49 protein-coding genes and 1 other RNA gene (1 of these 50 running past the window's edge) are annotated in these 57,671 nt (G+C 62.6%); 35 read left to right on the forward strand and 15 right to left on the reverse strand.

Annotated features, from left to right (window positions below):
• The 3 genes in view from C6558_RS07870 to C6558_RS07880 are tightly spaced (at most 45 nt apart) and all read right to left on the reverse strand, a layout consistent with a single transcriptional unit that may run on beyond the window.
• Positions 1-398 carry the start of a thiamine pyrophosphate-binding protein gene (locus C6558_RS07870; protein WP_025427756.1) on the reverse strand. The gene continues 1,249 nt to the left of window position 1, outside the view, so the window shows 398 of its 1,647 coding nt (coding positions 1-398); its start codon is at positions 396-398; its stop codon lies off the left edge, out of view.
• 45 nt (positions 399-443) lie between these two features.
• On the reverse strand, positions 444-1,397 hold the full coding sequence (locus tag C6558_RS07875) for a DMT family transporter (protein WP_025427755.1): 954 nt from the start codon (positions 1,395-1,397) through the stop codon (positions 444-446).
• A gap of 12 nt (positions 1,398-1,409) precedes the next feature.
• Entirely contained in the window at positions 1,410-2,393 is a 984-nt protein-coding gene (locus tag C6558_RS07880) for an alpha/beta fold hydrolase (protein ID WP_025427754.1), read from the reverse strand.
• Between the two features lie 217 nt (positions 2,394-2,610).
• Between C6558_RS07880 and C6558_RS07885 the strand changes: the two genes are divergently transcribed.
• The 4 genes from C6558_RS07885 to metF all read left to right on the forward strand — a co-directional run bounded on the left by C6558_RS07885 (position 2,611) and on the right by metF (position 7,749).
• Entirely contained in the window at positions 2,611-3,357 is a 747-nt protein-coding gene (locus tag C6558_RS07885) for a ribonuclease T2 (protein ID WP_084814679.1), read from the forward strand.
• 118 nt (positions 3,358-3,475) lie between these two features.
• Entirely contained in the window at positions 3,476-5,125 is a 1,650-nt protein-coding gene (gene ettA, locus C6558_RS07890) for an energy-dependent translational throttle protein EttA (RefSeq protein WP_025427752.1), read from the forward strand.
• A 660-nt stretch (positions 5,126-5,785) separates the two neighbouring features.
• Entirely contained in the window at positions 5,786-6,805 is a 1,020-nt protein-coding gene (locus C6558_RS07895; RefSeq protein ID WP_057211113.1) for a metalloregulator ArsR/SmtB family transcription factor, read from the forward strand.
• Positions 6,806-6,807: 2 nt separating this feature from the next.
• Positions 6,808-7,749, forward strand: a complete 942-nt coding sequence (gene metF / locus C6558_RS07900) for a methylenetetrahydrofolate reductase [NAD(P)H] (RefSeq protein WP_025427750.1) — start codon at positions 6,808-6,810, stop codon at positions 7,747-7,749.
• A 512-nt stretch (positions 7,750-8,261) separates the two neighbouring features.
• On the opposite strand, the gene C6558_RS07905 is transcribed toward metF, so the two are convergent.
• From C6558_RS07905 to C6558_RS07925, 5 genes are all read right to left on the reverse strand, one after another.
• Positions 8,262-9,200, reverse strand: coding sequence for a DMT family transporter (locus C6558_RS07905; RefSeq protein ID WP_025427749.1), 939 nt, complete (start codon positions 9,198-9,200; stop codon positions 8,262-8,264).
• A 412-nt stretch (positions 9,201-9,612) separates the two neighbouring features.
• Complete coding sequence (locus tag C6558_RS07910) at positions 9,613-10,806, reverse strand: lytic murein transglycosylase (protein WP_025427748.1); 1,194 nt, start codon at positions 10,804-10,806, stop codon at positions 9,613-9,615.
• A gap of 153 nt (positions 10,807-10,959) precedes the next feature.
• A complete protein-coding gene (locus C6558_RS07915; RefSeq protein WP_025427747.1) occupies positions 10,960-11,745 on the reverse strand; it encodes a GH25 family lysozyme in 786 nt (261 codons plus the stop codon).
• A 120-nt stretch (positions 11,746-11,865) separates the two neighbouring features.
• Positions 11,866-12,600: a class I SAM-dependent methyltransferase gene (locus C6558_RS07920; protein WP_025427746.1), complete on the reverse strand. Its 735-nt coding sequence runs from the start codon at positions 12,598-12,600 to the stop codon at positions 11,866-11,868.
• The gene (locus tag C6558_RS07925) at positions 12,597-13,847 is read right to left on the reverse strand and encodes a DUF3419 family protein (RefSeq protein ID WP_025427745.1); all 1,251 of its coding nucleotides are present in this window, start codon (positions 13,845-13,847) and stop codon (positions 12,597-12,599) included. The genes C6558_RS07920 and C6558_RS07925 overlap by 4 nt, the downstream gene beginning before the upstream one ends.
• Positions 13,848-14,024: 177 nt before the next feature.
• Between C6558_RS07925 and C6558_RS07930 the strand changes: the two genes are divergently transcribed.
• Positions 14,025-15,587, forward strand: a complete 1,563-nt coding sequence (locus C6558_RS07930) for a bifunctional diguanylate cyclase/phosphodiesterase (protein ID WP_057211114.1) — start codon at positions 14,025-14,027, stop codon at positions 15,585-15,587.
• A 64-nt stretch (positions 15,588-15,651) separates the two neighbouring features.
• Positions 15,652-17,007 carry a serine hydrolase gene (locus C6558_RS07935; protein ID WP_057211116.1) on the forward strand — a complete coding sequence of 452 codons (1,356 nt, stop codon included), beginning with the start codon at positions 15,652-15,654 and terminating at the stop codon, positions 17,005-17,007.
• 38 nt (positions 17,008-17,045) lie between these two features.
• Here C6558_RS07935 and C6558_RS07940 read toward each other — a convergent pair whose 3' ends face one another.
• From C6558_RS07940 to C6558_RS07950, 3 genes are all read right to left on the reverse strand, one after another.
• Positions 17,046-18,038 carry a lytic transglycosylase domain-containing protein gene (locus tag C6558_RS07940; protein WP_057211119.1) on the reverse strand — a complete coding sequence of 331 codons (993 nt, stop codon included), beginning with the start codon at positions 18,036-18,038 and terminating at the stop codon, positions 17,046-17,048.
• 116 nt (positions 18,039-18,154) lie between these two features.
• Positions 18,155-18,790, reverse strand: coding sequence for a LysE family translocator (locus C6558_RS07945; RefSeq protein WP_025427742.1), 636 nt, complete (start codon positions 18,788-18,790; stop codon positions 18,155-18,157).
• A 94-nt stretch (positions 18,791-18,884) separates the two neighbouring features.
• On the reverse strand, positions 18,885-20,099 hold the full coding sequence (locus tag C6558_RS07950) for a pyrophosphate--fructose-6-phosphate 1-phosphotransferase (protein ID WP_107027139.1): 1,215 nt from the start codon (positions 20,097-20,099) through the stop codon (positions 18,885-18,887).
• 406 nt (positions 20,100-20,505) lie between these two features.
• Between C6558_RS07950 and C6558_RS07955 the strand changes: the two genes are divergently transcribed.
• From C6558_RS07955 to C6558_RS08040, 18 genes are all read left to right on the forward strand, one after another.
• Entirely contained in the window at positions 20,506-21,213 is a 708-nt protein-coding gene (locus C6558_RS07955) for a DnaJ family molecular chaperone (protein ID WP_025427740.1), read from the forward strand.
• Positions 21,210-21,974: an N-acetylmuramoyl-L-alanine amidase gene (locus tag C6558_RS07960; RefSeq protein WP_025427739.1), complete on the forward strand. Its 765-nt coding sequence runs from the start codon at positions 21,210-21,212 to the stop codon at positions 21,972-21,974. The genes C6558_RS07955 and C6558_RS07960 overlap by 4 nt, the downstream gene beginning before the upstream one ends.
• Before the next feature lie 228 nt (positions 21,975-22,202).
• On the forward strand, positions 22,203-22,730 hold the full coding sequence (locus C6558_RS07965) for a lytic transglycosylase domain-containing protein (RefSeq protein ID WP_025427738.1): 528 nt from the start codon (positions 22,203-22,205) through the stop codon (positions 22,728-22,730).
• A 331-nt stretch (positions 22,731-23,061) separates the two neighbouring features.
• Complete coding sequence (locus C6558_RS07970; RefSeq protein ID WP_084814689.1) at positions 23,062-24,252, forward strand: FAD-binding oxidoreductase; 1,191 nt, start codon at positions 23,062-23,064, stop codon at positions 24,250-24,252.
• 97 nt (positions 24,253-24,349) lie between these two features.
• Positions 24,350-24,749: RNase P RNA component class A (rnpB, locus tag C6558_RS07975), an RNA gene on the forward strand.
• A gap of 588 nt (positions 24,750-25,337) precedes the next feature.
• On the forward strand, positions 25,338-25,778 hold the full coding sequence (mraZ, locus tag C6558_RS07980; RefSeq protein WP_025427736.1) for a division/cell wall cluster transcriptional repressor MraZ: 441 nt from the start codon (positions 25,338-25,340) through the stop codon (positions 25,776-25,778).
• Between the two features lie 14 nt (positions 25,779-25,792).
• On the forward strand, positions 25,793-26,818 hold the full coding sequence (gene rsmH / locus C6558_RS07985) for a 16S rRNA (cytosine(1402)-N(4))-methyltransferase RsmH (protein WP_025427735.1): 1,026 nt from the start codon (positions 25,793-25,795) through the stop codon (positions 26,816-26,818).
• Between the two features lie 7 nt (positions 26,819-26,825).
• Positions 26,826-27,209: a hypothetical protein gene (locus tag C6558_RS07990; protein ID WP_025427734.1), complete on the forward strand. Its 384-nt coding sequence runs from the start codon at positions 26,826-26,828 to the stop codon at positions 27,207-27,209.
• Positions 27,209-28,957 carry a penicillin-binding protein 2 gene (locus C6558_RS07995; protein ID WP_025427733.1) on the forward strand — a complete coding sequence of 583 codons (1,749 nt, stop codon included), beginning with the start codon at positions 27,209-27,211 and terminating at the stop codon, positions 28,955-28,957. Before C6558_RS07990 ends, C6558_RS07995 begins: the two co-directional genes overlap by 1 nt.
• Positions 28,958-29,024: 67 nt before the next feature.
• Positions 29,025-30,488: a UDP-N-acetylmuramoyl-L-alanyl-D-glutamate--2,6-diaminopimelate ligase gene (locus C6558_RS08000; RefSeq protein WP_025427732.1), complete on the forward strand. Its 1,464-nt coding sequence runs from the start codon at positions 29,025-29,027 to the stop codon at positions 30,486-30,488.
• A 1-nt stretch (position 30,489) separates the two neighbouring features.
• Complete coding sequence (locus C6558_RS08005) at positions 30,490-31,929, forward strand: UDP-N-acetylmuramoylalanyl-D-glutamyl-2,6-diaminopimelate--D-alanyl-D-alanine ligase (protein WP_025427731.1); 1,440 nt, start codon at positions 30,490-30,492, stop codon at positions 31,927-31,929.
• A gap of 236 nt (positions 31,930-32,165) precedes the next feature.
• The gene (gene mraY, locus C6558_RS08010) at positions 32,166-33,266 is read left to right on the forward strand and encodes a phospho-N-acetylmuramoyl-pentapeptide-transferase (RefSeq protein ID WP_025427730.1); all 1,101 of its coding nucleotides are present in this window, start codon (positions 32,166-32,168) and stop codon (positions 33,264-33,266) included.
• Positions 33,267-33,273: 7 nt separating this feature from the next.
• Positions 33,274-34,665 carry a UDP-N-acetylmuramoyl-L-alanine--D-glutamate ligase gene (gene murD, locus C6558_RS08015; protein WP_025427729.1) on the forward strand — a complete coding sequence of 464 codons (1,392 nt, stop codon included), beginning with the start codon at positions 33,274-33,276 and terminating at the stop codon, positions 34,663-34,665.
• 99 nt (positions 34,666-34,764) lie between these two features.
• A complete protein-coding gene (ftsW, locus tag C6558_RS08020; RefSeq protein ID WP_025427728.1) occupies positions 34,765-35,919 on the forward strand; it encodes a putative lipid II flippase FtsW in 1,155 nt (384 codons plus the stop codon).
• Between the two features lie 3 nt (positions 35,920-35,922).
• The gene (murG, locus tag C6558_RS08025; RefSeq protein WP_025427727.1) at positions 35,923-37,047 is read left to right on the forward strand and encodes an undecaprenyldiphospho-muramoylpentapeptide beta-N-acetylglucosaminyltransferase; all 1,125 of its coding nucleotides are present in this window, start codon (positions 35,923-35,925) and stop codon (positions 37,045-37,047) included.
• Entirely contained in the window at positions 37,044-38,453 is a 1,410-nt protein-coding gene (gene murC, locus C6558_RS08030) for a UDP-N-acetylmuramate--L-alanine ligase (RefSeq protein ID WP_025427726.1), read from the forward strand. The genes murG and murC overlap by 4 nt, the downstream gene beginning before the upstream one ends.
• 2 nt (positions 38,454-38,455) lie before the next feature.
• Positions 38,456-39,430 (forward strand): UDP-N-acetylmuramate dehydrogenase, encoded by a 975-nt coding sequence (murB, locus tag C6558_RS08035; RefSeq protein ID WP_025427725.1) that lies wholly within the window; start codon positions 38,456-38,458, stop codon positions 39,428-39,430.
• A gap of 297 nt (positions 39,431-39,727) precedes the next feature.
• Positions 39,728-40,174, forward strand: coding sequence for a hypothetical protein (locus tag C6558_RS08040; RefSeq protein WP_025427724.1), 447 nt, complete (start codon positions 39,728-39,730; stop codon positions 40,172-40,174).
• A 118-nt stretch (positions 40,175-40,292) separates the two neighbouring features.
• On the opposite strand, the gene C6558_RS08045 is transcribed toward C6558_RS08040, so the two are convergent.
• Complete coding sequence (locus C6558_RS08045) at positions 40,293-41,603, reverse strand: MFS transporter (RefSeq protein WP_025427723.1); 1,311 nt, start codon at positions 41,601-41,603, stop codon at positions 40,293-40,295.
• 323 nt (positions 41,604-41,926) lie between these two features.
• On the opposite strand from C6558_RS08045, the gene aqpZ reads away from it, so the two are divergent.
• The 10 genes from aqpZ to ligA all read left to right on the forward strand — a co-directional run bounded on the left by aqpZ (position 41,927) and on the right by ligA (position 55,420).
• Complete coding sequence (gene aqpZ / locus C6558_RS08050) at positions 41,927-42,613, forward strand: aquaporin Z (RefSeq protein ID WP_025427722.1); 687 nt, start codon at positions 41,927-41,929, stop codon at positions 42,611-42,613.
• A gap of 332 nt (positions 42,614-42,945) precedes the next feature.
• A complete protein-coding gene (locus C6558_RS08055) occupies positions 42,946-43,872 on the forward strand; it encodes a D-alanine--D-alanine ligase (RefSeq protein WP_025427721.1) in 927 nt (308 codons plus the stop codon).
• Positions 43,873-43,904: 32 nt separating this feature from the next.
• Positions 43,905-44,810 (forward strand): cell division protein FtsQ, encoded by a 906-nt coding sequence (ftsQ, locus tag C6558_RS08060; protein WP_225906334.1) that lies wholly within the window; start codon positions 43,905-43,907, stop codon positions 44,808-44,810.
• A complete protein-coding gene (gene ftsA / locus C6558_RS08065) occupies positions 44,807-46,138 on the forward strand; it encodes a cell division protein FtsA (RefSeq protein ID WP_025427719.1) in 1,332 nt (443 codons plus the stop codon). The genes ftsQ and ftsA overlap by 4 nt, the downstream gene beginning before the upstream one ends.
• Before the next feature lie 207 nt (positions 46,139-46,345).
• Positions 46,346-48,115, forward strand: a complete 1,770-nt coding sequence (gene ftsZ, locus C6558_RS08070; RefSeq protein WP_057222699.1) for a cell division protein FtsZ — start codon at positions 46,346-46,348, stop codon at positions 48,113-48,115.
• 337 nt (positions 48,116-48,452) lie between these two features.
• Positions 48,453-49,406 (forward strand): UDP-3-O-acyl-N-acetylglucosamine deacetylase, encoded by a 954-nt coding sequence (gene lpxC, locus C6558_RS08075; RefSeq protein WP_025427717.1) that lies wholly within the window; start codon positions 48,453-48,455, stop codon positions 49,404-49,406.
• A gap of 172 nt (positions 49,407-49,578) precedes the next feature.
• Positions 49,579-50,445: an outer membrane protein assembly factor BamD gene (locus tag C6558_RS08080; RefSeq protein WP_025427716.1), complete on the forward strand. Its 867-nt coding sequence runs from the start codon at positions 49,579-49,581 to the stop codon at positions 50,443-50,445.
• Positions 50,446-50,465: 20 nt separating this feature from the next.
• Complete coding sequence (gene recN, locus C6558_RS08085; protein ID WP_025427715.1) at positions 50,466-52,139, forward strand: DNA repair protein RecN; 1,674 nt, start codon at positions 50,466-50,468, stop codon at positions 52,137-52,139.
• A gap of 83 nt (positions 52,140-52,222) precedes the next feature.
• A complete protein-coding gene (locus C6558_RS08090; RefSeq protein ID WP_025427714.1) occupies positions 52,223-53,185 on the forward strand; it encodes a hypothetical protein in 963 nt (320 codons plus the stop codon).
• Positions 53,186-53,266: 81 nt separating this feature from the next.
• Positions 53,267-55,420: an NAD-dependent DNA ligase LigA gene (gene ligA / locus C6558_RS08095; RefSeq protein WP_025427713.1), complete on the forward strand. Its 2,154-nt coding sequence runs from the start codon at positions 53,267-53,269 to the stop codon at positions 55,418-55,420.
• Positions 55,421-55,454: 34 nt separating this feature from the next.
• Here ligA and C6558_RS08100 read toward each other — a convergent pair whose 3' ends face one another.
• From C6558_RS08100 to C6558_RS39615, 3 genes are all read right to left on the reverse strand, one after another.
• A complete protein-coding gene (locus C6558_RS08100) occupies positions 55,455-56,108 on the reverse strand; it encodes a CatB-related O-acetyltransferase (RefSeq protein ID WP_198956844.1) in 654 nt (217 codons plus the stop codon).
• A 211-nt stretch (positions 56,109-56,319) separates the two neighbouring features.
• Positions 56,320-56,730 (reverse strand): VOC family protein, encoded by a 411-nt coding sequence (locus tag C6558_RS08105; RefSeq protein WP_025427711.1) that lies wholly within the window; start codon positions 56,728-56,730, stop codon positions 56,320-56,322.
• 124 nt (positions 56,731-56,854) lie between these two features.
• Complete coding sequence (locus C6558_RS39615) at positions 56,855-57,046, reverse strand: hypothetical protein (protein WP_144239155.1); 192 nt, start codon at positions 57,044-57,046, stop codon at positions 56,855-56,857.
• Positions 57,047-57,117: 71 nt separating this feature from the next.
• Here C6558_RS39615 and C6558_RS08110 point away from each other — a divergent pair, with 71 nt between their 5' ends.
• Positions 57,118-57,504 (forward strand): VOC family protein, encoded by a 387-nt coding sequence (locus tag C6558_RS08110; protein WP_025427710.1) that lies wholly within the window; start codon positions 57,118-57,120, stop codon positions 57,502-57,504.
• The last annotated feature ends 167 nt before the right edge of the window (positions 57,505-57,671 follow it).

Below are 57,671 nucleotides of genomic sequence, written 5' to 3' on the forward strand. Positions count from 1 at the left end.
GCGGGATCGTCGATCTCGCCGACCCATTTCGCGACCTCGGTGAAGGCGCGGCGATATTCGATCTCCTGGAAGGCTTCGCGCTCGCGAGCCTCGCTCTGGACCTGGCCGATGAACAGGATCATCGGGATCGAATCCTGCCGGGCCACATGCAGGCCGGCCGACGCATTGGTGGCGCCGGGGCCGCGCGTTACCATGCAGATGCCGGGCTCGCCGCTGAGCCGCCCCCAGGCATCGGCCATCATTGCAGCGCCCCCCTCCTGGCGGCAGACGACGACATCGATGTCGGTGTCGTAGAGCGCATCCAGCACCGCCAGATAGCTTTCCCCCGGTACGCAGGCGATGCGTTTGACGCCATTGGCGACGAGCGCGTCGACGACGAGCTGACCTCCAGTTTTCATGCTTTCCTCCCGATAGTCATTCTTTTGTTTTCAGATCACTTGTTTTCAGATCGCCGGCGAAACCGGAGCGATGCTCGCGGTCTTGTCGACCCGGCGTTCCCGCCAGATGATGTAGAGGCCGGAGCCGATGATGATGGAAATGCCCAGCCATTTCAGCGCGTCGGGCAGGTCGCCGAAGACGAGCCAGCCGAAGATCGTCGCCGAGACGATTTCGAGATATTGCAGCGGCGCCAGCACCGAGGCGGGGGCGGAGCGATAGGCATAGACCCCAAGCACGCCGGAGATAGTGGCGGTGACGCCGACGCCGAGCAGATAGAACCAGGTGTTGCCCTCGGGCCAGACCGGGTCGAAGATACCAGATCCGCTGCCTTCGCCGAGCCAGAGCAGTACGAGACAGAAGAGACCGCCCCAGATGCCGGCATGGAACTGCATCGACCACGGGTCCTCATTCTGCGCCACCATGCGCGTCACCAGCAGGAACACCGCCAGGCCGAAGGCGGCGACGATCGGCAGCAGCGCGATCAGGCCCACCTCCTGCATGCTTGGCTGGATGACAAGGAGCGCGCCGAGGAAACCGACGGCACAGGCGGTGTAGCGCCGCCAGCCGATCGTCTCCTTGAGGAAGATGCTGCCGAGGATGGTGAGGATGATCGGCTCGACGAAGAAGATGGCGATGGCGTCGGCCACCTCCATTACCTTCAGCGTGGTGATGAAGGACAGCATGGTGACGACAAGCAGGCCGCCGCGCAGCGCGTGCAGCCCGGTCTTGCGCCAGGTGAGGTCGAACAGGCTGCCGCGCACGAGCACGATCGGCAGGATGAAGACGACCTGCAGGATGAAGCGCACGGCGGTGATCTGTGCCGACGGTACTGTCGAGATCGCGAGCTTGGCGAAGATGTCGATCAGCGGCGACAACAGCACCGAAAGGACCATCAGCGTCAGGCCGAAGGAGATGCGGTCATTGGCGTTGGAGGTCTTGGGGAGGGACATGTCTGCCATGATGATGTCGGGTCAGGTCCTCTTGCCGGCCACAGCCTTGGCGGCAACAGAATGGCCGACAGAAGATTTGCCGACGGCCGATTGGCACCAGGCCGCAAACTCCGCTGTTGCCTTCTCACGGCCGATCTCGTTGAGCGTCTCGTGGCGCATGCCCTCATGGATCGTTACCGATACATCCGTCATTCCGCGCGCCTTCATGCGCTCGCCGAGCCAGCGGACGGCACCGCCGTTTTCGGTCGAGGGATCGGCGCTGCCGCCGACGAGATGAACAGGCAGGCCGGCGGGCAGGCGCGCCAGCCGGTCGGCCCGTGCGCCGGCAAAGGCGAGCCGCATCAGATCCAGCCAGAGCGACACCGTCGCGTCGAAGCCGCACAGCGGATCGGCGATATATTTGGCCACCTCCGCCTCGTCGCGCGACAGCCAGTCGGAATCGGTCTTGCGATCCTTGATCGCCTGACCCCAGGCGCCAAAAGTGAGCTTCGACAACAGCGGGCTCGGCACATCCGAGCCCTTGAGCGCCTTTTCGATCTTCAGGATCAACTGGCCGCCGCGCCCGGCGATACCAGGGCGGAAATTCGAGTTCCAGACGGCGAGTGCATCGTAGAGACCTGGATCGGTCTCGGCGGCGTTGAGCGCGATCAGCCCGCCCATCGAGTGACCGAAGAGGATGACCGGCAGGCCGCCCGGATGGGCGGCGGTGGCGAGCGTGCGCATGGCCCTGATGTCGGCAAACACCTTGTCGAGACCTGAGCTGTTCGAGAACATGGCCAGCGGCGCATCCGGCGCGCGCGTCGCGCCATGTCCGCGATGGTCGTGGGCATAGACGTGAAAGCCGTGGCCGGCCATCGCCTCGGCAAAACGGGCATAGCGGCCGGAATGTTCGGCAAGGCCATGGCTGACAAGAAGAATGCCACGCGCGTCGGCAGCTGCCGGAAAATGGCGCCAGTTCAAGATAGCGCCTGTCGGGCTCTGATGCGTCCTCACCTGCCCGAACATGCCTTCTCCCGGACCAATCGTCAGACTCTGCCGATATCAAATCGATTTACAGGGGAAAGGCAATCGCTGCTTGTTGATCGTTACGCATGAGGTCACAAGCGATTTCGCGGACCTGTAATTAACAGTTCCAATTTTCCCGTTTTGAGCGATATTTGTTCCCGTTTTGTTTTATCGGGAGAGTGTCATGGCATGTTGGAGTAAAGCGGTATCAAGTCCAATGACAATTGTTGCGATGGCGCTGGCAATGCTGCTTGCTCCATCCTTGTTTGCCTTGGCGCAAGAGAAGGTTGATGCCGCGGCGGAAGGCGCCTCGGGCCGCACGGAATATGTGCTTGCCGTCAGCTGGCAGCCGGGCTTCTGCGAGACGCGGCCGCAACGCAAGGAATTCGCCAACCAGACGGCCGAACGTTTCGATGCCACGAACCTGTCGCTGCACGGGCTCTGGCCCTTGCGCAAGAGCTATTGCGGGGTGGCGGCCGAGATGCGCACCCAGGACCGCAAGGGCGACTGGCTCGATCTGCCGAAGCTCGCCATGGCCGATGATACGGCGGCGCGGCTGCTGGTCGCCATGCCGGGCGTTCAATCCGGCCTCGATCGTCACCAATGGTTGCGCAGCGGCACCTGCCAGACGGCACCGGTCGACGACTATTTCGCCACGCAACTGCATATGCTCGACGAGCTCAACCGGTCCGCCGTCGGCGCGCTCTTTCGGGCGCGTATCGGCTCGGAACTCGATGAGAAGGCGATCAAGCAGGCTTTCGACCAGAGCTTCGGCGCAGGGGCCGGCGACCGGGTGCGCATGCGCTGCCAGACGGTCGCGGGACGCAGCGTCATCACCGGCCTGACGATCGGCTTGACGGGAGACGTTTCGGGCAAATCCAGCCTCGCGCCGCTGATCCAGGCGGCGGGGCCGACGGAGTTCAAATGTGCCAAGGGCATTGCTGACGCGGCAGGCCGCGGATAGCGGCTGACAAGGCGCTCCGGCATGGGATAGGCGGGGGCAAACGCCTTTGGCGATTGCCCCTTTGCACTAATTCGCCTACATAGCGGGCAAATTTCCTTCCCATGCGGAGCATTCTTTTATGGCACGTCAGTTCATCTATCATATGGCCGGGCTCAATAAGGCCTATGGCGCGAAGAAGGTCCTGGAGAACGTTCATCTGTCGTTCTATCCGGACGCGAAGATCGGTATCCTCGGCCCGAATGGTGCCGGTAAGTCGACGGTGCTGCGCATCATGGCCGGCCTCGACAAGGAATATACCGGCGAGGCCTGGATCGCCGAAGGTGCGACCATCGGCTACCTGCCGCAGGAGCCGCAGCTCGACCCGACCAAGACCGTGCTCGAAAACGCCATGGAAGGCGTTGCCGCCAAGACGGCGATCGTCGAGCGCTACAACGAGCTGATGATGAACTATTCCGACGAGACGGCGGAAGAGGGCGCAAAGCTTCAGGACATCATCGACAGCCAGAACCTGTGGGATCTCGAGAGCCAGGTCGAAATGGCCATGGAAGCGCTGCGCTGCCCGCCGGGTGATGCAGACGTCACAAGTCTTTCGGGCGGTGAAAAGCGCCGTATTGCGCTCTGCAAGCTGCTTCTGTCGCAGCCGGACCTGCTGCTGCTCGACGAACCGACCAACCACCTCGACGCCGAGACGATCGCCTGGCTCGAAAAGCACCTGCGCGAATATCCCGGCGCCGTGCTGATGATCACCCACGACCGCTACTTCCTCGACAACGTCACCGGCTGGATCCTCGAACTCGACCGCGGCCGCAGCATTCCCTACGAGGGCAACTATTCGGCCTACCTCATCGCCAAGGCCAAGCGCATGCAGCAGGAAGGCCGCGAAGAGGCTTCCCGCCAGAAGGCGATCGCCCGCGAGCAGGAATGGATCGCATCCAGCCCGAAGGCCCGTCAGGCCAAGTCCAAGGCGCGTATCCGCTCCTACGACGAACTGGTCAACGCCGCTGAAAACCAGCGTCCGGGCGACGCGCAGATCATCATCCCGGTCGGCGAGCGTCTCGGCCAGGTGGTCATTGAAATGGACGGCGTCACCAAGGGGTACGGCGACCGCCTACTCATCGACGGCCTGTCGCTGAAGCTGCCGCCGGGCGGCATCGTCGGCATCATCGGCCCGAACGGTGCCGGTAAGACGACGCTCTTCCGCATGATCACCGGCCAGGAACAGCCCGACAGCGGCTCGATCCGTATCGGCGAAACCGTGCACCTCGGCTATGTCGACCAGAGCCGCGACGCGCTCGACGGCAACAAGACCGTCTGGGAAGAAATCTCCGGTGGTGCCGAAGTCATCAAGCTCGGCAAATACGAGATGAACTCGCGCGCCTATTGCTCGACCTTCAACTTCAAGGGCGGCGACCAGCAGCAGAAGGTCGGCAATCTTTCGGGTGGTCAGCGCAACCGCGTTCACCTCGCCAAGATGCTGAAGAACGGCGGCAACGTGCTGCTGCTCGACGAACCGACCAACGACCTCGACACCGAGACGCTGGCGGCACTTGAAATCGCGCTGGAAAACTTCGCCGGTTGCGCCGTTATCATCAGCCACGATCGCATGTTCCTCGACCGTCTGGCGACCCACATCCTCTCCTTCGAAGGAGACAGCCAGGTCGAATGGTTCGAAGGCAACTTCGAAGACTACGAGAAGGACAAGATCCGTCGCCTCGGCCCGGATTCGGTCAACCCGAAGCGCGTCACCTACAAGCGCCTGACGCGCTAACACTCTGGCACGTCGCGTGAGCCTCGGCTTGCGCGACGTGCGCCCCGCTCAAAGCGTAGCGATTTCCAGGATTCGCTTGCTGCGCCGTAAGCTCTGGTTTTGCACATTTCGTTATCGCAAAACCGCAGCGCACCTTTGGGTGACGTGCTTTCAGCCCTGGCTCGGAAACGATTTAAGGGAGAAGGCATGCCACAGCTTTGACGTTGCGGCATCCTGCCCCGTCTCGTTTCGCGCCAGTCTCAGCCGCCTGCTTGCATATGTCGTATCCCGAACCGATGGCTGGTTCGGGCGATACGCTCTCCCGCCAACCATTCCATAGAATGCGTCATGGACGCTGCGGTGCGTGACCCTTGCCGCTGGCCCTCTCGTTGAAACCGCTTCTTTGGATGCGTCGTCCACATTGCGCTGCGTTGAGACTGTGGGCATCCGCGGTCAAGGGCGGGAGCGGGCCGCGAGGCGGAGAGCGCAGGGCAGGGTCAGTGGCACGCCACGCCGCAAAGGCATCGTCAACGGGCGGAGCGCAAGCTTCGCCCGTTTGCGTGTCGAAACGGTGGAAAATCCTGTTCCTGGAGCGGCATAGTTTGGTCTCTTCGCGCAAATCCGCTTGCGCTACATCCGCAAATCACATAAACATATCTTTATGTGTTGATGGGGAATGATATGGCGGATCAGAGAGAGCTTGGTCTCGACGCGCTGGTGGATGTGCTGAAGGCTGCGGGTGAGCCGACCCGCATGCGCCTTCTCGCGCTGCTTGCCGCTGGGGATCTCACCGTCACTGATCTTACCGAAATTCTCGGACAATCGCAGCCCCGCATTTCGAGGCACCTGAAGCTCCTGGCCGAGGTCGAACTCGTCGACCGCTATCAGGAAGGCGCCTGGGCCTATTTCCGCCTTCGCCAGGAGGGCGCCCGCGTGTCGCTGGTCAGGGCGATGCTTGCATCCGCCACCGGCGACGACGCAGTTCTGTCGCGCGATGCATCCCGGCTCGTCACCTTGAAGAAAGCGCGGGCCGAAAAGGCGCAGGCCTATTTCAGCCGCAACGCGGCCGGCTGGGACGAGCTTCGGCGCCTGCATGTCAGCGAGCGGGATGTGGAGACGGCACTGCGCGACATGGTTGGCGACGAGCCGGTCGAGAGCCTGCTGGATCTTGGCACCGGCACAGGGCGCATCCTGCAACTGTTCGAAGGGCTCTATCGGCGCGGCATCGGCATCGATGCCAGTCGCGACATGCTGGCCGTTGCCCGCTCCAATCTCGACCGCGCCGGCATCACCAAGGCGTCGATCCGCCACGGCGATATCTTCAACTTGCCGCTTGATGGCCAGTTCTTCGATCTCGTCACCATCCACCAGGTGCTGCATTTCCTCGATCAGCCGGAAGCGGCGATCGCTGAGGCGGCACGCATGCTGACGCCGGGCGGGCGGTTGGTGATCATCGATTTTGCGCCGCACGGGCTGGAGCACTTACGCGACGAGCATGCCCATGCGCGGCTTGGCTTCTCGCATCAGGCGATGACCGACTGGCTGGCAAAGGCCGGGCTCGCCCTGGAAAAGACGACCGATCTGTCGCCGGAAGGCACGGACGGAGGAAAACTGACGGTGACGATCTGGCTTGCGCGCGATCAGCGGGCCGTCGAGGAGAGCGAAGCGCCACATCAGCGCATGCAAGCAGGGGGAATTTGAGAATGACGGCACAGACGCTTTATCCCGCCGAGCGCGGCAATCTGCGGCTTTCCTTCGAATATTTCCCCCCCAAGACCGACGAGATGGAAGCACAGCTCTTTCAGACTGCGGAAGATCTCTCGGTCTTTTGTCCCGCCTTCGTCACTGTCACCTATGGGGCCGGCGGTTCGACCAAGGCGCGGTCTCTGACAACAGTCAGACGGATGATCGAGGAGAAGGGCTTTGCCAACACGGCCGCGCACCTGACCTGCGTCGGCGCGCCGAAGGCCGAGGTGGACACTGTTATCGACGAATTTCTCGCTTTCGGCGTTCGGCACTTCGTCGCATTGCGCGGCGATCCGCAGGGCGGCATCGGCAGCACCTATCAGCCCTTTCCCGGTGGTTACGAGAGCAGCTCCGACCTCGTGCGGGCGCTTCGCGATCGTGGTGACGTCGAAATCTCTGTGTCGTCCTATCCGGAAAAGCACCCGGAAAGCCCTGATGTGGCGGCTGACATCGACATGCTGAAGCGCAAGGTGGATGCGGGCGCGACGCGGGCGCTTACCCAGTTCTTCTTCGACAACGACGATTTCGAGCGCTACCTCGAGCGCGTCCGCCGGACCGGCATCGAGATCCCGATCGTGCCCGGCATCCTGCCGATCAACAATCTCGGTCAGGTGCAGAAGTTCGCCGGTCTTTGCGGCGCCAGCGTGCCGGAGGTGATCGTCACCCGCCTTTCGCATCTGGAAGGCCAGCCGGCCGAGCGCTTCAAGGAGGCGACGCATATTGCTGCCGAGCAGATCGTCGATCTTGCCCGCCGCGGCGTCAGGGACTTCCACCTCTATACGATGAACCGTTCGCCGCTGATCACGGCCGTCTGCGATCTCGTCGGGTTCGAGCGTGCGGACGAGGCGTCGCGGGGCGAGGATATCTCGCTGAAGGCGTTTGCCGGTGCGGCGGCGTAGAACGCAAAACAATCCGAAAAAGCGAAAGCGCATGAAGGTGTCCTTCATGCGCTTTCTTTTTTCCTGCAGCGTCGGGGCAGATTGCTCTTGTCGATCTAGCCCAAAAATTTCTGCCGCAAATTGGATTTCCGGAAAATTAAAGTCCCTATTTCGGTTTGGACTCTCAGCGGCCTGACTTCAGATGAAGAGCATTGTGGCCACGAATACGAACGCTGCACTAATCATGAGGACATTCAACGAATGTGTAAGTCCCATCGAAGACCCTCCTTGCGCTGACGGTTAAAACATAGGGCGAATTAACGGCGCTTGAAAGGGAAACTTGTGCTGCAGTGCGAAAACGCGTGATCACAATTGCCTTGTCAACAGGGCTAATGTTTTGAAATTAAATCGCATTTTATGCCGCCACATTTTTTTCACAATCACTGCCGGAAGGTTAATGTAAACGCTTGTAACCGTGCGTGAGTGCTTCTAAAGGGCACGCTTTCTGCCGTATCCGGCTTGTTCGATTCCTCTTATGCGGCGCGCTTCATCCGCAAGATCCTGCCGTCCAAAACGGCAAGGCCGGCGGCAATCAGCGCCATACCGCCCACATCCGCTGGCTGCAGCGTCTCACCCAGAAAGAGATAGCCGAGCAGGATTGCGCTTGGCGGGACGAGAAGCGTGACCAGCGAGGCGTTGGTGGCGCCGGCTTCGCCCATGATGCGGAAGAACAGGATGTAGCCATAGGCGGTGGAGACGAGCGCCAGCGCCAGGATGGCAAGCGTCGCGTCAAGCGGCGGCATCGGCAGGGCCCAGGGCGTATCGACGAGGGCTGCGACCGGCAGCATCATCAGCGTCGAGGCGGTCAACTGGCCGGCCGCGGTGACCGGCGGGGCAAGGCCGCGAAAGCGCTTGCCATAGGTTGCCGCCAGGCCATAGCTGACGGCGGCAAGCACCGGCAGCATCAGCGCCCAGAGCGGCACGCTGCTGGCGTTGCCGAAAAGCCCGGCGATGGCGCTTGGCCCGATGAGCACGATGGTGCCGGCGAGGCCGAGCAAACAGCCGCCGATCTTGGCGGAGCTGAGTTTCTCGTCGTCGGTCGCCATGTTGGCGATGATCACGGTCCAGACCGGCGTGGTTGCATTCAGGATCGCCGCCAAGCCGGCGCCGATCTGGGTTTGCCCGAGAAAGATGAAGGCATGTGGGATGGCGTTGTTGATCAGGCCCATCAGCAGGAATTCGCGCCAGCGGCTGGCGAGCGCCTGATAGATGCCGAAACGCCTGCGGATGTAGAGATGCAACGCCAGGGCGGCGAGGCCGAGCCTCAGGAACACCAGGGTGAACGGCGGCACGTGCGCGACGGCGACACGGGCAAAGAAGAACGATCCGCCCCAGATGAGCCCAAGCAGGGCGAGAAGCGCCCAGGTCCGCATCGTCATCTGCTGGCTGCCGGTCTGTCCTAGTGCGTTCATGGGTCTGCTCGCGCTTTCTGCGCGGCCGCTGTCGGTCAAATCGACCAGTCGGGATGCGCAATCGAATTGGGCGCTTTCTCCGCTGCATGCCTCCGGCGTCTGAAAGGCTGCATGAAAAGGCGTCACACAGATCTAGCGCGGCGCGTTGAAGTGCACCACCCACTTCTTGCCATCCGCGGTGCGCGAAAGCGCCAAGCATCGATGTCTACTGCATGTTTCCTTAAATCCTATTCGATTTAAGGACAAAGACATGCAGCAATTCAAAGTGCGACAGCGACCTTTGCGCGTCCAATAAGACGCGCGGCGCTGTAGGATCGTTCGATAAGGGAGAACGTCTGTCCACTTCGGCCGGTTTCGATCGAAGCGGACAGACGAATGGTCGCCCGGCCAAAATCCGGCCGGAAGATCGCGTTTACAGCGAGTTCAGCAGTTCCAGGGTTGCCCAGCCGTCGGCGGGACGGCCGAGACGCAGCTGTTCCTTCTGCAATGCTGCGCGGGTGCCCGAGCCGAGGATGCCGTCGACCTTGCCGACGTCGTGGCCAAGGGTCTGCAGCTTGGCCTGCAGCGCCTTCATGCCGGTGTCGTCGAGGCCCGGTTCCGGATTGCCGCCCTCATAGGTCGGGGCGCCGCCAAGGCGGGTCGCGAAATAGGCAGCCGAAGTCGTGTAGATGAACGACTGGTTCCACTCGAGATAGACGTTGAAGTTGGGGTAGGTGAGGAAGGCGACGCCCTTGCGGCCCTGCGGCAGCACCAGAGAGGCTTCGAGATTGCCGAAGGCGGTGTCACCGTTGCGCGGCTTGACGCCGAGCGCGAACCAGTCGCTCGCCTTCATGCCCGGCTGCAGGCCGGTCTTTTCCCAAGGCAACTGCTCGGGAACGCTGACTTCCTGGATCGCCGGCTGGCCGGCCTTGAAGCCAAGGCTCTGGATGAACTTTGCGGCGGTCAGGATTGCGTCCGGCGAGCTCTTCTTGAGATTGACGTGGCCGTCGCGATCGCCATCGACGCCATAGGCGATGATATCTTCGGGCAGCATCTGCACCTGGCCGATTTCGCCGGCCCAGGCGCCTGTCGTCGTTGCCGGGTCGAGGTCGCCGTGCTGAACCATCTCGATGGCGGCGATGAGCTGCGGGCGGAACATTTCCGGCCGGCGGCAGTCATGGGCAAGGGTCACCAGCGCATTGCGGGTGTTAAAGTCGCCCTGAACGGCGCCGAAGTCCGTCTCCATCGCCCAGAAGGCGGTGATGACGGGGGCCGGCACGCCGTATTCCTTTTCGGCACGGGCGAAGACGTCGGCATATTCCTTCATCTTCTGCGCGCCGATATCGAGCCGCGACTTGCTGACGGTGCGTTTGGAGAATTCGGTGAAGGTCTGCTTGAACACGCCCTGGGCGCGGTCGCGGCTCAGCACTTTCTGGTCGATGGCGGCACCGGCGAGCGCACGGTCGACGACGTCGGCCGGAACGCCCTTGGCGACCGCCTCCGCCTTGACGCCTTGCAGGAAGGCGCCAAGATCGCCGCCGCATGCCGGCGCTTGCGCGAGAACGGGGGAGGCTGTCAGCGCGAGGAGCGCGACGGATGCAAGAGCATGCCGGGCTTTGAGGATCATCATAATTCCTTTCTGTCGCCGCAGGGCGCGAAGCGCCGCCGCTGGCGGTCAATGTACCAAAGATGCAATCTGCTGCTGCTCTCTCAGAGCATTATGACGGAAAGAAGAAAATGGGTCGGTTTGCCGCGCTTCTGCACAGAACCGTGGCTGTCGTCATCCCGGCTTGGAAACGGCGGCGACCCAATTCTTCCAGTTCTTGGCCGAGCCGGCAAAGACGTTGATATCGGTGGTGCCGTCAATGCCCGGTATCACGCCGGTGCTGGTATATTGCCAGAATGCCCAGCGGCGCTCGACATAGACTTCGCCCGGATGCTTGGCGACGGAGCGAACCCAGAAGTGGTGCTCCTTGAACTGGTCGACGAGATTGTCGCGGTGGAAATCCACAGAGGTATAGATGATCGGCCGCTTGCCGTAATGGGCCTCCAGCCGGTCCATGAAGCGCTTCATCTCGACGCGGACCTCGTCCGGCGATGGGCGGTGGCGGCAGGTCTTGGATTCGCCGTTCCACTCGACGTCGAGGACCGGTGGCAGGTAGACGGCGCTCTTCGGCACATTGGCGATGAACCAGTTGGCCTGGGCATCCGCGGTCGAGCAGAAATAGTAGAAGTGATAGGGCGCATAGGGAATGCCGGCGGCGCGAGCGCGCTGCCAATATTCGTTGAAGCGCGTATCCACCCTGTCCTTGCCTTCCGTCGCCTTGATGAAGGCGAACGAGACGCCGGAATTCTTCACCTTCATCCAGTCGATATCGCCGTTCCATTTGGAGATGTCGATGCCGTGGATGTTGTGGTGGTGCGGCGTGCGGCCACCGAAATCCTGCGGGTCGGTATCGCTGAAGCGCGGCGGGATCGATGCGGTCTGCAACAGATCGTAGTCGGTCGACGAACAGGCGGAAAGGAGAGTGGCAATGGGCAGCAGTGCCAGAAGAAGCCGGCGCATGGAGGTCCTGTTTCGAAACGAACGACGATCCTGCCTCACACGATGGCTTTCATGATGGTGATGTCCCCCAGTGAGGCGTGAACCTCATTTTCACCATATCATCGTAAAAATTGAGTTAGCTCAAGCGGGAATTGCGGCAGCACTTCGGTCGCCAAGCCGTGCAGCGGCCGGATTTGTCACTGACGCCGCTGTTACGGCCGGGCGGTGGTAGACCGCAAGCCAGGCATAACCCCGGCCGATGGCCCGGCGCTCGAGCTGTGCGCCGTCGCGTCTTGCCCGCTCTCCCAGCACCTCGAACAGTGTTTCGCGCGGGGTCACATGGAAGCGCGTCAGCCAGCCGCGCAGCAGGCGGCGGAAGCTTGCCGGCAGCCGCTCCTGCTGGCCGAAATCGGCAATATGCAGCGAGCCGCCGGGGTTCAGCGCGTCGATCGCCGCTTCGATCGCGCCCTGCCAGTCCGGTATCATTGACAGGGAGTAGGAGATGACAATCCGGTCGAAACCGGTTTCGCCGAAAAGCTGGGGCTGGAAGCTGGTGGCGTCGGCGATGCGCAGCGTGGCCGCCGAACTGCCGCGGCGGCTGAGCTTGGTTTCCGCGGAGGCCAGCATCTCCGCGGAGATGTCGAGGCCGAAGAGCCGGGCCTTGGGAAAGCACGTTCCGATGAGCGCGAGGTTGCGCCCCGTGCCGCACCCGACTTCGAGCACGGAGGCGCCCGCGCCCGCGTTCAGCTCGCGGATCAGCGTGTCGCGGCCGAAGAGATAATACTTCCGCGTCAGATCGTAGACGTGCCTTTGATAGCGATACATTTGGTCCATGCGCCGCTGGTGGCTGATCTCGGCGTGCTCCACCCCGCTCATGCTTTCTTCCGGTAGATGTGGAAGCCGCCATAGATGGCCGAGCGATCGGCGTTGCCGAGCTTCAGCGATGTCTCGGCATCATAGTGCCACTGCTCCATCAAAGCCGTGGAGAGGCGGCCGGGAAGGATGCTCTCTTCAGCGGCCGTGCGGAAGATCACTGTCGCGGCTGCGTCTGCGGTGCGGGTGATCTCGGTCCAGAGATCGTTCAACTGCTGGTCGTTCATCCAGTCCTGGGCGTCGAGCAGCACGTAGCGGTCGACCGATCCTGCCGGCTTCTTCGCCAGAAGCTCGGTGAAATTGGCGTGGTGGACCTCGACGCATTCGGCACGATCGCGGACCGTCTCGTAGTTGCCGGCATGCAGGTAGGCCGGAAGCTCGCCTTCGTGCGGCAGGGGATAGCGGCGTGCGAAGGCCTGCCAGGCGAAGTAGTTTTCCTTGAGCGGGAAATGACAGGTCAGCTTTTCCAGGCGGTGGCGAAGCACGGAGGCAAGCGACTTGTCGTTGCTCAGGCTCGCCAGCTCGTCGAACTGCTGCGGCGGGATGCCGAGGCCGAACAGCGAGCTCTTCTGGCTGGTGATCCAGCGAATGAACGGGCGCTCGAACAGCGGCGCCAGTCGCGTGTCGAAGAACTGGCGCTGCTCGCGCATGGAGCTGGCCTGGACGAACTCTTCCGGATTGACGCCATGCAGTCGCGCCAGGATGTGGCTTGCGGCGATGAAGCGGCCAAGCAGGCCGGTGCGATAGATGTTGCGGCCGAAGACGCCGATGCGCCGGCGCCCGGTGACGCTGCGGCCGTTCCAGTAGCTGCGGGTGGCCTGATCGACCTTCGGGGCGATGAACAGGTCGAAGGCCTGCACGTTCGATGGCGTGCCCTGCGTTGCCAGGAACCGGATAACGTCCTTGTGAGCAGGCAGATGGCGGAAGGCGGCAAGCTTCAGCCGGTTGAGCGCGATGTGGTGCGGATTGAGATCGACCACGTCGATGCGACCAGGGCCGGCGGACAGGTAGGTTAGCATGTTGCAGCCGCCGGAACCGATGGTGACGATGCGGTGTCCAGGGCGAAGCTGCATTGCTTCCATGTCGACGATTGGGTCTTCCCAGATCTGCGGATAGACGAGGCCGGAGAAGAGCAGGCCAAACAGGCGCTCGGACAGGCCGGCAAGCGAAAGGGTCTTGTGTTGCAGGAGGGCGTTTTTTAGCTTGGGATTTTTTCTGCCAAAGCCGACGTCAGGGGCAAGTTCGGTCATCTCTGCCGCTCATCCAGTTGAAACTTAGCCGCTTCTAAAGTGACTCGGCTACACTTTGATGACGGGTTTTTTCACAGCTGCTGCGCCGCACAAAAAATGCCGACTACGATTTTTCACCCATAAGAATTCATTAAACCCTGGCGTGCTAGCTCCTCCCTATATTCGGGGGGCGTCGACATGATGTTAAGAACGTTTCTGCCGAAGCCCGAGCAGCGATTTGCAGCTGCCGGCACGGCACTGGGGGCACTGTTTCCAGCGATCTGGCTGACCACGGAAACGTTGTTCACGGATGGATCCTTTACACATTGGAATTTTTCCGGAGCACTTGCGGCGGGCGTCATGCCCTTCGTCGCCGGTGCCTCTTTCTACCGCTGGTCCTATTCACGACGGCTGGAGCGCGAGTTGCGCGCCGCGCGCCGCGCCGAGCGGCGGCTGCGCAACGAGGTTCACCGCGACCGGTTGACCGGGCTTGAAAACCGCTCGGCGCTGGAGGCCGATGTGCTTCGCGCGCTTCGCTCCGATGGCACGGCATTCGAGCGCAGGCCGCTGCTGCTCATCGACCTCGACCGGTTCAAGGCGGTCAACGACACGATGGGCCATGATGCCGGTGACCGGTTGCTGAGCGGCATCGGCACTCGGCTGCGGCGGGCGTTTTCCGGCGAGGCGACGGTCTATCGGCTCGGTGGCGACGAATTCGTGCTGCTTGGTCCGGGTTCTCCGTCGGATGCCGAGGTCGCGGCGCTTGCCGGCCGGGTGAAGGCGCTGTTCGACGCGCCGTTCGATCTTTCGGACGGCCAAGTGGCATCCGGCTGCAGCATCGGCGTTACGTTCCTGGAACCAGGCGACCTGTCGACCGGCTCCGTGTTGAAGCGGGCGGACCTGGCGCTCTACGAAGCCAAGGAAATGCGCGGTAACAGCCATGTCATCTACGCGCCGCACCTTGCGCGAGCCGCGGAAATGCGCGCCGAGGCCGAGCGCGACCTTGCCCGCGCGGTCGCCCAGCGGGAATTCTTTCTGGAATACATGCCGATCGCCGGTGCAGCGAGCGGCGCCATCCGCGGCTTCGAAGCATTGCTGCGCTGGCTGCACCCGGTCCGCGGCGTCATCGACATGGAGGCTTTTGTTGAGCCGCTCGAACAGGGAGCACTGGCACTCTCGGTCGGCAACTGGGCCCTTCGGCAGGCCTGCAGGCAGGCGGCGAGCTGGCCATCGCCGGTCGGCCTGACGGTGGCACCCCTCGCGCTGCAACTGCGGGATCGCGATTTCCTCGGCCATATCAAGGCGTGCCTGGACGAGGCGGGACTGGCGCCCGGCCGGCTGACGATCGAGGTGGCAGAAGCGTCCTCGACCGGCGATATGGGGCTGATCAGTGAAAATCTGCACGGTCTGCGTGCGCTCGGCGTGCGCATCGCGCTGAGCGGTGGCGCTGCTGCCTCGCTGCCGCTCAACCTTGTCGGGGAGCTTAAGCCGGACCAACTGACTGTGGATTTGCCGGCGATCCGCAGGTCGCATGGCAGCGAGCGCAGCGTCGCGCTGCTCGCCTGCCTCGTCAAGACAGGGCAGGTGCTGCGGCTGCCGATGGCGGTGCGCGGCATCGCCAGGGAAAGCGAAATGGACTGCGCCCGCACCGCAGGCGCTGTAGAAGCCTGGGGGCCATGGATATCCCCGGCATTGCCCGCGCGCGACCTCTCAGCCCTGTTGCGCGATAGGGACGGCGAAGACGCCCGTCGGCTCGCATAAAGGCAAGGGCTTTTCCTTTCGTTCAAATGCTGCTTCTCTCTCTCGCGTCAGACGGGAGAATGCGATGGCACGCGTATTGAAAACTGTCGGGGCTGCTGTTGTCGTGGCCATTGCCTGCGTCGGTGGGTGGCTGGCCGTGGCGCCGCCGGGGCTGCTGAAGGTCGGCGATGGCTACGCCGCCAAGATCGTCTGCTCGAATGTCTTCATCGCCGGGCGTGACGGGCAGGCGGTGCTTGCCGACGACGTCCAGGCGCCGGGCCATCCGTTGTTGAAATTCATCAGCGTCTCGGTCGACCGGGAGAAGCGGCTGGTGTCTGCCCGCATCTTCGGCTTTGCCGCCCCGGCCCATGCGGTCTATCGCCCAGGGCTCGGCTGCGCCAACGTTTCCGACGACGATCTCGCTGCCCTGGCTCCAGCGGTGGAGCCGTCGACGCCTGACATCGCCCGATCGGCCGATGTCTCCTGGCCGGACGGCGACAAGGCGGATATCGATCCGGCCGTTCAGGCATTGATCGAGGATGGCAACCTTGCCGGTCCTGGCATGCGCGCGATCTCGGTGGTGCGCGACGGACATCTGATTGCCGAGACCTACGGCGCGGGCTTTAATCGCTCGACGCCGCTTCTCGGCTGGTCGATGACCAAATCGGTGACATCAGCGCTGATCGGCATGCGCGTCGCCGAAGGGCACATGGACGTGACGCGCGCCGGCCTGCTGCCGGAATGGAGCGGCGACGCGCGCGCCAAGATCAGGCTTGCCGACCTCATGGGAATGGAGAGCGGCCTCGAGTTCAACGAGGGCTACGGCAATGTCAGCGATGTAACGCGCATGCTCTATCTCGAAAGGGACATGGCGGGCTTCGCCGCAGCCAAGCCGGCGACATCGAAGCCGGGCTCGACCTTCAGCTATTCCAGCGGCACGAGCACGCTGTTGTCGCGGCTCTGGATGCAAAGCTTCGACGACCCCGCCGCAGCGCTTGCCTATCCGCGCGATGCCCTGTTCCTGCCGCTCGGGATGACGAGTGCGGTGCTCGAGACCGATGCCAGCGGCACCTTTGTCGGATCGTCCTACATGTATGCAACGGCGCGCGACTGGGCGCGTTTTGCGCAATTCCTGCTTCAGGACGGCAACTGGAAGGGTAGGGGGCTGTTGCCTAGGGATTATGTCGCTTTCATGCGGACGCCGACCAAGGCATCCGGCGGCGAATATGGCGCGGGCCAGGTGTGGCTGCAGGAGAATGGGGTTCGCGCCGGCACAGGCGTCTTTCCTGCCGATGCCTTCTGGATGCTCGGGCATGACGGGCAGGCGATCTTGCTGGTGCCTTCGCTTCGCCTTGCGGTCGTGCGCCTGGGGCTGACGCCGTCACGCGGTGGTTACGACGTGCAGCAGCTCAACGCCAAAATAATAGAGGCGCTCGATTGAGCGCCTCCTGAAACGTTCACCAAAACGATCCGGCGTCGTTATTTCATGCCGAGTTCTTCGAGCAGGCCCTTGCGCTTGGCGTGGTAGTAATAGCCGCTGGCATAGAGCTTGACCGCGCCGTCGTGCTTGTTGTCGGCAACCATCCAGGCGCCGTGCAGGTACTTGGTCGCATACATCAGGTTGGTTTCCGCATCGAACAGGCCTTCGGCCGGGCCTTCGTAGCCGAGCCCCTTGGCGGTGTTGTAGCGGATCTGCATCAGACCGTAATTGCCCTTGCTGTAGGCGCGCGGGTTGTAGTTGCTCTCGCGCTTGACGACGCGGTGCACGAGCTCGACGGGAATGCCGTTGAGGTCGGCGTAATGCTTGATGAGCTTGTCGAGTTCCGGGCGCGAGCTGGTCGGCGCCTTGGTCAGCTTCATCGAATCGGGAATGACGCTGGCAACGGCGGCGACGCTCGAACCGATCACGCCCATCTTCGGCTTTTCGGTGGGCACGATCATGCGGTTGGCGACGAGCGTTTCGAGGCCGACGGGCTCGCCGGTGTCGAAGTCCGATTCCATCGCGGCAGCAACGGCAAGCGTCGAAACGGGAAGATCCTGGACGCGGCTCGTCTTCGGCGAGACGAGGGCGGATGCGCTTTCCGGCAGGACAGCGGCATTGGCAGAAGCTGCTACCGGCGTCGCCATGGCGACGGCCTGCGCTGCGCCCGGCTTGCCGCCGGGAACGGCGACGACCGTCGGTGCCGGACCGGCGGCCTGCGCGAGATCAGTGCCGACGGGAAAGGTGGTTGCCATGCCGGCCGTTTGTGCCGACAGGGCAGCGGATGCCGCGGTTGCCGCGCCATCCGGTGTCGGAAGGGCATAGGCCGTCATTTCGGTGCCGGGTTTTGCAAGCGGGGTGACCGTCTGCACGGCCGTAAGCTCTTCCACCGAGGTATGCTCGACAGTCGAGCACCCGGAGACGAGTGTCGCCGACAGAATAGCTGCCACGCCAAACGTCTGTTTTGAAAGGGAAATACGGAATTTCGGCATGCTGTCACTTTCGTGCTTCTGGGCCCCGCAGCCCCGGCAAATCAACGGCGATTAGCCGCCATGCGTGAATCTCCATTAACCCATGGGGCGTCGCGCAGCAAGCGCACGAGCGAATTTCAGGCCGACGCCCGCTTCATGGTTGCCGTCAGAAGCCCGGCGCCGATGAGCAGCGAGCCGCCCGTGCGGTTGACGATCCGCCTGATATTCGGCTTCGAAATCGTGCTTTTGGCGGCGGTCGCAAGCGCTGCATAGAGGCTTGCGTTGAGGATGGCGAGCGTCAGGAACGTTACCTCGAAAATCGCCATCTGGGTAAAGAGCGGCTGCGACAGATCGAGGAACTGCGGCAGGAAGGCGACGAAGAAGACGATGCTCTTCGGGTTGAGTGCGGTGACGGCATAGGCATGGAAAAAGATGCGCAGCGGCCGTTCCTTGGCGGGCGCATGCTCACCGGTACCTTCGCTTCCGGCAACCGGTGCCCGCCAGAGCTGGATGCCGAGCCAGACGAGATAGGCGGCCCCCACCCATTTCAACACGGTGAAGACCGCAGCGGAGGTGGCGAGCAGTGCGCCGAGCCCGAGCATCGATGCGGTCATGGCGGTGAAATCACCGAGCGCCACGCCGGCAACCGTCGCGCCCGCCGTCTTGCGGCCATGGCCGAGCGCATAGGAAATGACGAGCAATATGGTCGGGCTGGGAATGGCGAGCAGCACTGCAGAGGCAGCGGCAAAGGCAAACCAGTGTTCGAACGACATGAAAAAGGCTCCGCGCTTGAGGGCTTTCCGAGACTGATCTCGGGAGGGAGCCACCAAGGCGCGGAGCCGTCAACTGTTAATCAGAGATCTCTGATCAGTCTTCCGCCTGCCACTTCTGGCCAATGACATCCATGACGTTGCCGAACCACTTCGTCGAGGTGTCGAAGTGCTTGCCGCCCTTGATGCGCGGGAACTCGATGGTGCGCAGCTTGCCGCCCTGATCCTCGTCGTGGCCGGTGACGCCGGAGACCTTGTTAAGCGCGCTTTCGACCGCCAGGTCGACCATGCTCTGGATCAGGCGGAGATCGTCGACGTTTGCCGGCGCGGAGCGGGCGTAGTAGCCCGACTTCTGCACCATCGACCGCTCGGCGCCGAGAAGGGCCGCGAACTGATTGGAGAACCAGTTGCCGACATTGATGGTGTCGATCTTCACGTGGCCGAAGGCGTCGCGCTTGACGGTTTCGCCGGCAGCTTCCCGCTCAGCGACGATCGCGTCGAGGCAGGCGCCTTCGCTGACGAACAGCGTGACGAAGCCCGAGTGGTTCATGACGGCGCGCAGCCGCTCGGCCTCGGCCTCGAGGTCGAACTTGATCTCGGGCAGGTAGAGGCCGTCGATGTTCTTCAGCTGCTTGTTCATCATGAAGCCGTCGACGAACTGCTTGTCCTCAGTCATCTGGACATAGGAGCGGGCGGTTGCCGCCGTCAGCCAGCCGCAGTGACGGCCCATGACTTCATGGACGACGAGCGTGCGCGGGGCAGCGCTCTGTTCGTTGCTGACATGATCGAAGAAGCGGGCGCCATGTTCGGCGGCCGTCCAGGCGCCGAGTGACTGGCGGATCGGCACCACGTCGTTGTCGACCGTCTTCGGCAGGCCGACGACCGTCAGGTCGTAGCCATTGGCGCCGAGATAGGCGGCAAGGTCGGCGGCGGTGGTGTTGGTGTCGTCGCCACCGATCGTGTGCAGGATGCCGATGCCGTCGGAGGCGAGGCGCTCGGCAGCGACGCGCAGCGGGTTTTCACCCTCCTTGACCAGGCCGCGCTTGACGCAGTCGGCAGCGTTGGTGAGCTTGACGCGGCTGTTGCCGATCGGTGAGCCGCCGTGGCGGTGCAGGATATGCGCATTTTCGCGCATGTCCCTGGTGATCTCGATGCGGTCGCCAAGCAGCACGCCCTGGTAGCCGGAGCGGTAGGCCACCAGCTCGTAGTCGGGCGCGATGTCGGTGTAGCGTTCGATCAGGCCACCAACGGCGGATGACAGGCAAGGCGCCAGCCCGCCGGCCGTCAGCATTGCGACTTTCTTCTTGGCCATGTTTCCTCCTCGGGATTCGGCATGCAATTGGTGGGGCCTCTCTAGCGTAAATCCGATGGAAGTTAAATGACAGGTCTGTGGATGTCCGGTCGGCAAGTGCTTGGGTTTTGTCGCCTCGGTCTCGAAAACGACCGTGGACATGATGCCGCGCAAACCGCGGCGGCAAGAGGCAGGCTCGGCGCCAACCCGCTGTGGGGCAGGGGGTTGAGCCTCTTCCCGAAGGTGCTGACCTGTTCCCCAGGGAACAGATGGGAACCCTCGCGCTGGCGCAACGTTACCGCAACGGATTGACAATAGTGAGGGGCCATCACAAATTCGTCATTCCCGTGGTTCGCCGCAGGCCACCGCTTGCAATTTGCCACCACAATAGTCCATGCTATAGGCTGGAGAGACAGGAAAATCGTGCATGTCATTCTGGGATAGCCTCCTCAAAATCGTCACCGCCACCGGCAACGCACTTGCCGGTGTGGTCGAGGCCGTGCGCACACTGTTCGAAGGCGACCCGGAAACCCGGCGCAAGGTGGCTTTCTCCGTGGCGATGATCGCGCTTTCGGCCAAGATGGCGAAGGCCGACGGCGTCGTGACCGAGGCGGAGGTCTCGGCCTTTCGCGATATCTTCGAGTTTCCCGCCGATCAGGCCCAGAATGTTGCCCGTCTCTATAACCTCGCGCGCCAGGACGTCGCCGGTTTCGAAGCCTATGCCGAGAAGATGGCGTCGCTCTGCTCGTCCTGCGAGAGCAATTGCCCGATCCTGGAAGACATCATCGACGGGTTGTTCCACATCGCCAAGTCCGACGGCGCGGTGCATGAAAAGGAACTGGCCTTCCTGATGCGGGTCGCCGAGATCTTCCACATGGACGAAGCGCATTTCGAACGGATCATGGCGCGCCACGTGCACAGCGACGGCCGCGATCCCTATCAGGTGCTCGGCGTTTCGCCCAAGGACGACTTTGCTAAGATCCGCAAGCACTACCGCGTGCTGGTGTCCGAGAACCATCCGGACATGCTGGTTGCGCGTGGCGTGCCGCAAGAGTTCCATGCGATCGCCAATGACCGCATGGCCGCGCTGAACGCCGCCTATGAGGCGATCGAGAGAGAACGCCGCGCCGCATGACGTCGAAATACTGCGACTACTCGGGTGCACGTTTCATGCCGTCGCCCAACTTCGGCGACCGTGCGGATGCGCGGGTGCCCGATATGATCGTGCTTCACTACACTGGGATGCCGACGGCGAAATCTGCGCTCGAATGGCTGTGCCGCCAGGAAAGCCAGGTTTCGAGCCACTATTTCGTCCACGAGGACGGTCGCGTCGACCAGCTCGTGCCGGAGACGCTGCGGGCCTGGCATGCGGGCAAAAGCTTCTGGAAGGGCGAGACGGACATCAATTCCTGCTCGATCGGCATCGAGATCGCCAACGCCGGTCACCCCGGCGGGCTACCGGATTTTCCCGAAAAACAGATCGCTGCGGTCGTCGAATTGTGTCGGGACTGTGGCGAACGGTGGTCGATCGCCCCGGAACGGGTCCTCGCACACAGCGATATTGCGCCAATTCGCAAGGTCGATCCGGGTGAAAAATTTCCGTGGGATCGCCTGCATCGCGAGGGCGTCGGGCACTGGGTGGAGCCGGCGCCGATCGGCGGCGGTCGCTTTTTTCAGCGCGGCGATCACGGCCAACCGGTCGAGGCGATCCAGTCCATGCTGTCGCTCTATGGTTACGGCATTGAAGTCACTGGCGAATTCTGCGAAAAAACCGAGGGCGCCGTCGCCGCCTTCCAACGGCATTTTCGCCAGGAAAGGGTCGACGGCATCGCCGATATCTCGACCCTCGATACGTTGCACCGTCTGCTTGCGGGACTACCGCAGTTTGGTGCCTGACGCGCAAAATTTTTGCGTGCTAAATTAGCTTTCCCGGTCTTTTGTCGCACAAATTTGCTGCGTTGCCACATGTTTACCATGATGCGGCATTCATTTGCCGCTGATTGGAACTGCAGGGAACGTCAGGGCGCAACGCTCATTTCCTGTCAATGAAACGATCGGGAAGTGAGGCTTGAACGGCGGGGTGCGCCGTGCCGCCCATTCCCCAGACCGGAGACTTCAAACTACATGAGAATATCGTCTGTTGCTGCGGTGGCGGCATGCTTTGGCATGTTCTTCGCCGGGATTGGTACGTCGTATGCGGGGAATATCGACAAGACCATCAAGACCTCATCCCTCAAGTCAGTTACACGGACGACAGGTTACCCGAAACCGGAAATCTTAGAAGGCACGCAGTACACAATCCTGATCCAGTCCTACGCCAAGCAGTACGGCGTTCCGGCGGACCTGGCCCATGCGGTGGTCAAGGTCGAAAGCAATTTCAATGCCATGGCGCGCGGCAGTGCCGGCGAAATCGGCCTGATGCAGATCAAGCCGGCGACGGCGCGCATGATGGGCTATTCCGGCTCCTCCAAGGGTCTCTACGATCCCGAAACGAACATCAAGTTCGGCATGAAGTATCTTGCTGTGGCGCATGAGCTTTCCGGCGGCACCACCTGCGGCACCATCCTGAAGTACAATGCCGGCCACGCTGCCAAGCGCATGAACCCGGTCTCCAAGCGTTACTGCGGCAAGGTCCAGAGCATCATCGACTAAGTGATGCCGTCCGTATGGCGCGCACCAGGTCGTGCGCGCAAAGCATGTTTTACAGCGCCGCGCGTCTTATTAGACGCGCAAAGGTCGCTGTAGCACTTTAAACTTGCTGCATAATTTCGTCCTTAATCGGATCCGATTTAAGGAATTATGCAGTAAGGGGCATTGTATTCTATCGAATACCGAGCATCATCCGCTGACCGTCCTTGAGCGGTGGCAGATGCTCCAGCCGGACAGGTCTCGCGTTCCGGCGAACTTCGAAATGTGATGCCCCCGCAGTGTCATAACTGCACTGACATGCTATCTCCGCCTGATCGAGATGATGGGGACGGACATGTCGGAAAGCTTTGATTTCATCATTGTCGGCAAGGGCATGATGGGGGCGGCCGCAGCACGGTACCTGGCGCTTTCCGGCGCACGGGTGGCCTTGGTCGGGCCGGACGAGCCCAGCGACTGGGCCAATCACGGCGGCGTCTTTTCCAGCCATTACGACAATGCCCGAATCACCCGCACGATCGACGACGATCCCGTCTGGGCGCGTCTCGCCAAGCGTTCCATCGACCGTTACAGAGAGATCGCCGGGCAAAGCGGCATCGATTTCTATGCGGAAGTCGGCTGCCTGATCGCCGGCCCGGCGCCGGGCGGAAGCTACGACTATATCGAGAAGGTCGCCAAGGCTCGCGCCGCGCTCGGCGTCGAGGCGCCGCTTCTGGACGAAGATGCACTGTCCGAACGCTTTGCCTGGTTCCGTTTCCCCCAGGGCTTTGCCGGCATCCACGAGGCGCAAGGGGCCGGCTACATCAATCCACATGCGCTCGTTCTGGCGCAGACGATCTGTGCGGAAAAGGCCGGCGCCCGGATTGTCCGCAGCGAAGTGGCGTCCGTATCCGAGGCCGGCGACCGCGTCGTCGTCACGACGACAGAGGGCGCAACACTCACTGCGGGACGCGTGATCGTTGCCGCCGGCGGGTTTTCCCTTTCCGACACGCTTCTTCCCCGACCGATCGACCTCGTCGTCAAGGCGCGCACCGTGTTCTTCGCGGAGGTCGCGGCTGACGATCTGCCAACCTATGACCATATGCCATCGCTGATCGGTGCGTCGCCGGAGCAGGCGAAGAGCTACTACCTGCTGCCGCCGGTCGCCTATGCCGACGGCAAGCATTACATCAAGATCGGCGGCGATCCGACCGACCGCATTCTCAAGAGCGAGCCCGAGGTGCGGGCGTGGTTCCGGGGCAGCGCCGGCGCCGGAGCAGCGGAACACATGGGCGGATTGCTCGCCGAGGTGATGCCCGGCTTCAAGCCCGCTTCGACGCATTTCCGCCCCTGCGTGACGTCGTTCACCCGCCACGGCTTTCCCTATATCGGCTTTGCCGGCGGCGATCGTATTGCCGTCGTCACGGGTGGTAACGGCCAGGCGGCGAAAAGCTCCGACGAGATCGGTCGGCTTGGCGCCAAGCTGGTGATGGATGGTCGGATCGACGATCCGGCCTATGAAACGGATTTCGCCGTCTCGTTCCGCTAAGCACTGAAGTAAAAGTGTGGCGGCGTGCCAAAGCCGAAACGTCGAGATCGCCGTTTTTCTCTGGCGCTCGGCTTCCCGGTCGGTTAAGGACCGCCTGCCAGTTGGCCGGGCAGCCGCGCTCCGCAAGTGCCGAAAGGCCGCGGGGGGAGGAAAGTCCGGGCTCCACGGAAATACGGTGCCGGATAACGTCCGGCGAGGGCGACCTCAGGGAAAGTGCCACAGAAAGCAAACCGCTCCGCTTGCGGAGTAAGGGTGAAAGGGTGGGGTAAGAGCCCACCGCGGACATGGCGACATGGACGGCACGGCAAACCCCACCGGGAGCAAGACCGAATAGGGATGACGCGGGCGCGCAAGCGTCCAGCCTGTTTCCGGGCCAGTCATCCGGGTGGGTTGCAAGAGGCTGCGTGCAAACGTAGTCCCAGATGAATGGCTGCCACGTTCCGTTGTCTTCGGGCAATGGGGCCATACAGAACCCGGCTTACAGGCCAACTGGCGATTTCTTCCTTCTATAGCGCCGCGCGTCTTGTTAGACGCGCAAAGGTCGCGGTAGCACTTCGAATTGCTGCATGTATCCTTAAATCGAATACGATTTAAGGATACATGCAGTAGACGGCGATGCTCTTAGCAGCAGCGAGGCTTTGGGCAGCGCAAGTTCGGCTGACGTCCTTTGCTCTTTGTGCCAGCTAGGACGCGAAAACCATGGCCGCAGCGCCGTCCGCCCGCTTGGCTGCAATCTTGCTGATATTCCGATTTCCCAACGATTTGAAGCCGTTTGGCCGTCGCATTGCGAGGCATCGGGGGTGCTTTCGTAACCCTTCGTTAAACTTAACAACCTATCAATATTTGATCAGCTACCCAGCTGTTCAAGAGCCAATCCCATTGACGCCCATATGGTCCCATGATATCCCATAATGGTACTGCGCAAGGGCCGCGTCGTGGCCCGTCATCGCAAAATTCCAGTGTCTCCCGGCTTCGGGAGATGGGCGGACATGTTGGTGTCCGGCGGGGGCGTTTTGTGGGTGTGGTCGAGTGTTCCCGCGGGTCGATGATAATGGCCCGTCAGTCTTGGGCGGCCGTTTCGCGTCATGAACCGCTTCTTGTCAAATGCTACCAATCGGATCGATGCAAAGGGGCGGGTGTCCGTGCCTTCGGCGTTTCGTTCCGTGCTGTCGGATGGAGGCGTTCGAGAGCTATACTGCTTCCAGGATTTCGTCTTTCCGGCGATCAGCGTCGGTGGGCCGGAGCTCCTGGATCGGTTCGAGAGGCAGATGGCGGCCGAGGATCCTTTTTCTCCGGCGGCCAACGAGATGTCGCTGCTCGTTCACGGGGGCGGGGTCTTCGTCAAGCTCGATCCGGAAGGTCGGTTGATGGTGACGGATTTCATCCGCGACTTCACCGGTATCTCGACCGACGTGATGTTCGTCGGGCGGGGCGATTATTTTCAGCTCTGGGAGCCGCAGGCCTTTGCAAAGGCGCAAGCGGCGGCCCGGGAAGGGCGCAAATCACGGGGGTTGCGTCCGGAATAGAATGGAGAGGCGGAATGGTGACGGAACAAGGCGGAGGAACTTCTGAAGCCGATGGCGGACCGGTCCGTCACATTCCCGTCCTCCTGAGCGAGGTTCTCGCGGCGCTCGATCCGGCCCCCGGCAAGGTCATTCTCGACGGCACGTTTGGTGCCGGCGGTTATGCATCCGCCATCCTCGATGCTGGCGCCGATGTGATCGCGCTCGATCGCGATCCGACGGCGATCGCCGCGGGCCAGTCGATGGCTGCGGCCGCGGGTGGTAAGCTCAAGCTCATTCACTCCCGTTTTTCGCAGCTCGCCGAGCATGCGCCCGCCGGCAGTCTCGACGGCGTGGTGCTCGATATCGGCGTGTCGTCGATGCAGATCGACGAGGCCGAGCGCGGCTTCTCCTTCCAGAAGAAGGGCCCGCTCGACATGCGCATGTCGGCAGCCGGCGTTTCTGCCGCCGACGTCGTCAACCGGGCCAAGGTTTCCGATCTCATCCGCATCTTCGGTTTCCTCGGCGAGGAAAAGCAGTCGGGCCGCATCGCCCGCGCCATCGAAAAGCGCCGGGCCGAAACGCCGTTCGAAACCACCCGCGATCTCGCCGGGTTGATCGAAATCGTCACTCCGCGCAAGGCCAAGGACAAGATCCATCCGGCAACCCGCGTCTTCCAGGCGCTGCGCATCTTCGTCAACGATGAACTCGGCGAACTCGCCCAGGCGCTTTTTGCCGCCGAGCGGGCGCTGAAGCCGGGCGGCCGTCTCGTGGTCGTCACCTTCCATTCGCTCGAAGACCGGATCGTCAAGGCTTTCTTCCAGGATCGCTCGGGCAAGGCTGCGGGTTCGCGCCATCTGCCACTGGTGACCGCGCGTGCGGCAACCTTCACACCAGTTGGAAAGCCTATGGTGGCCGCCAGCGAGGAAGAAGCGTCCCTCAATCCGCGCGCCCGGTCTGCCAAGCTCAGAGCCGGTATCCGCACGGAAGCGCCATCGCCGGGAAACGATCTATCCATTTTCAATCTGCCGGAACTGGCGAGCCTTGCACGGTTGGGGGGCTGAGAGAGATATGCTGCGAACACTCGACATAGTCCTGATCGTCGTCATGACGGCAGCCGCCACGGTCACCTACACGATCAAGCATCGTGCCGAAAACAAGCTGGAAGAGGTGCGCAGGCTCGATGCCGCCATCAAGCTGGAAGAAGACACGATCGACCTTCTGCGCGCCGACTGGGCGCTGCTGACGCAGCCGAACCGGCTGGAACGTCTGGTTGGCGCCTTCGGCGCTGATCTGCAACTGGCACCGACGCCGTCGACGCAACTCGTGCGCCCGCAGGAGCTGCCGATGCTGAAGGCCGACGTGCCGCCGACGGAAGAAGAAAAGAAGCTCGCCGCCGCCAAGGCGTCGGAGAAAAAGACCGATAATATCGCAACAGGTTCGGTGGCGCGCTGATGTCGTTTCTCTCCCGCATCATGGTCTTGAAGAGCAAGGCGCATTTCTCCGCAGGCGGCAACAACCTGCCGGCCGAGGCCAAGCTCAACGTCACCTTCCAGGGCACACGCAAGAAGACCACCAATCAGGCGAAGAACCGCGTGGCGATCATCATCGCCAGCTTCGGCATCGTCTATGCGGTCATCGGTGGCCGCCTGGTGCAATACGGCATGGCGCAGCCGGAGACGGTTTCGAGTATCGGCCGCGCCGACAATCTGATGGCCTCGCGCCCGGATATTCTCGACCGCAACGGCGAGATCCTCGCCACCGACATCCGCACGGTCTCTCTCTATGCCGAGCCGCACAAGATCGTCGATGCGGATGAGGCGGTCGAGCGGCTTGCAACCGTGCTGCCCGATCTCAACGCCCGCGACATCTACAACAAGCTGAAGTCGAAATCGCGCTTCCAGTGGCTGCGCCGCCAATTGACCCCGAAGCAGCAGAGCGAAATCCTGGCGCTCGGCATTCCCGGCGTCGGTTTCCGGCCGGAAAAGCGCCGCTTCTATCCGGGCGGCCCGACCGCCGCCCATGTTCTCGGCCACGTCAACATCGACAACCGCGGTGTTGCCGGCATGGAGCGCTACATCGACGGGCAGGGGCTCGCCGATCTCGCCGCCATCGGCATGACCAGCGATGCCAAGCTCGAGCCGGTCAAGCTGTCGATCGACGTTCGGGTGCAGAACATCGTGCGCGACGTCATCGATGCCGGCATGAAGAACTACCAGGCGCTGGCCGCCGGGGCCGTGGTGCTCGACGTCAATACCGGCGAAGTGCTGGCGTTGGCGTCGGTCCCCGATTACGACCCGAACAAGCCGGCCGAAGGTGCCGAAGAGGGCTGGATGAACCGCATGTCGAACGGCACGTTCGAGATGGGCTCCACCTTCAAGACGTTCACGATCGCCATGGGTCTCGATTCCGGCAAGGTAACGCTCAACGACAGCTTCGACGCCTCGGCACCGATCCGCATCGGCGGCTTCACCATCAAGGACTTCCACGGCAAGCGCCGGGTGCTGACCGTTCCGGAAATCTTCCAGTATTCGTCGAACATCGGCACCGCCAAGATCGCCGACCTGATCGGCATTCCCGGCCACAAGGAATTTCTGACCCGGATCGGCCTGCTGTCGAAGCTGCCGACCGAGCTGCCGGAAGTCAAATCCCCGAGCCAGCCGCGCGAATGGAAGAAGATCAACTCGATCACCATCTCCTTCGGCCACGGCGTTTCGACGACGCCGCTGCAGACGGCTGTCGCAGGTGCCGCGCTCGTCAACGGCGGCAAGCTGATCCCGCCGACCTTCCTGCCACGCTCGCAGGAGCAGGCCGATGAACTGGCGACGACGGTCGTCAAGAAAAGCACCAGCGACGACATGCGCTTTCTGCTTCGCTGGAACGGCATCGCCGGTTCGGGCAAGCGCGCGCAGGTGCCGGGCTTCAACGTCGGCGGCAAGACCGGCACGGCCGACAAGGTCGTCAACGGCCGCTATGCCAGCGACCAGAACTTCAACGCCTTTCTCGCAGCGTTTCCGATCGACAATCCGAAGTACATCGTGCTGACTTTCATTGACGCGCCGAAGACCGGCGAAGGCGGCGGACGGACCGCCGGCTCGAATGCCGCGCCCATGGTTCGCGACATCATCAGCCGCTCCGCACCGCTTCTCGGCGTCGAACCGAAGTTCGGAGAAGATGGTTCTGCCATGCTTGTGTCTTATTAGGCATGAAATGAGAATGCGGACGATTCGCGATTCCGGCGAATTGAGAGCGATGTGAGACGTGCGGTTCATGAAGATAAAAGACCTGGCGGGAACGAGCTTCCCTGAACTTTCTGCGCAACTGGATGGCGCTTCCTCGCAGATCGAGGTTGCCGGCATTACGGCCGACAGCCGGCATGTGCAGCCAGGAGATCTTTTCGTCGCCGTCTCCGGCACCAAGGCAAACGGCACCAGCTATATCGTCGACGCGCTTGCGCGCGGCGCCGTTGCCGTCGTCGCTGAATCCGGCGTCAAGCCTGATGGATCCTCCGCACCCGTTCTTTCGCTCGGCAACCCGCGCGCCTTTCTCGCGCGCGCCGCCGCCGCGTTCTACGGTCGCCAGCCTGAGACGATGGTTGCGGTGACGGGCACGGCCGGCAAGACCTCGGTCGCCTCCTTCACCCGGCAGATCTGGGCGCATTCGGGCCTTGCTGCCGCGATGATCGGCACGACAGGCGTGGTGGCGCCCGGCCGCAACGACTACGGTTCTCTCACCACGCCCGATCCGGTTTCCCTGCACAAGCTTCTTGCCGAACTCGCAGATGCCGGCGTCACCCATGCGGCGATGGAGGCTTCCAGCCACGGCCTCGACCAGAGCCGGCTCGACGGCGTCAAGCTTTCGGCTGCGGCCTTTACCAATCTCGGCCGCGACCACATGGACTACCATCCGACGGTCGAGCACTATATGGCGTCCAAGATGCGGCTGTTCGAAGCGTTACTGCCGAAGGGCGCGCCCGCGGTTGTCTTTGCCGACGACCAGTGGTCGGAACAGGCGATTGCGGCTGCCCGCAAGGCCAAGCTCGACGTGCGCACCGTCGGCCGCAAGGGCGAATTCATCTCGCTGAAGCGGGTCGAACATTTCCGCCACAAGCAGTCGGCCGAAGTGCATGTCGGCGACGACATCTTCGAAATCCATATTCCGCTTGCCGGCGATTTCCAGGTTGCCAACGCGCTTGTCGCGGCGGGACTTGCGATCTCCACCGGCATCAGCGCCAAGGCGGCGTTCTCCGCGCTTGAAAAGCTGCAGGGTGCCTCCGGCCGCCTCGAACTGGTCGGCCAGACCAGGGACGGCGCGCTTGCCTATGTCGACTATGCCCACAAGCCCGATGCGCTCGAAAATGTGCTGGCCTCGGTGCGGCCGTTCACGACGGGCCGCGTTATCGTGGTCTTCGGCTGCGGCGGCGACCGCGACAAGGGCAAGCGACCGATCATGGGCGAGATCGCCACGCGGCTTGCCGACGTCGTGATCGTCACGGATGACAATCCGCGCTCGGAAGTGCCTGAGGTGATCCGCTCGGAAATCATGGCTGCGGCTCCAGGTGCAACCGAAATCGGCGACCGCGCCGAAGCGATCCGTGCCGCCGTCGGCATGTTGACAAGCGGCGACACGCTGATCGTCGCCGGCAAGGGACATGAGGAAGGCCAGACGGTCGGTTCCGTCACGCTGCCGTTCTCGGATCATGCGGAAGTCCGCAAGGCATTGGGAGGTCTGTGATTTGAACTGGCTCTGGACAAGCAGCGATCTTCTGGCCGCAATGAACGGCCGTCCGGTTGGAAACCTGCCCGAAGGAGTAAGCGGCATATCGATCGACAGCCGCTCGGTCGGCAAGGGCGAAGCCTTCTTCGCGATCAAGGGCGACCGGGTCGATGGCCACGACTATGCGGGCCTTGCGCTCGCCAATGGCGCCGCACTCCTCGTTGTCAGCGAAGGCAAACTGCCGGCGCTCGGCCGCCTCAGCGCGCCACTGATCGTCGTCGACGACGTGCTTGAAGCGATGATTCGGCTCGGTTGCGCGGCGCGCGACCGCAGTGCTGCGAAGATCATCGCCGTCACCGGTTCCGTCGGCAAGACCACCACCAAGGAGATGCTGCGGCACGTGCTGGTGCCGCAAGGGCGCGTGCACGCCTCCGTGGCCTCGTTCAACAATCATTGGGGCGTGCCGCTGACGCTTGCGCGCATGCCCGAGGCCACCGATTTCGGCATCTTCGAAATCGGCATGAACCATCCGGGCGAGATCCGGCCGCTGACGAAGATGGTCCGCCCGCATGTGGCAATCGTCACCAGCATCGCTGCCGCTCATCTCGGAAACTTCGACAGCCTGGACCAGATCGCCGAGGCCAAGGCCGAGATCTTCGAGGGCGTCGTCAATGGCGGCCACGCGGTCATCAACCACGACAGTGCCCAGTACAAGCTGCTCGAAAAGGCCGCGGGTACGGCTGGCGTCAGCTATATCCACTCCTTCGGCGTCAACCCGAAGGCGGAGTTCCGCCTCGTCGAGTTTGCCGGTGCGGCGGACGGTTCAGTGCTTTGGGCCGCCCTTGGCGGCCGGACGATGGAAATCACCATCGGCGCTCCTGGACGTCATATCGCCGAGAACGCGCTGGCCGTGCTCGCGGCGGTGAAGCTGGTCGGCGCCGATGTCGACTACGCCGCCTCGTCGCTGGCGACGATGCAGGCCGAAACGGGCAGGGGCCGCCGGCACCAACTGTTGATCGGCGCGGGCACACTGACGCTGATCGACGAGAGCTACAACGCCAATCCGAGCTCGATGCGCGCGGCGATTTCGCTGCTGCAGGATTCAGCACCGGCGCCGGGCGGGCGCCGCATCGCCGTGCTCGGCGACATGCTGGAGATGGGCGAACACGCCGCCGGCGTTCATGCCGCGCTCGCCAAACCTCTCGTCGAAGCCGGCATCACCGATGTCTGGCTTGCCGGGCCGTTGATGGCCCACCTGCGCGACGCGTTGCCGCCGGAAATCTCCGTCGTCTACCGCGAAACGGTGGACGAACTGAAGGCCTATGCACTCGGCGCGGTTGCGACCGGCGACGTGGTGATGATCAAGTCTTCGAAGGGCACGGGCTGCGGCAAGATCGTGCATGCGCTGATCGAAGCCTATCCGGAGCCCGAGGCCGAGGGGGACGAAGCAACTGCGTGATTGCCGGACTGCAAGCGGTTCAGCGGCAATGATGCAGTCGACCAAATGACGACAACGATCTTCGCGTGCCTCAAGCGGCGCGCTGCGTTGTAGTGGTCGTCGCCGATGCTGGCGGCGGTGGATACAGCCTTGGGTTAGGCAGCGCGGCCTAACACTTTCGCATACAAGCGCGTATCGTTTTTCAGATGATTCTGTTGGACGGTGTCCGATTTTAAACCTTTGGGGAAAGGTCCCTTATGCTCATCTGGCTCGTGGAACTGGCGGACCACTTTCAGTTTTTCAATCTCTTTCGCTACATCACGTTCCGTACCGGTGCAGCGCTTTTCACTTCGGCCTTGATCGTTTTCCTTTTCGGTCCGCGCATGATTGCCTCCCTCCGCATCCGTCAGGGCAAGGGTCAGCCTATCCGCGCCGATGGTCCGCAGACGCATTTCAAGAAGGCCGGCACGCCGACGATGGGCGGGTTGATGATCCTTGCGGGCATCGTCGTGTCATCGCTTCTGTGGGCCGATCTTTCCAGCGTCTATGTGGTCTCGACCCTTCTCGTCACGCTCGGTTTCGGCGCCATCGGCTTTTATGACGACTATCTCAAGGTCACCAAGCAGTCGGACAAAGGCTTTTCCGGCAAGGCGCGTCTCGGCTTCGAGTTCATCATCGCCGCGATTGCCGTGTTCTTCATGATGCAGGCGTCGCTTTCGGGCGGTGCTGCCGGCTCGACCTTCGGCTCCTCGGTCACCTTCCCGTTCTTCAAGGACCTCGTGATCAATCTCGGCTATTTCTTCGTGCTGTTCGGTGGCTTCGTCATCGTCGGCGCCGGCAATGCCGTGAACCTGACGGATGGTCTCGATGGGCTTGCCATCGTGCCCGTCATGATCGCGGCGGCCGCCTTCGGCCTCATCGCCTATCTCGCCGGTAACGCCGTTTTCGCCAATTACCTGCAGATCCATTTCGTGCCCGGCACGGGCGAGCTCGCCGTCATCCTCGGCGCCGTCATCGGCGCCGGCCTCGGCTTCCTCTGGTTCAACGCGCCGCCCGCCGCCATCTTCATGGGTGATACCGGTTCGCTGGCGCTCGGCGGCCTGATCGGCACCGTTGCCGTCGCGGTCAAGCATGAATTTGTCATGATCATCATCGGTGGCCTGTTCGTCATGGAAACGCTGTCGGTGATCATCCAGGTGTTCTGGTTCAAGCGCACCGGGCGCCGCGTCTTCCTGATGGCGCCGATCCACCACCACTTCGAAAAGAAGGGCTGGACGGAAAGCCAGGTCGTGATCCGCTTCTGGATCATCGCCGTCATCCTTGCGATGGTCGGCCTGTCCACCCTCAAGCTGCGGTGAGCGGACGATGATCGCGGTCAGCACATTCAGGGGCAAGAAGGTCGCTCTTTTCGGGCTTGGTGGTTCGGGGCTGGCGACTGCGCAGGCGCTCGTCGCCGGCGGCGCCGAGGTGACGGCCTGGGACGACAATCCCGACAGCGTCGCCAAGGCCGGCGAGGCGGGTGTGCCGACAGCGAACCTGCACGGCATCGACTGGCGTGCCTTTGCCGCCTTCGTGCTTTCGCCCGGCGTGCCGCTGACCCATCCGAAGCCGCATTGGACCGTCGACCTCGCGCATGCCGCTGGCGTCGAGATCATCGGCGATGTCGAGCTTTTCGTGCGCGAGCGCCGGGCGCAGGCGCCCGATGCCCCGTTCATCGCCATTACCGGCACCAACGGCAAATCGACGACCACGGCGCTGATCGCCCATATCCTGAGGGAAAGCGGCCGTGACACCCAGCTCGGCGGCAATATCGGCACGGCCGTACTGACGCTTGAGCCCCCGAAGGCCGGCCGCTTCTATGTGGTCGAGTGCTCGTCCTACCAGATCGATCTGGCGCCGACGCTCAACCCGACGGCCGGTATCCTGCTCAATCTCACGCCCGATCATCTCGATCGGCACGGCACCATGCAGCACTATGCCGATATCAAGGAGCGGCTGGTGGCCGGCAGCGGCACGGCGATCGTCGGTGTCGACGACAGCTTCTGCGCACTGATTGCCGATCGCGTCGAGCGGGCGGGCACCAAGGTGGTTCGCATCTCGCGCCGGCATGTTCTGGCCGACGGGATCTATGCCGAAGGCTCGCGCGTCCTTGAGGCGCACGGCGGAACGTCGCGGCTCTTCGTAGATCTCGATGGCATCCAGACGCTGCGCGGCGGCCATAATGCGCAGAATGCTGCCGCGGCAATCGCCGCATGCCTTGCCGTCGATGTCAGCGAAGACGAGATACGCCAGGGGCTGAAAAGCTTCCCCGGCTTGAAGCATCGCATGCAGCCGGTCGGCCGCAAGGGTGCTGTCGTATTCGTCAACGACAGCAAGGCGACCAATGCGGATGCAGCGGCCCCGGCGCTGTCGAGCTACGAGCGCATCTACTGGATCGCCGGCGGCCTTCCGAAGGAGGGCGGCATCACTTCGCTGTCGCCGTTCTTCCCGAAGATCGTCAAGGCCTACCTGATCGGTGAGGCCGCACCGGCCTTTGCCGCAACGCTCGGCGAGGCGGTGCCCTTCGAGATTTCAGGCACGCTGGAAAAGGCCGTGGCGCATGCCGCAGCAGATGCCGAGCACGATGACAAAGGCGCGTCGGCGGTGATGTTATCCCCGGCTTGCGCAAGTTTCGACCAGTATAAGAACTTTGAAATACGCGGCGATGCCTTCGTGACGCACGTCAAGGCATTGCAGGGCGTGACGATGCTGATCTGACGCTCGCCGTCCGCGCGCCCATCCGGCGCGCGACGGGTGGCGGTGATGCCGGGGTTTCGGACGTTTGGCGCAGGCGCGCCTGATAAAGGGGACTGACAGATGGTAAGCCGAGCCGAACGTGGCCCTGTGGCCGACTGGTTCTGGACGATCGACAGGTTCTTCCTGGCGACCTTCATCCTGTTGATGGGCGTGGGCTTCATGCTGTCGTTTGCGGCAAGCCCGGCGGTCGCCGAGCGCATCGGCCTCGACAGCTTCCACTTCGTCAAGCGCCACGCCGTCTTCCTCTTGCCGTCGCTGGTGGTGATGGTCGCCATCTCCTTCCTGTCGCCGAGGCAGGTGCGCCGCGCCGCGATCATCCTGCTCGGCGTGTCGCTCGCGATGATGGTGCTGGTGCTGTTCATCGGCCAGGAGGTCAAGGGCTCGATGCGCTGGATCTCAATCGCCGGCATTTCCATCCAGCCCTCGGAATTCATGAAGCCAGCCTTCGTGGTCGTCTGCGCCTGGTTGTTTTCGGAACATGCGCGCCAGCCGGAAATTCCCGGCAATCTCTTTGCCATCCTGCTCTTCGGCATTGTCGGCGCGCTGCTCGTCGCCCAGCCCGACCTTGGCCAGACGATCCTGACGACCGCGGTCTGGGGCGGCATGTTCTTCATGGCCGGCATGCCGTGGCTGTGGATCATCGTGCTCGCCGGCGCTGCCTTCGGCGGCTTCTTCGTCGCCTATACCATGCTGCCGCACGTGGCCGGCCGTATCGACAAATTCCTGACCGGGGAGGGCGATACCTTCCAGATGGACACGGCGCGCGAGGCGATCATCCGCGGCGACTGGTTCGGCCGCGGTCCGGGCGAAGGCATCGTCAAGCGCATCATTCCCGATAGCCACACCGACTTCGTGTTCTCGGTGGCGGCTGAAGAATTCGGCATCGTCTTCTGCATGCTGATCGTGATGATCTTCGCCTTCCTGGTGCTGCGCGGCCTCAACCACGCCTTCCGCGAGCGCAACGACTTCAACCGCTTCGCCGTTGCCGGCCTCGTGCTGCAGATCGGCATCCAGTCGATGATCAACATCGGCGTGAACCTCGAACTGCTTCCGGCCAAGGGCATGACCCTGCCGCTGATCTCCTATGGCGGCTCGTCCATGGTGGCGATCTGCGTCACCGCCGGCTTCATCCTGGCGCTCACGCGCCATCGCCCAGAGAAGCGCGCCGTGGAGCGTAGCCTGTTTCGGTCCGGCATTGGCGTGCCGGCGGAGTAAAGAATGACCAAAGGCATTATCCTTCTTGCCGCCGGGGGTACCGGCGGCCATCTGTTCCCGGCCGAGGCGCTCGCCCATGAGCTGAAGGCCAACGGCTATTCGGTGCATCTGGTGACCGACAGTCGCGCCGAGCGTTTCGCCGGCAAGTTCCCGGCAGACGAGGTGCATGTGGTGCCGTCGGCAACCATCGGCTCGAAGAACCCCATTCATGTCGTGCGCTCGCTGTGGACGCTCTGGACCGGCATGCGTGCCGCGCGCCGGCTGATCGCCCGGCTGCGGCCGAAGGCCGTCGTCGGTTTCGGCGGCTACCCGACCGTGCCGCCGCTGCTGGCGGCAACCGGCATGGGCGTGCCGTCGATGATCCATGAACAGAACGCTGTCATGGGTCGTGCCAACAAGGCGCTCGCCTCCCGCGTCAAGGCGATCGCCGGCGGCTTCCTGCCCGAGGGCACCGGTACCTTTGCCGCCAAGACGGTGACGACGGGCAACCCGGTGCGTCCGGCCGTGCTCGATGCTGCCAAGGTGCCTTATGTCGCGGCGGCGGGCGAAGCGCCGTTCCATCTCGTCGTCTTCGGCGGTAGCCAGGGCGCGCAATATTTCTCGAAGGCGATCCCCCAGGCGATCTGCCGTCTCGACGACGCACTTCGCCAGCGGCTGACGGTGACGCAGCAGGCGCGTCCGGAAGATCGCGACGGCGTCATCGCCACCTATGAGAAGCTCGGCGTTCCCGCCGAGGTCTCGCCGTTCTTCACCGATATGGCCGAGCGCATCGCCGGCGCCCAGCTGGTCATCTGCCGCTCGGGCGCCTCGACGGTTTCCGAGCTTGCGGTCATCGGCCGGCCGGCGATCCTCGTTCCCTATCCTTATGCGCTCGATCACGATCAGGCGGCCAATGCCGCGGCGATTGCCGCCAAGGGCGGCGCAAAGGTGATCGCCCAGGCGGAGCTGACCGCCGAGCGCCTTGCCGGCATTCTTGCTGAGGCCATGGCCAATCCACAATCGCTGGCGCAGATGGCCGCCAATGCGCGCGAAACCGGAAAGCCGGACGCCGCGCGCTTGCTTGCATCGATGGTAGAGGCTATTGCCAGCGGTTTGACAGTCGAGACATTCAAGGAAAAGCGCTCATGAAAATGCCGAAGACGATCGGTCTGGTTCATTTTATCGGTATCGGCGGTATCGGCATGAGCGGTATTGCCGAGGTGCTGCACAATCTCGGTCACCGGGTGCAGGGCTCCGATCAGTCTGATAGCGCCAATGTCCAGCGGCTGCGCGAAAAGGGCATCGAGGTCTACGTCGGCCACAAGGCCGAGAACATCGGCGATGCCGAAGTGGTCGTCGTGTCGACCGCGATCAAGAAGGACAATCCCGAACTGATCGCCGCCCGTGAAAAACTGCTGCCGGTCGTGCGCCGCGCCGAGATGCTGGCCGAGCTGATGCGCTTCCGCAATGCGATCGCCATCGGCGGCACCCACGGCAAGACGACGACGACCTCGATGGTTGCTGCCCTTCTCGATGCCGGTGGGCTCGACCCGACCGTCATCAACGGCGGCATCATCAATGCCTACGGCACCAATGCCCGCATGGGTGAGGGCAAGTGGATGGTGGTCGAGGCCGACGAGTCCGACGGCACCTTCCTCAAGCTGCCTGCCGATGTCGCCGTCGTCACCAACATCGACCCTGAGCATCTCGACCACTACGGCAATTTCGACGCCGTGCGCGCCGCGTTCCGCCAGTTCGTCGAGAACGTGCCATTCTACGGTTTCGGCGTGCTCTGCCTCGATCACCCCGAAGTGCAGACCATGGTCAGCAAGATCGAGGACCGCAAGGTCATCACCTACGGCGAAAACCCGCAGGCCGACGTTCGTTTCCTCAACATCCGCATGGACGGTGCCACTTCCGTCTTCGATATCGAGATCCGCCGTCGCCGCACCGGCCAGGTGATCTCGATGAAGGATCTGCGCCTGCCGATGCCCGGCCGCCACAATGTGTCGAACGCCACGGCCGCGATCGCGGTCGCCCAGCGCCTCGGCGTCAGCCCCGAGGCGATCGCCAAGGGGCTTGCCTCCTTCGGCGGCGTCAAGCGGCGCTTCACCTTTACCGGCGACTGGAACGGCGTGCGCATCTATGACGACTACGGCCACCATCCGGTCGAGATCAAGGCCGTGCTCAAGGCGGCGCGCGAGGCATGCCAGGGCCGCATCATCGCCGTGCACCAGCCGCACCGCTACTCGCGCCTTGCGAGCCTGTTCGAAGATTTTTCAGCCTGCTTCAACGACGCCGACACGGTTCTGATCGCGCCTGTCTATGCGGCCGGGGAGGAAGCGATCGACGGCGTCAACGCCGAAGAGCTCGTCAACCGCATCAAGGCCGGCGGTCATCGCGACGCCCGGCATGTGGTCGGACCCGAAACAATCGCGCCGGTTGTCAGCAAGATTGCGCAGCCGGGTGATTTTGTGGTTCTCTTGGGGGCTGGCAGCATCACCTACTGGGCCGCTGCCCTGCCACGGGAACTCGCAGACATTTCAGGAAATTGAGCATGAAACAGGTCAACGGTCAGAAACTACTCGAAGCACTCGGAAGCGGAGTCAGCGCCGTTCGCGGCCGCATCACGCCCGATGCGCCGATGGATCGCGTGACCTGGTTCCGCGCCGGCGGTCTTGCCGAGCTGATGTTCCAGCCGCACGACACTGACGATCTCATCACCTTCCTGAAGCTGGTTCCGGCTGATGTACCCGTCATGGTCATGGGTGTCGGCTCGAACCTTTTGGTTCGTGACGGTGGCATTCCTGGTGTCGTCATCCGGCTTTCGGCCAAGGGTTTTGGCGATCTCGAACTCGTCGGCGAGAACCGCATCAAGGCCGGCGCGATCTGCCCGGACAAGAACATTGCGGCGATGGCGCTCGATAACGGCATCGGCGGCTTCTATTTCTACTACGGCATTCCTGGCGCGATCGGCGGCGCATTGCGCATGAACGCCGGCGCCAACGGCTCGGAGACCCGCGAGCGCGTCGTCGAGGTGCACGCGGTCGATCGTCAGGGCAATACGCATGTGCTGTCGAATGCCGACATGGGCTATGGCTATCGCCATTCCGCGGCGGCTAAGGACCTAATCTTCACGCACGCCATCTTCGAAGGTTATCCCGAGGACAAGAACAAGATCCGCACCGACATGGACGCCGTGCGCCAGCACCGCGAAACCGTGCAGCCGATTCGCGAAAAGACGGGGGGATCGACCTTCAAGAACCCGGAGGGACATTCGGCCTGGAAGCTGATCGACGAAGCGGGTTGCCGCGGCATGATGATTGGCAGCGCGCAGATGTCGCCGCTGCATTGCAACTTCATGATCAACACCGGTCAGGCGACGGGCTACGAGCTCGAATATCTCGGCGAAACCGTGCGGAACCGCGTGCTCGAACATTCCGGTGTTCGGCTGGAGTGGGAAATCAAGCGCATCGGTACCTTCATGCCGGGCTACGAGATCAAGGAATTCCTCGGCCGCGGCATCGCCTGAGGCTTATGGGAATAGTTTTATGAAGGGCCGCAGCGGCAACGCTGCGGCCCTTTTCGCTTTTCTGGCGTCCTCAGCCGGAGTCTCTTTCTCTCGCCGTCATGCTTGGGCTTGATCCTCGCATCCACGGGTCCAGGTCGGCATCTTTGCGCGGAGGCTGGATCCAGGAAATTGGATTCAGGGAGACAAGATCAGAGCTTGCTGGCAACGAGGGTCGCGGGCTAAAGCCAACTTGTCATGACGTGCCGCAACCAAGCTGGCACCTGCTAACTTCCGCATACTCTAACGTCTGGACTAACAATGGATCAGGGAACTCTGGGAAAAATCGCTGCCATTTTGAATGCTGGTTCAACAAATTATTCCGTTTTTCTGAAGTTGTACGAGGTGCAACTGGGGAGCCAGATAGATTCAACTGCAATTGTTCAGATGGTGTTGGGGACGGGAGCTGTGTTGGGCGGAATAGAAGAAGTACAAAGTGGGTCGGTGTGGCCGGAGGTTATGGAAGCCGTGCTGTATGTTGGTGACTCTAGCGCTGGTCCATCAAGTACAGCACTTAAATCCGGACAATTCACTTCCTTAGTTGAGCTGCTCAAGGCGCAGGTCGACACGATGGTCAAGACATCAGCAACAATCGAGACCTTCTGGCTTAGCAACGGGCATCCCGCCTATCCCGTGTTTTGGGACTTCGCGTTTCTCTTCAGAACGGATGCAACTGCAACTATCTTCATCGGAGCAAGTTCGGACTAGGCAACTGGTCGGAGACTTGGCTACCAGAACTGGCCCACGGAAAGAGCCGCAGCGTTGTCGCTGCGGCTCTTTCGTTTTTTGTGGAACAGGCCGCGTGTGTGGCGAGGCGCAACAGAAATCAGGCCGAAACCTCTTCTTCCGTCGACAGCACCAGGCAAACGAGCGTGATCGCAGCGGCCCCCAGCAGATAGTAGCCGACATGGTCGAGGCTGTAGTTGGTCGCAAGCCAGGTGGCGATGTAGGGCGCGAGCGACGCGCCGAAGATGCCGGCGAGGTTGAAGGTCATCGACGCGCCGGTATAACGCACCGAGGTCGGGAAGGGGGCGGCGAGTGCTGCGCCAATCGGACCATAGGTGAGCCCCATCAGGCCGAGGCCGAGGATGGAGAACAGGAAGGCGCCGCCGAGACCGCCGGCCATGAGCGGTGCCATGACCAGGCCGAAGGCGCCGATGCCGATGGTGGTGATGATCAGCACCAGGCGGCGGCCGTAGCGGTCCGACAGGATGCCCGAGACCGGGATCATCAGGCCGAAGAAGACGACACCGGTCATCTGCACGACGAGGAACTGCTCACGCGAATAGCCGAGCTTGGCCGTGCCCCAGGACAAAGAGAACACCGTCATCAGGTAGAACAAGACGAAGGTGGCAAGCGCCACGAAGGTGCCGAGCACGAGGCTGCGCTTGTGGAACCGGAAGATCTGCGCGATCGGAACCTGGACGCGCTCGTGCTTGTCGATCGCCTTCTGGAATTCCGGCGTCTCGGTGATCTTCAGGCGGACATAGAGGCCGACGATAACCAGCAGGATGCTGGCAATGAAGGGCACGCGCCATCCCCAGGCGAGGAAGGCCTCATCTGTCATGACTTCGCCGAGGATGAGGAAGGTACCGGCCGACAGGATGAAGCCGATCGGGGCGCCGAGCTGCGGGAACATGGCATACCATGTGCGCTTGCCCTCGGGCGCGTTCTCGGTTGCGAGCAGCACGGCGCCGCCCCATTCGCCACCGAGGCCGAGGCCCTGGCCGAAGCGGCAAAGGGCGAGCAAGAGCGGGGCCGCGACGCCGATCGACGCGTAGGTCGGCAAGAGGCCAATGACGACGGTGGAAATGCCCATGGTCATCAGCGCTGCGACCAGCGTCGCCTTGCGGCCGACCTTGTCGCCGAAATGGCCGAAGATCACTGCGCCGAACGGGCGGGCGAAGAAGGCGATGGAGAAGGTGGCGAAGGATTGCAGCATGGCCGATGTCGGGTCGGACGTCGGAAAGAAGAGATGCGGGAATACGAGCACCGCTGCGGTGGCGTAAACGTAGAAGTCGAAGAATTCGATGGTGGTGCCGACGAGGCTGGCGAACAGCACCCGGGCAGGGGAGTTCACTGCCGGCGTCTGCAACGCGCTATCCTTCGGCGACAGGGAGGTTGTCGCGTCTGTCATTGTTGTCGTTCCTGATATGGATGTCATGCCGTCTTGGGAGGCGGTCGGGGCGTCTTAACGCAAGTTTCCGCATGTTGAAACCCTGAATTCGTAAGAAATGCGAACGAATCCGAGGGGTGGCGCAGCATTATTCCGAGGGTGCATGGCTCGCGCGAATCATAGGCACGGCTGCTCCTAAAATAGGCAGACAAGTGAAGGCCCGGCGTGCGGTTTCGTGTTTTGCGGGCGATGACATCCCTGTCACAACCGGGGTTGACCGGAATCAAAATGTGGCAAACTCTGGGCGATTGAAGCGATCAGCTTCGGTTTTCGGGAGCGAATGCATGTTCAAGAAGCTTTCTGCGGAATTTCTCGGTACATTCTGGCTCGTTTTCGGCGGCTGCGGCAGTGCGGTGCTGGCGGCTGCGTTTCCGGCTGTTGGGATCGGCCTGCTCGGCGTTTCCTTCGCCTTCGGCCTCACCGTTCTCACCATGGCCTATGCCGTCGGCGGCATTTCCGGCGGCCATTTCAACCCGGCCGTTTCTGTTGGTCTGACCGTTGCCGGCAAGTTCCCAGCCTCCAGCCTCATCGGCTACATCATCGCCCAGGTGCTGGGCGCGATCGTCGCTGCAGCCGTGCTCTACGTCGTCGCCAGCGGCAAGGCGGACTTCCAGCTCGGCGACTTTGCCGCCAATGGCTATGGCGAACATTCGCCCGGCGGCTATTCGCTGACGGCCGCGCTGGTGATGGAAGTGGTGATGACCTTCTTCTTCCTGTTCATCATTCTCGGTGCCACCCATGGCCGCGTGCCCTCAGGCTTTGCGCCGATCGCCATCGGCCTGGCGTTGACGCTGATCCATCTGGTGTCGATCCCGGTCACCAACACATCGGTCAATCCGGCCCGCTCCACAGGGCAGGCGCTATTCGTTGGAGACTGGGCGCTTTCGCAGCTTTGGCTCTTCTGGCTGGCTCCGATCGTCGGCGCCGCGATCGCGGGAATCGTCTGGAAAATCGTCGGTGAAGACGATTAATCGCTTCGGCAAAAACGACTGATCGTTAAGCCGAAAATACCGCCAATCGTTAAGGCCTCGCACCGAATTGGTGCGGGGCCTTCATTTTTTAGCGGTTTGTGTTTTGTGTAAACAGGCCGCGCCAACGCGCTGATTTCGTGCCAGAAAGCGTTGTAATCGCAACGTTTTCGAGCACGGCTACCGATCGTTTCCCGACTAAGGTTAATAAAAGTAAACGGTTCATTAACTATAATGCCGTTCTAGTGCCTCCGATGGCCACCGGTGACTCGCGTTGCCGGATTCAGCCAGGCGCAAGCAAGCGTTGCGATAGTGACGTATTTTCGGGGGTATGAATGAACGGCAAGCATGTAGCTGTCCTTATGGGCGGATTTTCTTCGGAGCGACCGGTGAGCCTGTCGTCCGGGGCTGCATGCGCCGATGCTCTGGAAGCGGAAGGTTTCCGCGTTACGCGTGTAGACGTCGCGCGCGATGTCGCTTCGGTTCTGGCCGCGCTGCGCCCGGACGTCGCCTTCAACGCCCTTCACGGTCCGTTCGGCGAGGATGGCACGATCCAGGGCATTCTTGAATATCTGGAAATTCCCTACACCCATTCTGGCGTTCTGGCCTCCGCACTCGCCATGGACAAGGCGCAGGCCAAGCACGTGGCCGCCGCCGCCGGTGTTCCGGTTGCCGAAGCGCTGGTGATGGATCGCCGGGGCTTTGGTCCGAAACATCCGATGCGCCCGCCATACGTCGTCAAGCCGGTCAGCGAAGGCTCGAGCTTCGGCGTCGTCATCGTCAAGGAAGATCAGTCGCATCCGCCGCAGGTCGTTACCTCGAGCGAGTGGCGTTATGGCGACCGAATCATGGTCGAACGTTATGTCGCCGGCCGCGAACTCACCTGCGGCGTCATGGGCGATAAGGCGCTTGGCGTCACCGAAATCATCCCGCAGGGCCACGCCTTCTACGATTATGATTCCAAATACGTAAAAGGTGGCTCGCAACACGTCATTCCGGCACAGGTTTCACCAAATATTTACCAAAAAATACAAACACTCGCATTGAAGGCGCATCAGGCAATCGGTTGCCGGGGCGTCAGCCGATCCGACTTTCGCTTCGACGACCGTACCTCCGGTGAAGGCGAATTGATCTGGCTGGAAATCAACACCCAGCCCGGCATGACCCCAACCTCCCTGGTGCCCGAGATGGCTCAGCATGCTGGCCTTGGTTTTGGCGAGTTTCTGACTTGGATGGTGGAGGACGCTTCGTGCTTGCGGTAAGGGGCAAAAGGGGCAAGAGAGTTCGTGACCCGCTGGGCGCAGTTGCTGCCGAGGCGGATGGCGCACGCGTTCTGCCGCGGCCGCTTCGCAAGGCCGTTCGCTTCCTGGTCAGCCTCGGCAGCGGCCGCGTCCGCTTTCCAGCCCATACCGGCACGATCGCTGCCGTCGCGTTTTTCGCCGCCACCGGCTTTTACGGCATGTCGCTCGGCGGCCATACACAGAACGTCGCGCAGGCATCGACGACGGCGGCCGGCTTTGCCATCGAGGACGTGCGCGTCTCCGGCAACGAGCAGACCTCCGAGATCGATATCCTGCAGCAGCTCGGCCTTGACGGCACGACGTCGCTGGTGGCGCTCGACATCATCGAAGCGCGCAAGCTGATCGCCGAACTGCCCTGGGTGCAGGGCGTTACGGTTCGCAAGGTCTATCCGAGCACGATCGAAGTCACGCTCACCGAGCGCAAGGCCTTTGGCATCTGGCAGCACGGCTCCGACCTGTCGCTGATCGAGCGCAGCGGCAGCGCGATTGCGCCGCTGCGCGACAACAAGTTTGCAGCCCTGCCGCTGTTCGTCGGCCGCGACGCCGAGACGGCAGCGGCCGATTTCTACGACGAGTTTTCCCGCTGGCCGGAGATTCGCTCGCGGGTGAGGGCCTTCGTGCGCGTCGCCGGCCGTCGCTGGGATCTGCGCCTCGACAACGGCATCGTCGTCAAGCTGCCGGAACACGATGTCGCCCGTGCGATGAAGGTTCTGTCGGAGATGGAAAGCGAGCACCAGCTGCTCGAGCGCGACATCGCCGCAGTCGATCTGCGGCTGGAAGATCGAACCACAGTTCAATTGACGCCGGATGCGGTCACCCGGCGCGAAGTTGCCTTGAAGGCGAGGGACAAGATGCTGAAGGCGCAGGAGACGGAGAGAAAGAAAGAGGGGCGGATATGAGTTTGTTCGGTTCCTCCAGCTTTGGCCTGCCGCGCCTGAAGCCGCTTTCTTCGAAGCGGTCTCATGTCGTCTCGGTGCTGGATATCGGCTCGACGAAGATCGTGTGCATGATCGGCCGGCTGACGCCGCGCGCCGAAAGCCAGATCCTGCCGAACCGCACGCATAGCGTCGAGATCATCGGCATCGGCCACCAGAAATCCCGCGGCGTGAAGAACGGCGTCGTCGCCGATCTCGATGCGGTCGAAAGCGTCGTGCGGCTCGCCGTCGATGCGGCCGAGCGCATGGCCGGCCTCACCATCGACAGCCTCATCGTCAACATTTCCGCAGGCCGCCTGCAGAGCGACGTCTATACCGCGACCATCGACCTCGGTGGCCAGGAAGTCGATGCCAGCGACCTGAAGAGAGTGCTGTCGGCCGCCGGCCAGCAATCGCTGCGTTCCGACCGCGCCATCCTGCATTCGCTGCCGACTGGCTTCTCGCTCGACGGCGAGCGCGGCATCCGCGATCCGCTCGCCATGTTCGGCGACGTGCTCGGCGTCGACATGCACGTGCTGACCGCGGAGCGGGCGGCGCTGAAGAATCTCGAACTTTGCGTCAACCGAGCGCATCTCTCGGTCGAGGGCATCGTTGCGACGCCCTATGCCAGCGGTCTGGCGGCTCTTGTCGATGACGAAGTCGAACTCGGCTGCGCCGCGATCGACATGGGTGGCGGCACGACGACGATCTCGGTCTTTGCCGAGGGCAAGCTGGTTCACGCCGACGCGGTCAGCCTCGGCGGCCACCATGTGACGACGGACCTGGCGCGCGGTCTTTCGACCCGCATCGAAGACGCCGAACGGCTGAAGGTCGTGCACGGCTCGGCCCTGCCCAACAGCGCCGACGAGCGCGACATCGTCTCGGTCCCGCCGATCGGCGAGGACGACCGCGACCAGCCGACCCACGTGCCGCGCGCTCTGGTGTCGCGGATCGTACGCGCCCGCATCGAGGAAACGCTGGAGCTCATCCGCGACCGCATCCAGCGCTCGGGCTTCAGCCCGATCGTCGGCAAGCGCATCGTGCTGACGGGTGGCGCCAGCCAGTTGACCGGCCTGCCGGAAGCGGCACGCCGCATCCTGGCGCGCAATGTTCGTATCGGCCGTCCGCTCGGAGTTTCCGGGCTGCCGGCTGCTGCCAAGGGACCGGCGTTCTCCACGGCCGTCGGTCTGATGATCTATCCGCAGGTCGCCGACCTCGAAACGCATGCGGCCCAGGGCGGCATGTTCTCGTCGATCGGCAACGGCAACGGCCGCATCGCCCGCATGGGCCAGTGGCTGAAGGAAAGTTTTTAGAGCGCCGCGCGTCCGGATGGACGTGCAAAGCGCGCTCTAAGGTTTGTGACGTGCATAAGCCTTTCCGAAAATCGCAGACGATTTTCGGGGTTATGCGCGGAGTACGGCCGGCACCGAACAGGGACGATGCTGGACGAAGACAAAGTTGGAATTTCAAGGATTTGGTCGGCTCGGCAAGGCGGCCAGAAAACAGAAGGAACGGGTACTATGACTATCAACTTGCAGAAGCCGGATATCACGGAGCTGAAGCCCCGCATCACCGTCTTTGGTGTTGGCGGCGGCGGCGGCAATGCCGTCAACAACATGATCACAGCGGGTCTTGAAGGCGTCGACTTCGTCGTTGCCAACACCGACGCGCAGGCGCTGACCATGACCAAGGCAGAACGGGTCATCCAGATGGGTGTCGCCGTGACCGAGGGTCTGGGCGCCGGCTCGCAGCCGGAAGTCGGCCGCGCGGCTGCTGAAGAGTGCATTGATGAGATCATCGATCACCTGCATGGCACCCACATGTGCTTCGTCACCGCCGGCATGGGCGGCGGCACCGGCACCGGTGCAGCCCCGATCGTCGCGCAGGCCGCCCGCAACAAGGGCATCCTGACTGTCGGCGTCGTCACCAAGCCTTTCCATTTCGAAGGCCAGCGCCGCATGCGGCTCGCCGACCAGGGCATCGCCGAACTGCAGAAGTCGGTCGACACCCTGATCGTCATCCCGAACCAGAACCTCTTCCGCATCGCCAATGACCGCACGACGTTTGCCGATGCGTTCGCGATGGCCGACCAGGTCCTCTATTCGGGTGTTGCCTGCATCACCGACCTCATGGTCAAGGAAGGCCTCATCAACCTCGACTTCGCCGACGTCCGCTCGGTGATGCGCGAAATGGGTCGCGCCATGATGGGCACCGGCGAAGCCTCGGGCGAGGGCCGCGCAATGGCCGCTGCCGAAGCTGCGATCGCCAACCCGCTGCTCGACGAAACCTCGATGAAGGGCGCACAGGGCCTCTTGATCTCGATCACCGGTGGTCGCGACCTGACCCTGTTCGAACTCGACGAAGCTGCGACCCGCATCCGCGAAGAAGTCGATCCGGACGCCAACATCATCCTCGGCGCCACGTTCGACGAAGAACTTGAAGGCCTGATCCGCGTATCGGTCGTTGCCACCGGTATCGATCGCACGGCCGCGGAGGTAGCCGGTCGTTCGGCCGACTTTCGTTCGGTAGCAGCGCAGAAGCCGATCATCCGTCCGTCCGCAGCCATTCCGGCACAGCAGCCGGCGGTTGCCCAGCACCAGCCCGCTCCGGTCCAGCAGCCGGTCGCCCAGCCGGTGCAGCAGCAGAACTCCGTCGACCAGATCGCGCTTGCGATCCGCGAAGCGGAAATGGAACGCGAACTCGACATCGCAACCCGCGCCGCCACCCAGGCTCCGGCTCCGATGCAGCAGGCTCACGACGACTTTCGTCCCCAGAGCAAGCTCTTTGCCGGTGCCGCACCGGTAGAAGCCGCTCCGGTCATGCGCCAGCCGGCTCCAGTTCAGCGTCCGGTCGAAATGCCGGTTCACGCACAGGTCCAGCCGCAGCCGGTTCAGCGCCAGGAGCCGATCGCTCCGGTGATGCGCCAGCAGGCCGAGCCGGTTCGCATGCCGAAGGTCGAGGACTTCCCGCCCGTCGTAAAGGCCGAGATGGACCAGCGCGCCCAGCCGGCGCCGCAGTTGCAGGAAGAGCGCGGCCCGATGGGTCTTCTCAACCGCATCACCAGCTCGCTCGGCCTGCGCGAAAGGGAAAGCCCCAGCGTCAACGCCGACATGACGGCCGGTGCGCCGAGTGCGGCTTCCCAGCAGCGCCGTCCGCTTTCGCCGGAGGCCAGCCTCTATGCGCCGCGTCGCGGCCAGCTTGACGATCACGGTCGCGCCGCACCGCAGGCGCGCTCGCACGAAGATGATCAGCTCGAGATCCCGGCGTTCCTGCGCCGTCAATCGAACTGATTTGAAGGCCCGTTCCTTCACCTTGCCGAATGCCCGGGCTACCGCCCGGGCATTTTTGTATTTCTAGCATTCTTTCAATAGGTTGCCGGCGTCGAACGGCGTGTTACAGATGCGTAACAAAACGAAACGAACAGTGATTTGGAATGGTGCCTCAGAACCACTATTTTCAAGCTCGGAATTGGGGATGCATGCGATTCGATCACGCGCTGTCTGTTCGAAACGCAGAGTTCCGGCCTTTGGGCCGAAACTCTCGGGCGCCTTTCTTGCGCCCTGAAAACCGCTGCATCCGCCTGATGTTTGGGCCTTATGGCCATAGGTATTGAAAGTGACGACGAGAATGGGAATCGAACTGCTCGGATTTCAGACCACGATTGCTAGCCCGGTAACGCTCAAGGGAATTGGCGTTCATTCGGGCGCCGAGGTGGAAATCACCTTTCATCCGGCCGAAGCCGATGCGGGCATCGTTTTCCAGCGCGTTCTCGCCAACGGCCGCCTGAGCGAGTTCAAGGCGGTTTCCTCGCAGGTCGGCAACACCGATCTCTGCACCGTTCTCGGCATGTCGCCGGCCACCTCGATCGCAACCATCGAGCATGTGATGGCCGCCATCTACGCGCTCGGCCTCGACAACCTCACCATCGAGGTTCATGGCGCCGAGATGCCGATCATGGACGGCAGCTCCGAACCCTTCATCGATGCGATCGAGCAGGTGGGCGTTCGCGCGCTGGCGGTCAAGCGTCGTTACATCCGCGTGATCAAGCCGGTGCGGATCGAATCAGGTGCGTCCTGGTCGGAATTCACGCCCTATGACGGTATGCGCTTCGAGGTCGAGATCGATTTCGACTGCCCGCTGATCGGTCGCCAGGCCTGGAAGGGCGACATGACGCCTTCGGTGTTCAAGCGCGAACTGTCGCGTGCCCGCACCTTCGGCTTCATGCGCGACGTCGAGCGCCTCTGGGCTGCCGGCTACGCGCTGGGCTCGTCGCTGGAAAACTCGGTCGTGATCTCCGATGACGATTCGGTCATCAATGTCGAAGGCCTTCGCTATACGGACGAATTCGTGCGCCACAAGACGCTCGACGCCGTTGGCGACCTTTCGCTTGCCGGCGCACCGTTTATCGGCTGCTACCGTTCTTATCGCGGTGGTCACAAGATGAACGCAAATGTGCTCAAGGCTCTGCTCAGTGATCCCTCGGCCTACGAGGTCGTCGAAACCGCCACGCCACGTCAGCGCACCCGTGCGCGCGACATGGTTGCGGTTGCAGTTCCGGGCTTCGCGCCCTGGTCCGCATAACAACAAAAAGACACTCTCCTCCAGTCGCCGGCCGAAAGGCCGGCATTTTCATGTCGGCGCCGCCATAAATTTGCATGAATCACCGATCATGACGTTGCGGCATTGAGGCAACTTGCTCTAAAAGCGCATGTCTGGCGGGGTCGATGCCCGCAGAATGGAACGGGAATATCCGATGGTTCTTGCAGTTTCTGTTGATTTGAAAAAGTCAGCGCGTGTGTTCGCCGTGGTAGTCGCGGCCGTTGCCGGCAGCGCCCTGATTACCGCCTGCCAGAACGATCCCGATATCGACATCACCAAGCTGACGGCCGAGACCGATCCGCCGGAGGTGCTGTACAACCAGGGTCTCGCCAACCTCAATGCCGGCAAGACCACGGAAGCGGCGCGCAAGTTCGAAGCGCTCGACCGGCAGCATCCTTTCTCCGAATACGCGCGCAAGGCGCTCGTGATGAACGCCTTCGTCAGCTATCGCAACGGCCAGTACCAGGAGGCGATCAATTCCACCGGGCGCTACCTGAACCTCTATCCGCAGTCGGAAGATGCGGCCTATGCGCAGTACATTCAGGGGCTTGCCTATACCAAGCAGATCCCGGGCGTGACGCAGGACCAGAAGCCGGCCTTTAAGGCGATCGAGGCGATGCAGGCCGTCGTCGACAAGTATCCGGACTCGCAATATGTCGAGGATGCCCAGGCGAAGATCCGCTTTGCCCGCGACCAGCTCGCCGGCAAGGAAATGCAGGTCGGCCGCTATTATCTCGAGCGCAAGGAATACCTCGCCGCCGTGTCGCGTTTCCGCACCGTCGTCGAGAAGTATCCCAATACCAACCAGGTCGAAGAAGCACTGGCCCGTCTGGTCGAAGCCTATTACGCAATGGGCGTGGCCTCCGAAGCGCAGACCGCTGCCGCCGTTCTCGGACACAACTATCCGGACAGCCAGTGGTATGGTGATTCCTTCAAGCTGTTGCAGTCGGGTGGCCTCGAGCCTCGCGAAAGCGGCAATTCCTGGATTGCGCGCGCAGGCAAGAAGCTGATCGGCGCCTGACACGGAAGATTTGACCCCGGATGCTCGCCCAGATCTCGATCCGCGATATCGTCCTGATTGAACGGCTTGATCTGGCGTTCGAGGCCGGCCTGTCCGTGTTGACCGGTGAGACAGGTGCCGGAAAATCGATCCTGCTCGACAGCCTGTCGCTGGCCCTTGGCGGGCGCGGCGACGGCTCGCTCGTGCGTCACGGCTCGGACAAGGGCCAGGTGACGGCGGTCTTCGACGTGCCGATGGGGCACTCGGCACGGCTGATGCTGCGTGACAACGGCGTCGACGATGATGGCGATCTGATTTTCCGTCGCGTGCAGTCGGCCGATGGCCGCACCAAGGCTTTCGTCAACGATCAGCCGGTCAGCGTTCAATTGATGCGGCAACTTGGCCAGACACTGGTCGAAATCCACGGGCAGCATGACGACCGCGCGCTTGTCGATATCGACGCGCACCGCACGCTTCTCGACGCCTTTGGCGGCACGACCGACGAGGCAGAGCAGGTCTCCGGCCTCTACCGCGCCTGGAAAGATGCCGAACGCGGACTGAAGAAGCATCGCGAGCGCGTCGAGGCGGCAGCACGCGAAGCGGACTATCTGCGCTCCTCTGTCGAAGAACTGGAAAAGCTCAGCCCGCGCGATGGCGAAGAGGACGAGCTTGCCGAAAAGCGCGCGCGGATGATGAAGTCCGAGCGGATCGCCGGCGACATCAACGAAGCCTCCGAATTTCTCAACGGCAACGGCTCGCCGGTTCCATTGATTGCCTCGCTGGTGCGCCGGCTGGAGCGCAAGAGCCATGAGGCGCCGGGGCTGCTGGAAGAAACCGTCGAGCTCTTGGATGCCGCGCTGAACCAGCTTTCGGATGCGCAAATGGCCGTCGAGCGAGCGCTGCGCAACACCGAATTCGACCCGAAGGAATTGGAGCGGGTGGAGGAGCGCCTGTTTGCGCTTCGTGGCGCCAGCCGAAAATATTCCGTGCCGGTCGCCGAGCTTCCGGCGCTGGCGGTGCGGATGATTTCCGACCTGGCCGACCTCGATGCCGGCGAGGAGAAGCTGAAGCAACTCGACATGCAGGTTGTTGCGGCACGGGTGGCTTTCGACGCTGCGGCGCGCACCTTGTCCGACAAGCGACAGAACACGGCGTCGGCGCTGTCTGCTGCAGTCATGGCCGAGCTGCCGGCGCTGAAGCTCGAACGTGCCCGCTTCATGGTCGAAGTGCAGAGCGATGCGGCCCAGCCGACCGTCGACGGCATCGATCTGGTCGAATTCCATGTCCAGACCAATCCGGGCACCCGGCCGGGGCCGATCATGAAGGTGGCTTCGGGCGGCGAACTTTCGCGCTTCCTGCTGGCGCTGAAGGTGGCGCTTGCCGACCGCGGCTCGGCGCCGACCCTCGTCTTCGACGAAATCGACACCGGAGTCGGTGGCGCGGTCGCGGATGCCATCGGCCAGCGACTGAAGCGCCTTTCCGGCACGGTGCAGGTGCTTTCGGTCACCCATGCGCCGCAGGTTGCCGCACGCGCGGCGACGCATCTGCTGATCTCCAAGGGACCATCGACCGAAAAGGCCGAGATGATCTCGACCCGCGTCGCCCGAATGGACGACAAGGCCCGCACCGAGGAAATCGCCCGCATGCTCGCCGGTGCCTCGATCACCGAAGAGGCGAGGGCGGCCGCCGCCCGATTGCTTTCCGGCAACGGTTAGTGCCCGCTACGCCTTCTCGCCAAGTTGTCTCCCGGTCGAGCGCGTGTCTTTATTAGGCGTTGCGCGGATATGCGAGCTTTGGCATGTGGGAACAGCTCCAGCAGCGAATTCAGCTTCGACTGGACCAGATGCGCAAGCATCCGGAACTGATCCTGCTCTATTCTCTCGCCTTCGTCGGCTACATCCTGACGATGAAGGAAGCCAACAAACAGCTGGGGGTGATCGGCATCCTGGCGGTGGTGGCCGGCACGGCGCTCATCCCCTATCTGGTCGCGCGACTTCGCGGCGCGCGCAGCATCGAACTGCCGGACGAGAAGGACGATGGCGCCGCACCGCTCGGGTTTCTGCGCTCCAGCGCTGAGGATGACCGCCCGTACCTGGTGCGTGTCCCGCCATCGACGGCGGTTGCCTATGATGTCATCCGCAAGGCGCAGGACGTCTTTCAGAGCGACGCGATCGATCCGGAGGAGGATATGAAAGCCTTCTTCTCCGATCCCTACAGCCTGATCTGCCTGCAGGACTCCGACGACAATATCTACGGTTTCACCGACTACTACGCCTTCGAGAAGAAGCACTTCAAGCTGTTCCTGCAAGGTGACTATGGCTTCGACGACCTGCTTGCCAACGGGTTGCTTGTCCATCCGAAGGCGCGCAAGGCCAAGGTGGTCTATCTCGCTACCATCCTCAATCTCAGCTACCTGCTCGATTCCATGCGCAGCGAACGCCGGCGGCAGAACGGCATCCTCGTCTGGGCGACGGTGTCGGCGATCCTGGAGTACCAGGAGTTTCCGCCCGAAGGTATCGACCTCTATGGCATCGGCTGGGACAAGGGCGGCGCCGCCATCCTGAAAATGTTCGGCCTCGATCCGGTTGGTCGCGTCATGCGCGGCCTTGCGGAAGGCAAATGGATCTACACCAGACGCGGCGTCCACCGGCAGGATTTGGAAGGGATACGCGCGCGCTACCAGAAGCGATACGAGCGCTGGTGTGAGTTGGAGATCCGCCGCTGCGCCGACGTCGAGCCAAGTGTCGCTCCGGCCGGATGATCAGGGGAGACCGATAACGGCCGCTCTTTTCTTTCCCGACAGTTGCTCTAAAAAACGACTCCCAATCCGGAGTCGTCGCGCATGTCCAGTGAACTGAAACCCGTCGAGAAGCTGAACGAAACGGAAGCCGCCGAGGAGCTGGCCTTTCTCGCCTCCGAGCTTGCCCGGCACGACGCGCTCTATCATGGCAACGACGCGCCGGAGATCACGGATGCGGACTATGACGCGCTGAAGCGGCGCAACGATGCGATCGAGGCGCAGTTTCCGGCGCTTGCGCGCGAGGACAGCCCATCGAAGAAGGTGGGGGCAGCGCCATCCGTTACCTTCCAGCCGGTCGTTCATGCCCGGCCGATGCTGTCGCTCGACAACACGTTTTCCGACGAGGACGCCCGCGATTTCGTCGCCTCGGTCTACCGCTTCCTCGGGCAGCTGCCGGATAATTCGATCGCCTTTACCGCCGAGCCGAAGATCGACGGCCTCTCGATGTCGCTGCGCTACGAGAACCGGCGGCTGGTGACGGCGGCGACCCGTGGCGACGGCACAACAGGTGAAAACGTCACCGCCAATATCCGCACCATCGGCATGATCCCGCAGACGCTGCCGGCCGGCGCTCCTGAGATCGTCGAGGTGCGCGGCGAAATCTACATGGCGAAGTCCGACTTTGCCGCACTCAACGCCGAGATGGCAGCGCTCGGCAAGCCGCTCTACGTCAACCCGCGCAACACCGCTTCCGGGTCGCTCCGCCAGCTCGACGCCAAGGTGACTGCCAGCCGCAAGCTGCGCTTCTTTGCCTATGCCTGGGGCGAAATGTCGGAAATGCCTGCCGATACCCAATTCGGCATGGTCGAGGCATTCAAGGCCTGGGGTTTCCCGGTCAATCCACTGATGCAGCGGATTTCGTCGGCCGACGAGCTGCTGACGCATTACCACCATATCGAGCGCGAACGGCCTGATCTCGACTATGATATCGACGGCGTCGTCTACAAGGTCGACCGGCTCGACCTGCAGGCGCGGCTCGGTTTCCGCTCGCGCTCGCCCCGCTGGGCGACGGCGCACAAGTTCCCGGCCGAGCAGGCATTTACGCGGCTGACGGCCATAGACATCCAGGTGGGGCGCACCGGCGCGCTGACGCCGGTGGCACGGCTGGAGCCGATCACCGTCGGCGGCGTCGTCGTGACCAATGCGACGCTGCACAACGAGGATTACATCAAGGGGCTCGGCAACAGCGGCGAACCGATCCGCGAGGGTCGCGACATCCGTATCGGCGACATGGTGATCGTCCAGCGGGCGGGCGACGTCATCCCGCAGATCGTCGACGTGGTGATGGACGAGCGCAAGGAGGGGAGCGAGCCCTATCGTTTTCCGACGACATGCCCGGTCTGCGGCAGCCATGCGGTGCGCGACATCAACGAGAAGTCCGGCAAGGTGGATGCAGTGCGCCGCTGCACCGGCGGCTTCGTCTGCCGGGCGCAGGCGGTCGAGCATCTCAAGCATTTCGTCTCGCGCAATGCCTATGACATCGAAGGCCTCGGCTCCAAGCAGATCGAGTTCTTCTTCGAGAGCGAGGATCCGACGCTGTCGATCCGCACGGCGGCCGACATCTTCACGCTGGAAAAGCGCCAGGAGACGTCGCTGACAAAGCTCGAAAACATCGACGGCTTCGGCCGCGTCAGCGTGCGCAAGCTCTATGACGCGATCAACACCCGCCGCTCGATCGCGCTGCATCGCTTCATCTACGCGCTTGGCATCCGCCATGTCGGGGAGACCACGGCCAAGCTGCTCGCGCGCTCCTACGGCACCTACGAGGCCTTCGGCGCAGCCATGAGCGAAGCCGGCACCTTTACGGGTGATGCCTGGAACGAACTCAACAGTATCGACGGCATCGGCGAAGTCGTCGCCCGCGCCATCGTCGAGTTCTACAAGGAGCCGAGGAACCTTGAAGTGGTGACGCGACTGCTTGCCGAAGTGACGCCCGAAGGGGCGGAGATACCGGTTGCGAGCGACAGCCCGGTCGCCGGCAAGACCGTGGTCTTCACCGGTTCGCTCGAAAAGATGACGCGCGATGAGGCCAAGGCCAAGGCGGAAAGCCTCGGCGCCAAGGTGGCAGGTTCCGTGTCGAAGAAGACCGATATCGTCGTCGCCGGCCCGGGAGCGGGCTCCAAGCTCGACAAGGCGCGCGAACTCGGCGTGCAGACGATGGACGAGGACGAGTGGCTGGCGCTGATCGGGGGCTGATGCCCACGATCAGGGGCGCTGGCAGGCGTTGTCGTTATGCCTGTTCCGCGTCGTAGGCTTCGGATGCTGCCTTCAGCGCGGCGATGTCGTCGGCGCAGATGACATTGCGCAGCGCGTCGAACTTCGACCTCTCCCATCGGTAGATGCCGAGTGAGAGCAACGTCTCGATGTCTGCTTCGGGAAAGCGCTGGCGAACGGGGCGGGCCGGATTGCCGGCAACGATGGTGTAAGCCGACACGTCTCTGGTGACGATCGCGCCCGAAGCGATGACGGCGCCTTCACCAAGGGTGACTCCCGGCATGATCATGGCGCGCATGCCGATCCAGGCGCCGTCGCCGATGATCGTGTCGCCCTTGCCGATATAGGCTTCGCCAATCATATCGATGAACGGATAGAGGCTGACCCAATCGGTGCGGTGGGTGTGGTTGCCACCCATCAGGATTACCGCCTCGGCACCGATCGCGACGTAGTCTCCGATCCGCAACTGGTCGATCGGCCATTGCGGCTCCCAGGCCTTGAGGCTGTAGTCGTCGCCATAGAGGTAGCGAACGACGCTCTCCTCGAAGGAACCCGTCCAAGCGTTGCTGTAGTAGCTGTTGGTGCCGCGCACATGGATATTCGGGTTGCGCACGGTCTCGTGCAAAAGCTCGACCTTGGACCAATGCTTGGCTTCGACATTCATGGACATGGGGCTTCCTCATTCTGCTCATTGCAAGCGTCAGCGACGGCTCACTCGCCTTCTCGACGTATGGGTTCCCCAACTATCCGGTTTTTCGGGCAATTTCTCCCCAAAACCTCTGCGGCCGATAGCCTCGCTCATAGTTGCGTGCACCGGATCAGACAAAAAAAAGCGCCCGCCGCGAAACGCGGCGGGCGCAAGGCAAGGGGATTGCGTCAGATCAGGAGGCCTGCTGCTGGGCGGCTTCCATGTCCATCCACATGAATTCCCAGACGTGGCCGTCGAGATCCTGGAAGCTGATGCCGTACATGAAGCCGTAGTCGAGTGCCGGCTTCCAGGGCTTGGCACCGGCAGCGAGTGCCTTGGCGAGCATGTCGTCGCATTCGGCGCGGCTCGAGGCGGAAAGGGCGGTGATGACCTCGGTGCCCTTGCTGGCATCGCTGATCTCGCCGGTGATGAAGCCGCGGAACTTCGGTTCGGTCAAAAGCATGACGAAAATATTGTCCGAGATCACCGTGCAGGCGGCCGTGTCGTCGGAGAACTGCTCGTTGAAGGTATAGCCGAGTGCCGCGAAAAAGGCCCGGGACGCCTTCAGGTCCTTGACGGGCAGGTTTACAAAAATCATGCGCATGGAATGCTCCTCGTAGGGATTTTCTTGATTGAACATAACTAGGACGTTCGGCGTGACACGCAGCCGACAGCCGTTCAGACATTTTTTGAGAAATGCGAAGTGTCCCCGCTGATGTGGTGTGCAATCATAGGTTTTCAAGCATTTCCGGTTCACCCGAGATTACTGGCAATTCGCTCGGCAAGGTGCCGGCGGCGCGCTCGAAATGGGCGAGCACATCTGGAACGGCGGCGAGTGCCACACGAGGCCGATCAGAGTTTGGCGGTCCATGCTGAATCCGCATCGTTTGCACCTCGCACATTTCTGGCGGATGTTCCATGGTCTCCGGACCTCGTGAAGAGGTGCGGCGAGCAACGATGACTGTCGGCGCCCGGGATGTGAGGAGACACGATGCGTTTGAACCAGGTGACGGTGACGATGCCCGATCTCGATGCGGGGTGGGAGTTCTACCGCACGCTCGGGCTGCAGCCGATCGTCGATGCGCGGCCGCATTATGTGCGCTTCGTCTGCCCGGATGGCGGCAGTTCGTTTTCGCTGCATCAGGGCGAGGCGGGCGGCAGCGGCACAACCGTCTACTTCGAGTGCGACGATCTGGATCTGACCGTCAGCCGGCTGATCGAGGCCGGTATCCTGTTTGCGAGCAGTCCCGCCGACAAGAGCTGGCTGTGGCGGGAAGCCGAAATCTTTGATCCCGCCGGCAACCGCATCGTACTTTATTTCGCAGGCGCCAACAGGCTCGATCCGCCCTGGCGGGTGCCGAGTTCCGCCCACAGCTGAGCTTGCCCGCCCGGACCGTGCGATAATTGGCTTGGCTCTATTCGCAGCGGCACCAATTCCGTTTGTCTTTTTGCGCTGCACAAGATAGAGGTTTGCAGCCAAATTTTGTGCAATTGCCTTTTCGCGGAGCGGGCCAAGAGCCACAGGCCGCGGGGCGGGGCGCTAGC

The sequence above is a fragment of the Ensifer sp. NM-2 genome (assembly GCF_003024455.1).
Taxonomy (GTDB): Bacteria; Pseudomonadota; Alphaproteobacteria; order Rhizobiales; family Rhizobiaceae; genus Ensifer; species Ensifer canadensis.

Bases quoted from the DNA above. Each gene is read 5' to 3' on its own strand.
- rsmH (WP_025427735.1), top strand. From the start codon at position 25,793: ATGGTGACGGAACAAGGCGGAGGAACTTCTGAAGCCGATGGCGGACCG.
- C6558_RS07910 (WP_025427748.1), bottom strand. From the start codon at position 10,806: ATGATCCTCAAAGCCCGGCATGCTCTTGCATCCGTCGCGCTCCTCGCG.
- C6558_RS08090 (WP_025427714.1), top strand. From the start codon at position 52,223: ATGTGGGAACAGCTCCAGCAGCGAATTCAGCTTCGACTGGACCAGATG.
- metF (WP_025427750.1), top strand. From the start codon at position 6,808: ATGACGGCACAGACGCTTTATCCCGCCGAGCGCGGCAATCTGCGGCTT.
- murG (WP_025427727.1), top strand. From the start codon at position 35,923: ATGACCAAAGGCATTATCCTTCTTGCCGCCGGGGGTACCGGCGGCCAT.
- ftsZ (WP_057222699.1), top strand. From the start codon at position 46,346: ATGACTATCAACTTGCAGAAGCCGGATATCACGGAGCTGAAGCCCCGC.
- C6558_RS07960 (WP_025427739.1), top strand. From the start codon at position 21,210: ATGACGTCGAAATACTGCGACTACTCGGGTGCACGTTTCATGCCGTCG.
- C6558_RS07990 (WP_025427734.1), top strand. From the start codon at position 26,826: ATGCTGCGAACACTCGACATAGTCCTGATCGTCGTCATGACGGCAGCC.
- C6558_RS08045 (WP_025427723.1), bottom strand. From the start codon at position 41,603: ATGACAGACGCGACAACCTCCCTGTCGCCGAAGGATAGCGCGTTGCAG.
- C6558_RS07880 (WP_025427754.1), bottom strand. From the start codon at position 2,393: ATGTTCGGGCAGGTGAGGACGCATCAGAGCCCGACAGGCGCTATCTTG.
- C6558_RS08040 (WP_025427724.1), top strand. From the start codon at position 39,728: ATGGATCAGGGAACTCTGGGAAAAATCGCTGCCATTTTGAATGCTGGT.
- lpxC (WP_025427717.1), top strand. From the start codon at position 48,453: ATGGGAATCGAACTGCTCGGATTTCAGACCACGATTGCTAGCCCGGTA.
- C6558_RS07970 (WP_084814689.1), top strand. From the start codon at position 23,062: ATGTCGGAAAGCTTTGATTTCATCATTGTCGGCAAGGGCATGATGGGG.
- aqpZ (WP_025427722.1), top strand. From the start codon at position 41,927: ATGTTCAAGAAGCTTTCTGCGGAATTTCTCGGTACATTCTGGCTCGTT.
- C6558_RS07875 (WP_025427755.1), bottom strand. From the start codon at position 1,397: ATGGCAGACATGTCCCTCCCCAAGACCTCCAACGCCAATGACCGCATC.
- C6558_RS08105 (WP_025427711.1), bottom strand. From the start codon at position 56,730: ATGCGCATGATTTTTGTAAACCTGCCCGTCAAGGACCTGAAGGCGTCC.
- C6558_RS08000 (WP_025427732.1), top strand. From the start codon at position 29,025: ATGAAGATAAAAGACCTGGCGGGAACGAGCTTCCCTGAACTTTCTGCG.
- murD (WP_025427729.1), top strand. From the start codon at position 33,274: ATGATCGCGGTCAGCACATTCAGGGGCAAGAAGGTCGCTCTTTTCGGG.
- mraZ (WP_025427736.1), top strand. From the start codon at position 25,338: ATGAACCGCTTCTTGTCAAATGCTACCAATCGGATCGATGCAAAGGGG.
- C6558_RS08100 (WP_198956844.1), bottom strand. From the start codon at position 56,108: ATGTCCATGAATGTCGAAGCCAAGCATTGGTCCAAGGTCGAGCTTTTG.
- murB (WP_025427725.1), top strand. From the start codon at position 38,456: ATGAAACAGGTCAACGGTCAGAAACTACTCGAAGCACTCGGAAGCGGA.
- C6558_RS07950 (WP_107027139.1), bottom strand. From the start codon at position 20,099: ATGGCCAAGAAGAAAGTCGCAATGCTGACGGCCGGCGGGCTGGCGCCT.
- C6558_RS07940 (WP_057211119.1), bottom strand. From the start codon at position 18,038: ATGCCGAAATTCCGTATTTCCCTTTCAAAACAGACGTTTGGCGTGGCA.
- C6558_RS07915 (WP_025427747.1), bottom strand. From the start codon at position 11,745: ATGCGCCGGCTTCTTCTGGCACTGCTGCCCATTGCCACTCTCCTTTCC.
- C6558_RS07935 (WP_057211116.1), top strand. From the start codon at position 15,652: ATGGCACGCGTATTGAAAACTGTCGGGGCTGCTGTTGTCGTGGCCATT.
- C6558_RS08055 (WP_025427721.1), top strand. From the start codon at position 42,946: ATGAACGGCAAGCATGTAGCTGTCCTTATGGGCGGATTTTCTTCGGAG.
- C6558_RS07920 (WP_025427746.1), bottom strand. From the start codon at position 12,600: ATGAGCGGGGTGGAGCACGCCGAGATCAGCCACCAGCGGCGCATGGAC.
- C6558_RS07930 (WP_057211114.1), top strand. From the start codon at position 14,025: ATGATGTTAAGAACGTTTCTGCCGAAGCCCGAGCAGCGATTTGCAGCT.
- murC (WP_025427726.1), top strand. From the start codon at position 37,044: ATGAAAATGCCGAAGACGATCGGTCTGGTTCATTTTATCGGTATCGGC.
- C6558_RS07885 (WP_084814679.1), top strand. From the start codon at position 2,611: ATGACAATTGTTGCGATGGCGCTGGCAATGCTGCTTGCTCCATCCTTG.
- ligA (WP_025427713.1), top strand. From the start codon at position 53,267: ATGTCCAGTGAACTGAAACCCGTCGAGAAGCTGAACGAAACGGAAGCC.
- ftsA (WP_025427719.1), top strand. From the start codon at position 44,807: ATGAGTTTGTTCGGTTCCTCCAGCTTTGGCCTGCCGCGCCTGAAGCCG.
- C6558_RS07995 (WP_025427733.1), top strand. From the start codon at position 27,209: ATGTCGTTTCTCTCCCGCATCATGGTCTTGAAGAGCAAGGCGCATTTC.
- ettA (WP_025427752.1), top strand. From the start codon at position 3,476: ATGGCACGTCAGTTCATCTATCATATGGCCGGGCTCAATAAGGCCTAT.
- C6558_RS39615 (WP_144239155.1), bottom strand. From the start codon at position 57,046: ATGGAACATCCGCCAGAAATGTGCGAGGTGCAAACGATGCGGATTCAG.
- C6558_RS08110 (WP_025427710.1), top strand. From the start codon at position 57,118: ATGCGTTTGAACCAGGTGACGGTGACGATGCCCGATCTCGATGCGGGG.
- C6558_RS08080 (WP_025427716.1), top strand. From the start codon at position 49,579: ATGGTTCTTGCAGTTTCTGTTGATTTGAAAAAGTCAGCGCGTGTGTTC.
- C6558_RS07945 (WP_025427742.1), bottom strand. From the start codon at position 18,790: ATGTCGTTCGAACACTGGTTTGCCTTTGCCGCTGCCTCTGCAGTGCTG.
- C6558_RS07925 (WP_025427745.1), bottom strand. From the start codon at position 13,847: ATGACCGAACTTGCCCCTGACGTCGGCTTTGGCAGAAAAAATCCCAAG.
- recN (WP_025427715.1), top strand. From the start codon at position 50,466: ATGCTCGCCCAGATCTCGATCCGCGATATCGTCCTGATTGAACGGCTT.
- C6558_RS07965 (WP_025427738.1), top strand. From the start codon at position 22,203: ATGAGAATATCGTCTGTTGCTGCGGTGGCGGCATGCTTTGGCATGTTC.
- ftsW (WP_025427728.1), top strand. From the start codon at position 34,765: ATGGTAAGCCGAGCCGAACGTGGCCCTGTGGCCGACTGGTTCTGGACG.
- mraY (WP_025427730.1), top strand. From the start codon at position 32,166: ATGCTCATCTGGCTCGTGGAACTGGCGGACCACTTTCAGTTTTTCAAT.
- C6558_RS07955 (WP_025427740.1), top strand. From the start codon at position 20,506: ATGTCATTCTGGGATAGCCTCCTCAAAATCGTCACCGCCACCGGCAAC.
- C6558_RS07895 (WP_057211113.1), top strand. From the start codon at position 5,786: ATGGCGGATCAGAGAGAGCTTGGTCTCGACGCGCTGGTGGATGTGCTG.
- C6558_RS07905 (WP_025427749.1), bottom strand. From the start codon at position 9,200: ATGAACGCACTAGGACAGACCGGCAGCCAGCAGATGACGATGCGGACC.